The 56,000-nt window shown below is 41.4% G+C and carries 66 protein-coding genes, 2 tRNA genes and 1 pseudogene (2 of these 69 cut by a window edge); 16 read left to right on the top strand and 53 right to left on the bottom strand.

What is annotated here, in order from left to right; genetic code table 11:
- The 3 genes from CXF89_RS02405 to CXF89_RS02395 form a co-directional block, all read left to right on the top strand.
- Positions 1–135, top strand: partial view of an HPr family phosphocarrier protein gene (locus CXF89_RS02405; protein WP_002957937.1) — the 3' portion only. The gene continues 138 nt to the left of window position 1, outside the view; 135 of the gene's 273 nt are visible here — the last part of the coding sequence; the start codon falls outside the window, past its left edge; it ends in the stop codon at positions 133–135.
- Positions 136–265: 130 nt separating this feature from the next.
- A complete protein-coding gene (mgtE, locus tag CXF89_RS02400; RefSeq protein ID WP_007580297.1) occupies positions 266–1,624 on the top strand; it encodes a magnesium transporter in 1,359 nt (452 codons plus the stop codon).
- A 56-nt stretch (positions 1,625–1,680) separates the two neighbouring features.
- A complete protein-coding gene (locus tag CXF89_RS02395; RefSeq protein ID WP_121953718.1) occupies positions 1,681–2,232 on the top strand; it encodes a protein disulfide oxidoreductase in 552 nt (183 codons plus the stop codon).
- A gap of 192 nt (positions 2,233–2,424) precedes the next feature.
- Here CXF89_RS02395 and CXF89_RS02390 read toward each other — a convergent pair whose 3' ends face one another.
- Complete coding sequence (locus CXF89_RS02390) at positions 2,425–4,602, bottom strand: YgiQ family radical SAM protein (RefSeq protein ID WP_007580292.1); 2,178 nt, start codon at positions 4,600–4,602, stop codon at positions 2,425–2,427.
- A gap of 130 nt (positions 4,603–4,732) precedes the next feature.
- Positions 4,733–6,922 (bottom strand): bifunctional diguanylate cyclase/phosphodiesterase, encoded by a 2,190-nt coding sequence (locus CXF89_RS02385; protein WP_007580290.1) that lies wholly within the window; start codon positions 6,920–6,922, stop codon positions 4,733–4,735.
- Between the two features lie 111 nt (positions 6,923–7,033).
- On the opposite strand from CXF89_RS02385, the gene CXF89_RS02380 reads away from it, so the two are divergent.
- Together CXF89_RS02380 and CXF89_RS02375 are read left to right on the top strand one after the other, a co-directional pair.
- Positions 7,034–7,615, top strand: coding sequence for an SRPBCC family protein (locus tag CXF89_RS02380; RefSeq protein WP_007580289.1), 582 nt, complete (start codon positions 7,034–7,036; stop codon positions 7,613–7,615).
- Positions 7,584–8,471, top strand: coding sequence for a TIGR03899 family protein (locus CXF89_RS02375; protein ID WP_024594005.1), 888 nt, complete (start codon positions 7,584–7,586; stop codon positions 8,469–8,471). Before CXF89_RS02380 ends, CXF89_RS02375 begins: the two co-directional genes overlap by 32 nt.
- A gap of 33 nt (positions 8,472–8,504) precedes the next feature.
- On the opposite strand, the gene CXF89_RS02370 is transcribed toward CXF89_RS02375, so the two are convergent.
- From CXF89_RS02370 to dusA, 7 genes are all read right to left on the bottom strand, one after another.
- Positions 8,505–9,275 (bottom strand): TIGR04219 family outer membrane beta-barrel protein, encoded by a 771-nt coding sequence (locus tag CXF89_RS02370; RefSeq protein WP_121953717.1) that lies wholly within the window; start codon positions 9,273–9,275, stop codon positions 8,505–8,507.
- A gap of 3 nt (positions 9,276–9,278) precedes the next feature.
- The gene (locus CXF89_RS02365) at positions 9,279–10,265 is read right to left on the bottom strand and encodes a DUF2333 family protein (protein WP_002957928.1); all 987 of its coding nucleotides are present in this window, start codon (positions 10,263–10,265) and stop codon (positions 9,279–9,281) included.
- An 8-nt stretch (positions 10,266–10,273) separates the two neighbouring features.
- Positions 10,274–10,783 (bottom strand): copper chaperone PCu(A)C, encoded by a 510-nt coding sequence (locus tag CXF89_RS02360; RefSeq protein ID WP_180961374.1) that lies wholly within the window; start codon positions 10,781–10,783, stop codon positions 10,274–10,276.
- 79 nt (positions 10,784–10,862) lie between these two features.
- A complete protein-coding gene (locus CXF89_RS02355; RefSeq protein WP_121953715.1) occupies positions 10,863–11,189 on the bottom strand; it encodes a hypothetical protein in 327 nt (108 codons plus the stop codon).
- A gap of 171 nt (positions 11,190–11,360) precedes the next feature.
- Positions 11,361–11,567: a PspC domain-containing protein gene (locus CXF89_RS02350; protein WP_024599243.1), complete on the bottom strand. Its 207-nt coding sequence runs from the start codon at positions 11,565–11,567 to the stop codon at positions 11,361–11,363.
- Between the two features lie 10 nt (positions 11,568–11,577).
- On the bottom strand, positions 11,578–12,258 hold the full coding sequence (locus tag CXF89_RS02345) for a PspA/IM30 family protein (RefSeq protein ID WP_121953714.1): 681 nt from the start codon (positions 12,256–12,258) through the stop codon (positions 11,578–11,580).
- A gap of 244 nt (positions 12,259–12,502) precedes the next feature.
- The gene (gene dusA / locus CXF89_RS02340; RefSeq protein ID WP_121953713.1) at positions 12,503–13,513 is read right to left on the bottom strand and encodes a tRNA dihydrouridine(20/20a) synthase DusA; all 1,011 of its coding nucleotides are present in this window, start codon (positions 13,511–13,513) and stop codon (positions 12,503–12,505) included.
- Positions 13,514–13,621: 108 nt separating this feature from the next.
- Between dusA and CXF89_RS02335 the strand changes: the two genes are divergently transcribed.
- Both CXF89_RS02335 and CXF89_RS02330 read left to right on the top strand, forming a co-directional pair.
- Positions 13,622–14,692, top strand: a complete 1,071-nt coding sequence (locus CXF89_RS02335) for a site-specific integrase (protein ID WP_121953712.1) — start codon at positions 13,622–13,624, stop codon at positions 14,690–14,692.
- 101 nt (positions 14,693–14,793) lie between these two features.
- Positions 14,794–15,120, top strand: a pseudogene (locus CXF89_RS02330) (4-fold beta flower protein); the annotation flags it as partial.
- A 593-nt stretch (positions 15,121–15,713) separates the two neighbouring features.
- Here the strand turns inward: CXF89_RS02330 and CXF89_RS02325 are convergent.
- From CXF89_RS02325 to CXF89_RS02220, 23 genes are all read right to left on the bottom strand, one after another.
- Positions 15,714–16,457, bottom strand: a complete 744-nt coding sequence (locus CXF89_RS02325) for a hypothetical protein (protein WP_121953710.1) — start codon at positions 16,455–16,457, stop codon at positions 15,714–15,716.
- 2 nt (positions 16,458–16,459) lie between these two features.
- Positions 16,460–17,149 carry a hypothetical protein gene (locus CXF89_RS02320; RefSeq protein ID WP_121953709.1) on the bottom strand — a complete coding sequence of 230 codons (690 nt, stop codon included), beginning with the start codon at positions 17,147–17,149 and terminating at the stop codon, positions 16,460–16,462.
- On the bottom strand, positions 17,149–17,640 hold the full coding sequence (locus tag CXF89_RS02315; RefSeq protein WP_121953708.1) for a baseplate complex protein: 492 nt from the start codon (positions 17,638–17,640) through the stop codon (positions 17,149–17,151). Before CXF89_RS02315 ends, CXF89_RS02320 begins: the two co-directional genes overlap by 1 nt.
- 2 nt (positions 17,641–17,642) lie before the next feature.
- Positions 17,643–20,648 carry a phage tail-collar fiber domain-containing protein gene (locus CXF89_RS02310; protein ID WP_121953707.1) on the bottom strand — a complete coding sequence of 1,002 codons (3,006 nt, stop codon included), beginning with the start codon at positions 20,646–20,648 and terminating at the stop codon, positions 17,643–17,645.
- Between the two features lie 18 nt (positions 20,649–20,666).
- On the bottom strand, positions 20,667–21,299 hold the full coding sequence (locus CXF89_RS02305; RefSeq protein ID WP_121953706.1) for a hypothetical protein: 633 nt from the start codon (positions 21,297–21,299) through the stop codon (positions 20,667–20,669).
- On the bottom strand, positions 21,296–22,492 hold the full coding sequence (locus CXF89_RS02300; protein ID WP_121953705.1) for a baseplate J/gp47 family protein: 1,197 nt from the start codon (positions 22,490–22,492) through the stop codon (positions 21,296–21,298). Before CXF89_RS02300 ends, CXF89_RS02305 begins: the two co-directional genes overlap by 4 nt.
- Positions 22,492–22,827, bottom strand: a complete 336-nt coding sequence (locus tag CXF89_RS02295; protein WP_121953704.1) for a DUF2590 family protein — start codon at positions 22,825–22,827, stop codon at positions 22,492–22,494. The genes CXF89_RS02300 and CXF89_RS02295 overlap by 1 nt, the downstream gene beginning before the upstream one ends.
- A complete protein-coding gene (locus CXF89_RS02290) occupies positions 22,824–24,584 on the bottom strand; it encodes a phage tail tape measure protein (RefSeq protein WP_121953703.1) in 1,761 nt (586 codons plus the stop codon). Before CXF89_RS02290 ends, CXF89_RS02295 begins: the two co-directional genes overlap by 4 nt.
- Positions 24,585–24,725 (bottom strand): DUF6890 family protein, encoded by a 141-nt coding sequence (locus CXF89_RS21545; protein WP_374703121.1) that lies wholly within the window; start codon positions 24,723–24,725, stop codon positions 24,585–24,587.
- A gap of 47 nt (positions 24,726–24,772) precedes the next feature.
- Positions 24,773–25,039: a putative phage tail assembly chaperone gene (locus CXF89_RS02285; protein ID WP_121953702.1), complete on the bottom strand. Its 267-nt coding sequence runs from the start codon at positions 25,037–25,039 to the stop codon at positions 24,773–24,775.
- A 2-nt stretch (positions 25,040–25,041) separates the two neighbouring features.
- On the bottom strand, positions 25,042–25,296 hold the full coding sequence (locus tag CXF89_RS02280; protein ID WP_121953701.1) for a hypothetical protein: 255 nt from the start codon (positions 25,294–25,296) through the stop codon (positions 25,042–25,044).
- Entirely contained in the window at positions 25,293–25,682 is a 390-nt protein-coding gene (locus CXF89_RS02275; protein WP_121953700.1) for a 3TM-type holin, read from the bottom strand. Before CXF89_RS02275 ends, CXF89_RS02280 begins: the two co-directional genes overlap by 4 nt.
- 2 nt (positions 25,683–25,684) lie before the next feature.
- The gene (locus tag CXF89_RS02270; protein ID WP_121953699.1) at positions 25,685–26,236 is read right to left on the bottom strand and encodes a pesticin C-terminus-like muramidase; all 552 of its coding nucleotides are present in this window, start codon (positions 26,234–26,236) and stop codon (positions 25,685–25,687) included.
- 4 nt (positions 26,237–26,240) lie between these two features.
- Positions 26,241–26,441, bottom strand: coding sequence for a TraR/DksA C4-type zinc finger protein (locus CXF89_RS02265; protein WP_121953698.1), 201 nt, complete (start codon positions 26,439–26,441; stop codon positions 26,241–26,243).
- Between the two features lie 11 nt (positions 26,442–26,452).
- The gene (locus CXF89_RS02260) at positions 26,453–26,902 is read right to left on the bottom strand and encodes a phage protein (RefSeq protein ID WP_121953697.1); all 450 of its coding nucleotides are present in this window, start codon (positions 26,900–26,902) and stop codon (positions 26,453–26,455) included.
- Between the two features lie 11 nt (positions 26,903–26,913).
- Complete coding sequence (locus CXF89_RS02255) at positions 26,914–28,020, bottom strand: DUF2586 domain-containing protein (protein ID WP_121953696.1); 1,107 nt, start codon at positions 28,018–28,020, stop codon at positions 26,914–26,916.
- Positions 28,021–28,024: 4 nt separating this feature from the next.
- Positions 28,025–28,681, bottom strand: a complete 657-nt coding sequence (locus tag CXF89_RS02250; protein ID WP_121953695.1) for a hypothetical protein — start codon at positions 28,679–28,681, stop codon at positions 28,025–28,027.
- A complete protein-coding gene (locus tag CXF89_RS02245; RefSeq protein ID WP_024608593.1) occupies positions 28,678–29,160 on the bottom strand; it encodes a phage tail protein in 483 nt (160 codons plus the stop codon). Before CXF89_RS02245 ends, CXF89_RS02250 begins: the two co-directional genes overlap by 4 nt.
- Positions 29,157–29,609 (bottom strand): head completion/stabilization protein, encoded by a 453-nt coding sequence (locus CXF89_RS02240; RefSeq protein ID WP_121953694.1) that lies wholly within the window; start codon positions 29,607–29,609, stop codon positions 29,157–29,159. Before CXF89_RS02240 ends, CXF89_RS02245 begins: the two co-directional genes overlap by 4 nt.
- Before the next feature lie 109 nt (positions 29,610–29,718).
- Positions 29,719–30,330 (bottom strand): phage terminase small subunit, encoded by a 612-nt coding sequence (gpM, locus tag CXF89_RS02235; protein WP_121953693.1) that lies wholly within the window; start codon positions 30,328–30,330, stop codon positions 29,719–29,721.
- Between the two features lie 47 nt (positions 30,331–30,377).
- Positions 30,378–30,887, bottom strand: a complete 510-nt coding sequence (locus tag CXF89_RS02230) for a hypothetical protein (RefSeq protein WP_121953692.1) — start codon at positions 30,885–30,887, stop codon at positions 30,378–30,380.
- A gap of 58 nt (positions 30,888–30,945) precedes the next feature.
- Positions 30,946–31,956: a phage major capsid protein, P2 family gene (locus tag CXF89_RS02225; RefSeq protein ID WP_121953691.1), complete on the bottom strand. Its 1,011-nt coding sequence runs from the start codon at positions 31,954–31,956 to the stop codon at positions 30,946–30,948.
- Positions 31,957–32,010: 54 nt separating this feature from the next.
- Positions 32,011–32,934: a GPO family capsid scaffolding protein gene (locus tag CXF89_RS02220; protein ID WP_121953690.1), complete on the bottom strand. Its 924-nt coding sequence runs from the start codon at positions 32,932–32,934 to the stop codon at positions 32,011–32,013.
- Between the two features lie 192 nt (positions 32,935–33,126).
- On the opposite strand from CXF89_RS02220, the gene CXF89_RS02215 reads away from it, so the two are divergent.
- Complete coding sequence (locus CXF89_RS02215) at positions 33,127–34,905, top strand: terminase large subunit domain-containing protein (protein ID WP_121953689.1); 1,779 nt, start codon at positions 33,127–33,129, stop codon at positions 34,903–34,905.
- Positions 34,887–35,927, top strand: a complete 1,041-nt coding sequence (locus CXF89_RS02210) for a phage portal protein (protein WP_121953688.1) — start codon at positions 34,887–34,889, stop codon at positions 35,925–35,927. Before CXF89_RS02215 ends, CXF89_RS02210 begins: the two co-directional genes overlap by 19 nt.
- On the opposite strand, the gene CXF89_RS02205 is transcribed toward CXF89_RS02210, so the two are convergent.
- Positions 35,910–36,182: a hypothetical protein gene (locus CXF89_RS02205; RefSeq protein ID WP_121953687.1), complete on the bottom strand. Its 273-nt coding sequence runs from the start codon at positions 36,180–36,182 to the stop codon at positions 35,910–35,912. The genes CXF89_RS02210 and CXF89_RS02205 overlap by 18 nt on opposite strands.
- Positions 36,183–36,324: 142 nt before the next feature.
- On the opposite strand from CXF89_RS02205, the gene CXF89_RS02200 reads away from it, so the two are divergent.
- Complete coding sequence (locus CXF89_RS02200) at positions 36,325–36,570, top strand: ogr/Delta-like zinc finger family protein (RefSeq protein WP_121953686.1); 246 nt, start codon at positions 36,325–36,327, stop codon at positions 36,568–36,570.
- 62 nt (positions 36,571–36,632) lie between these two features.
- On the opposite strand, the gene CXF89_RS02195 is transcribed toward CXF89_RS02200, so the two are convergent.
- The 10 genes from CXF89_RS02195 to CXF89_RS02150 all read right to left on the bottom strand — a co-directional run bounded on the left by CXF89_RS02195 (position 36,633) and on the right by CXF89_RS02150 (position 43,019).
- Positions 36,633–37,004 (bottom strand): hypothetical protein, encoded by a 372-nt coding sequence (locus CXF89_RS02195; protein WP_002960041.1) that lies wholly within the window; start codon positions 37,002–37,004, stop codon positions 36,633–36,635.
- A gap of 18 nt (positions 37,005–37,022) precedes the next feature.
- Complete coding sequence (locus CXF89_RS02190; RefSeq protein ID WP_121953685.1) at positions 37,023–37,208, bottom strand: hypothetical protein; 186 nt, start codon at positions 37,206–37,208, stop codon at positions 37,023–37,025.
- Positions 37,209–37,284: 76 nt separating this feature from the next.
- Complete coding sequence (locus tag CXF89_RS02185) at positions 37,285–37,683, bottom strand: hypothetical protein (RefSeq protein WP_024592104.1); 399 nt, start codon at positions 37,681–37,683, stop codon at positions 37,285–37,287.
- Between the two features lie 152 nt (positions 37,684–37,835).
- Entirely contained in the window at positions 37,836–40,970 is a 3,135-nt protein-coding gene (locus CXF89_RS02180; RefSeq protein WP_121953684.1) for a replication endonuclease, read from the bottom strand.
- A gap of 2 nt (positions 40,971–40,972) precedes the next feature.
- Positions 40,973–41,251 (bottom strand): hypothetical protein, encoded by a 279-nt coding sequence (locus CXF89_RS02175; RefSeq protein ID WP_121953683.1) that lies wholly within the window; start codon positions 41,249–41,251, stop codon positions 40,973–40,975.
- A gap of 33 nt (positions 41,252–41,284) precedes the next feature.
- Positions 41,285–41,875: an SAM-dependent methyltransferase gene (locus tag CXF89_RS02170; RefSeq protein WP_121953682.1), complete on the bottom strand. Its 591-nt coding sequence runs from the start codon at positions 41,873–41,875 to the stop codon at positions 41,285–41,287.
- Positions 41,872–42,264, bottom strand: coding sequence for a hypothetical protein (locus tag CXF89_RS02165; protein WP_121953681.1), 393 nt, complete (start codon positions 42,262–42,264; stop codon positions 41,872–41,874). Before CXF89_RS02165 ends, CXF89_RS02170 begins: the two co-directional genes overlap by 4 nt.
- 2 nt (positions 42,265–42,266) lie before the next feature.
- Positions 42,267–42,539: a hypothetical protein gene (locus CXF89_RS02160; protein ID WP_121953680.1), complete on the bottom strand. Its 273-nt coding sequence runs from the start codon at positions 42,537–42,539 to the stop codon at positions 42,267–42,269.
- 10 nt (positions 42,540–42,549) lie between these two features.
- Entirely contained in the window at positions 42,550–42,804 is a 255-nt protein-coding gene (locus CXF89_RS02155; RefSeq protein ID WP_121953679.1) for a pyocin activator PrtN family protein, read from the bottom strand.
- Positions 42,801–43,019: a YdaS family helix-turn-helix protein gene (locus tag CXF89_RS02150; protein ID WP_089368121.1), complete on the bottom strand. Its 219-nt coding sequence runs from the start codon at positions 43,017–43,019 to the stop codon at positions 42,801–42,803. The genes CXF89_RS02155 and CXF89_RS02150 overlap by 4 nt, the downstream gene beginning before the upstream one ends.
- A gap of 151 nt (positions 43,020–43,170) precedes the next feature.
- Here CXF89_RS02150 and CXF89_RS02145 point away from each other — a divergent pair, with 151 nt between their 5' ends.
- The gene (locus CXF89_RS02145) at positions 43,171–43,809 is read left to right on the top strand and encodes a LexA family protein (RefSeq protein ID WP_121953678.1); all 639 of its coding nucleotides are present in this window, start codon (positions 43,171–43,173) and stop codon (positions 43,807–43,809) included.
- Positions 43,810–43,858: 49 nt separating this feature from the next.
- Here the strand turns inward: CXF89_RS02145 and CXF89_RS02140 are convergent, their stop codons facing one another.
- The 4 genes from CXF89_RS02140 to CXF89_RS02120 form a co-directional block, all read right to left on the bottom strand.
- Positions 43,859–45,361 carry a WYL domain-containing protein gene (locus CXF89_RS02140; RefSeq protein ID WP_121953677.1) on the bottom strand — a complete coding sequence of 501 codons (1,503 nt, stop codon included), beginning with the start codon at positions 45,359–45,361 and terminating at the stop codon, positions 43,859–43,861.
- Between the two features lie 170 nt (positions 45,362–45,531).
- The gene (locus CXF89_RS02135) at positions 45,532–46,122 is read right to left on the bottom strand and encodes an ImmA/IrrE family metallo-endopeptidase (RefSeq protein WP_121953676.1); all 591 of its coding nucleotides are present in this window, start codon (positions 46,120–46,122) and stop codon (positions 45,532–45,534) included.
- 2 nt (positions 46,123–46,124) lie between these two features.
- Positions 46,125–46,751, bottom strand: a complete 627-nt coding sequence (locus CXF89_RS02130) for a hypothetical protein (protein ID WP_121953675.1) — start codon at positions 46,749–46,751, stop codon at positions 46,125–46,127.
- A gap of 305 nt (positions 46,752–47,056) precedes the next feature.
- On the bottom strand, positions 47,057–47,677 hold the full coding sequence (locus CXF89_RS02120) for a MarC family protein (protein ID WP_024589771.1): 621 nt from the start codon (positions 47,675–47,677) through the stop codon (positions 47,057–47,059).
- Positions 47,678–47,772: 95 nt separating this feature from the next.
- On the opposite strand from CXF89_RS02120, the gene CXF89_RS02115 reads away from it, so the two are divergent.
- From CXF89_RS02115 to CXF89_RS02105, 3 genes are all read left to right on the top strand, one after another.
- Positions 47,773–48,210 carry a transcriptional repressor gene (locus CXF89_RS02115; RefSeq protein WP_007580267.1) on the top strand — a complete coding sequence of 146 codons (438 nt, stop codon included), beginning with the start codon at positions 47,773–47,775 and terminating at the stop codon, positions 48,208–48,210.
- A gap of 75 nt (positions 48,211–48,285) precedes the next feature.
- Positions 48,286–48,753 carry a chemotaxis protein CheX gene (locus CXF89_RS02110; RefSeq protein WP_007580265.1) on the top strand — a complete coding sequence of 156 codons (468 nt, stop codon included), beginning with the start codon at positions 48,286–48,288 and terminating at the stop codon, positions 48,751–48,753.
- Positions 48,750–49,178 (top strand): secondary thiamine-phosphate synthase enzyme YjbQ, encoded by a 429-nt coding sequence (locus tag CXF89_RS02105; RefSeq protein WP_010554254.1) that lies wholly within the window; start codon positions 48,750–48,752, stop codon positions 49,176–49,178. Before CXF89_RS02110 ends, CXF89_RS02105 begins: the two co-directional genes overlap by 4 nt.
- A 231-nt stretch (positions 49,179–49,409) precedes the next feature.
- Here CXF89_RS02105 and CXF89_RS02100 read toward each other — a convergent pair.
- The 3 genes from CXF89_RS02100 to orn form a co-directional block, all read right to left on the bottom strand.
- Positions 49,410–49,485: transfer RNA gene (locus tag CXF89_RS02100), tRNA-Gly, on the bottom strand.
- 43 nt (positions 49,486–49,528) lie between these two features.
- A tRNA-Gly gene (locus CXF89_RS02095) sits at positions 49,529–49,604 on the bottom strand.
- A 261-nt stretch (positions 49,605–49,865) separates the two neighbouring features.
- Positions 49,866–50,411 carry an oligoribonuclease gene (gene orn, locus CXF89_RS02090; RefSeq protein ID WP_007585019.1) on the bottom strand — a complete coding sequence of 182 codons (546 nt, stop codon included), beginning with the start codon at positions 50,409–50,411 and terminating at the stop codon, positions 49,866–49,868.
- A 121-nt stretch (positions 50,412–50,532) separates the two neighbouring features.
- On the opposite strand from orn, the gene rsgA reads away from it, so the two are divergent.
- Positions 50,533–51,591 (top strand): small ribosomal subunit biogenesis GTPase RsgA, encoded by a 1,059-nt coding sequence (gene rsgA, locus CXF89_RS02085; RefSeq protein WP_010554253.1) that lies wholly within the window; start codon positions 50,533–50,535, stop codon positions 51,589–51,591.
- Between the two features lie 15 nt (positions 51,592–51,606).
- A complete protein-coding gene (asd, locus tag CXF89_RS02080) occupies positions 51,607–52,473 on the top strand; it encodes an archaetidylserine decarboxylase (protein ID WP_180961371.1) in 867 nt (288 codons plus the stop codon).
- Positions 52,474–52,980: 507 nt separating this feature from the next.
- Here the strand turns inward: asd and CXF89_RS02075 are convergent.
- The 3 genes in view from CXF89_RS02075 to CXF89_RS02065 are tightly spaced (at most 35 nt apart) and all read right to left on the bottom strand, a layout consistent with a single transcriptional unit that may run on beyond the window.
- Entirely contained in the window at positions 52,981–53,730 is a 750-nt protein-coding gene (locus CXF89_RS02075) for a HesA/MoeB/ThiF family protein (RefSeq protein WP_121953674.1), read from the bottom strand.
- Between the two features lie 35 nt (positions 53,731–53,765).
- The gene (thiE, locus tag CXF89_RS02070; RefSeq protein WP_121953673.1) at positions 53,766–55,301 is read right to left on the bottom strand and encodes a thiamine phosphate synthase; all 1,536 of its coding nucleotides are present in this window, start codon (positions 55,299–55,301) and stop codon (positions 53,766–53,768) included.
- Positions 55,302–55,311: 10 nt separating this feature from the next.
- Positions 55,312–56,000, bottom strand: the 3' portion of a protein-coding gene (locus CXF89_RS02065) for a thiazole synthase (protein WP_121953672.1). It continues 103 nt past the right edge of the window; only the last 689 of its 792 coding nucleotides appear in the window; its start codon lies off the right edge, out of view — the gene reads right to left on this strand; its stop codon occupies positions 55,312–55,314.

Here is a 56,000-nt window from a genome sequence, read left to right as displayed (position 1 = left end):
AGCGTACTTGCACTAATGTTACTTGAAAGTAGCCAAGGAAAAGAAGTTAAAGTTGTATGCAAAGGCCCCGATTCTGAGCAAGCTTTGCATGCTGTTGGAGAATTAATAGCACAACGTTTTAATGAACAAGAATAAACAGTTATAAAAATAATGCTCGCATTACTAATGCCCCAACTAAAACAGATATATAAAATAAATACGGTTAGTAACGCCAGTTAACTCACCTCTCCCCATAAAGTAATATAAAAATTTATAAAGGACGCCAATGCCTGAAGCTTTTGAACAAGATTACCCACTACAGCAACTAAAACAGGTGACTAAGTCACTCAATAGTGGTCAATTTGTTCAAGTTAGGCGCATGCTCGCAAAAACAGCTCCTTGTGATACCGCATTATTATTAGAATCATCACCGCATAAAATTCGCCGACTCCTTTGGCAGTTGGTTGATCCTGATGTGCAAGGCGATGTTCTTGAAGAACTCTCAGAAGATGTTCGTTTAGGCATTATTGCCCAAATGGAACCTAAGCACATTGCAGCCGCAACAGAAGATATGGGCCACGATGACTTAGGTGAAGTATTACGTAGTCTGCCAGACACCGTCTATAAAGACGTTGTTAGCGCGATGGACATTCAAGACCGTGAACGTGCAACACAAGCACTTTCGTATCAAGAGCGTTCTGCTGGCGCGCTAATGAACACCGATACGGTGACCATTCGCCCTGATGTTACGCTTGATGTTGTACTTAGGTATATTAGGCTACGTGGCGAGTTACCAGAAGGTACCGATGACTTGTACGTTGTTGATAAGCATAACTGCTTTATAGGCGCTTTATCGCTGAGTACATTATTAACTAACCCGCCAGAAAAGATTGTTCGCGATTTAATGGATGAAGATTGTGAATCCATTCCAATCTCAATGGATGAAAGTGAAGTCGCGCAATTATTTGAACGTCATAATTGGATATCGGCCCCCGTAGTTGATGATAACGATCAGCTCCTTGGTCGTGTCACTATCGATGACATCGTTGACGTAATCCGAGAAGATGCTGAGCATAGTTTGTTGGGCTTAGCCGGTCTTGATGATGAAGAAGATACCTTTGCGCCAGTACTAAAAAGCTCTAAAAAACGCTCAGTCTGGTTAGGTGTCAACTTACTAACTGCACTTGCAGCTGCTTTTGTAGCTAGCTTTTTTGAAGGCACTTTAGATGTGCTCCCTATTTTAGCTGTACTAAACGGTATTGTCCCTTCTATGGGCGGTGTTGCAGGTAGCCAATCATTAACGCTTGTTATCCGTGGTATTGCGGTAGGTCATATTAATCAAACTAACCAACGTTTCTTGATGATGAAAGAGCTTGCTATTGGCGCGTTAAACGGTGTTTTGTGGTCGTTGTTAATAGCAGGTGTTATTGCCCTATGGCAGTGGGACTTTATGCTTGGTGGCGTACTCGCCTTCGCTATGTTTATGAACTTAGTGGTGGCAGGTGTTGCTGGTGCGAGTATCCCTATTATTCTTAAAAAGATGAATATAGATCCCGCTCTTGCAGGTAGTGTAGTTTTAACTACAATTACAGACATTGTGGGTATATTCGCCTTTTTAGGTACTGCTACCTGGTTGCTGGTTTAAATTAGAAACTTTTGCAAATAACTAAAGTAAAAAACACTTAGAGTAAAGCTGCAACTATGACAACGGATACCAAAAATAAAAAAGACACACCTAAAAAAACGCCAAAACAAAAAGGCTTATCAATATTAAAAAGTGTGTTGATATATGGTTTCATATTGTTCGTAATTTATAACGCTGTAAATTGGTGGCGACAACCTGTTATGCCAGCAAATCCTCAATTACAATTAATAGATTATAAAGGGCAAAACATTGATTTGTCAGCAATGAGCCAAGATAAACCAACACTTGTCTATTTTTGGGGAACTTGGTGCCCTATTTGTAGCATTACCTCCCCTTCCATAAACGAACTCGCAAACGAGAATAACTACCCTGTCGTGAGCATCGCAATAAAATCAGGCTCGGATCAAAAACTACATGAGTATCTAAATGATCATGGCTACAGTTTTACCACTGTCAACGATCAACACGGTGAGATATTTGCCGATTGGCAAGGGCAAGTCACGCCATCTTATATAATCTTAAAAGATAATAAAATGACGCAAGGGCTAACAGGCATTCAGCCGTTATGGTCACTTAAATTACGTTTGTGGTTATCATCAACGTTTTAAGAAAAAACTAACTGCAAGTATATAGGCACTAAATATGTGCTATCTCAAGAGGGGTTTCTAAAAGCTCGCTCTTTATCACCTACAATAATATAGATAATAAAGAGCAAGGTTTACTTAATTTACATATTAAAAAGGTTTTAAAAAACCTTAGCGTAATTAAACTAATCTACTAGTTGTTATTAGATTGAATCACTAACGTGTACTTTGACGATTACCGCCTACTTTTGGTTTAGTGTTTGCCTTTTTAAATTGGCTAAAACCGGTATGTCGCGTTAGTGCAGGACGTCCGCCTTTACTGCCACCTTTACCTGCTTTTTCATCACGCCCTTCTTCAGGCACTAAACAGTTAGGCCCTTTACCAATTAAATTAGCTTTACCCATTTTACGCAGTGCTTCACGTATCATCGGCCAACCTGCTGCATCATGGTAGCGTAAAATAGCTTTATGTAATCTACGTTGGCGAGCACCTTTAGGTACTGGAACAACTTCTGTATTGTTTTTTATATTACGTAAAGAGTTCATTTCTGTGTGGTAAATAGTCGTCGCATTAGCCATCGGTGATGGGTAAAAATTTTGTACCTGATCAAGCTTAAAGTCGTTTGATTTAAGCCATAAAGCCATGTTTACCATGTCTTCATCTTTTGTCCCTGGGTGAGCAGATATAAAGTAAGGAATTAAATACTGCTTTTTACCGGCTTCTTTAGAGTACTTATCAAATAATTCTTTAAATTGATCGTACGCACCCATACCTGGTTTCATCATTTTTGATAATGGACCATCCTCTGTATGCTCTGGCGCTATTTTTAAGTAGCCACCTACATGATGCGTTACTAATTCTTTAACGTAACGCGGGTCGCGTACAGCTAAGTCGTAACGAACTCCAGAAGCAATCAATACCTTTTTGATACCCTTAACTTCACGTGCTTTTTTATATAAGTCTATTGTTGGCGTATGATCTGTATCCATATGCTTACAAATTTCAGGATACACACATGATAAACGTCTACAGGTACTTTCTGCCTTTTTGCTCGTACAACGCAGTTTATACATATTTGCCGTTGGACCACCTAAATCAGAAATAACACCAGTAAAACCGGGTACTTTATCTCTAATCTGTTCAATTTCTTCAATAATTGATTCTTGCGAACGGCTTTGAATAATACGCCCTTCATGCTCCGTAATTGAGCAAAACGAACACCCACCAAAACAACCGCGCATAATATTAACTGACGTTTTTATCATGTCGTAAGCAGGAATTTTAGAGTCGCCGTAACTTGGATGAGGAATACGCTGATACGGTAAACCAAACACAGCATCCATCTCATGTGTTTCTAATGGGTATGCTGGCGGGTTTACCCAAATAGAACGATCGCCGTGTCGCTGAAACAGTGCTCTTGCACAACCAGGATTTGTTTCTTGATGTAGAATACGCGAAGCGTGGGCGTATAAAGGTTTGTTAACACTTACTTGCTCATAAGCAGGTAACTTAACGTAAGTTTTTTCCCATGGCTTAGGTCGCGCAGGCTGAACCATAATTGGTTTTGCAGCTTCTGCCTTTAAGTCTATACCCGCTTGTTTAAATTCAGATTTACTACAGCCAACATCATCAGCGCCGTATGGATTTGGAATAGGGTCGATTTTACCAATTTTATCTATAGCGGTGGAGTCACTTCCACGCCAACCTGGTAAAGGTTCTTTTCTGATAACAGCCGTGCCGCGAATATCTTGAATAGTATCCATTGTTTCGCCTGCGGCAATACGGTGTGCAACTTCAACTAACGGACGCTCTGCGTTACCGTAAATTAAAATATCAGCTTTTGCATCAAACAAAATACTGCGACGTACTTTTTCTTGCCAATAGTCGTAATGAGCTATACGACGAAGGCTGGCTTCAATACCGCCAATAACAATTGGGATACCTTTGTATGCTTCACGGCATTTTTGCGAGTAAATCATTACGGCGCGATCTGGACGTTTACCACCTACGTTATCTGGCGTGTAAGCATCATCGTGGCGCATACGCTTTTCAGCTGTATAGCGATTGATCATCGAATCCATGTTGCCAGCTGTTACACCAAAAAATAAATTCGGTCTGCCTAGTTCCATAAATGCATCTTTAGAGTCCCATGCTGGCTGGGCAATAATACCCACTCTAAAACCTTGCGCTTCAAGTACACGGCCAATTACCGCCATACCAAAACTAGGATGATCGACGTACGCGTCGCCACTAATTATTATTATGTCGCAGCTATCCCAGCCAAGTGCATCCATTTCTTCACGTGTAGTTGGTAAAAATGGCGCGGTGCCATAACATTCAGCCCAGTATTTAGGGTATGAAAATAAGGCGCGCTTAGCTTTGAGTGTGCTCATAATTGTGGCCGTAGAATAACAAAAGGCGCGAATTATACCCTACTAAATTGTTTATATATACAAAGTAGTCAAAGCATATCGCGCCTTAAATTCTAAATCGTTCATTAGCTTAAATAATAAGTTAATCTTTTTAGCGTTTATTTATAAATTCTATTAATTCATTTTCAGGCATGGGTTTAGCATACATAAAACCTTGTACTTCATCGCATCCTAAATTTTTTAAGAACTGGGCTTGCTCTTGTGTTTCGACCCCTTCAGCAATCGTTTTTAAGCCCAACTTAGCACCAAGAGATATAACTAAGGCAGCAATAGCGCCAGTGTCATCATTTGGTAAATCTTTAATAAATGCACGATCTATTTTCAACCGATCCAAAGGTAAACTTTGAATGTAACTCAGCGACGAAAAACCAGTACCAAAGTCATCAATAGCAACTTCCATTCCGAGTTCTTTTAGCTCACTTAGCGTACTAATAACCGTTTCCAGCTCATCCATTACTACGCTCTCGGTGATTTCTAATTCTATGTTTTTTGGCTTAACACCATATTTTAACAATGTATTTTTAACAGTTTGCGCATAACCTTTTACTTTAAACTGTGGGACAGACACATTAACTGCAATACAAATTTCTGTGCCCATATTTTCTAGGCGCTTTTGCTGTTGGCAAGCTTGTTCTAATACCCACTGCCCTATATCAACAATTAAGCCCGCATCCTCTGCAAGTGGCACAAACACAGCCGGCGATATATACACGCCATCACTTGCCGGCCAGCGTAATAATGCCTCACATCCAATTAGCGATAAGTCATCTAGTGCAAGTTGAGGTTGGTACCATACCTCTAATTTATTTCGAGCAAAGTCATGACGTAACTGCCTAATAATCCCTATCCGCCAAGCCATCTTATCTTGCATATCAATATTGTAATAAACGCCTTCTTTATGCTTTGCTTTTTTAGCTTGGTCAAGTGCAATATAAGCAACTTTCAGTGTATCAATACCGCTACTTTGAAAGTCTTGTTGTTGGCATAAGCCCACTCTAAAATCGATAGGGAGTAAATGTTCTTCTGCGTAAAATGAAATACCTAATTGCTCATTCAACTTTTTTAAGTCAAATTCGTCTTGGCGAATAATAAAACCAAAAACATCAGCGCCAATACGTGATAGTAATTTAGCTGTTGGGTAATTTTCTCTTAACCTTTGCACAATGCCAATTAATACTTTATTGCCGACCTCTTGCCCTAAGCCGTTATTAATATCTGCAAAATTAACTACATCAAGTAATACAAATACATGATCGTTCACGTGTGGCTTTTGATAACTCACCACACGCTCAATAAAGTTAGTACGATTTGAAATACCAGTAAGCACATCTTTATAAGCAGCATCTCTTAACTTTACAAATAACCTTATGTTATCAAGTGCTACACTTACATTAGTTAAGAAAATTTCAGCAAATTGTAGCTGTGCTTGTAAGGGAATGTGGTCGCACTCTATATATAAAGCCGCTTTTCGATGCTTACTTTTTAATATAAATGTTGAACTTGAGTCTATGTGTTGGTGCTTTGACAAACCAAAACACGACTCAACTTGTTCAAATACTTTGCTATCAACATTAATTAATTTTTTACCAAAATAGCTTTCGTAATGCCCGCAACCACCTAAGACCTGAATAAAATCATCGCCATCTAACTTACTGCAAACAAGCCCTCTAGGTGAACATTTTAAAATAATACTCATGTGCTTGATGATTTCTTTGCATAATTGCTTAACATCAGTAAGTCCTAAAATAGACTTTGATGCTGAAACAATCGTGTTCATTGCATCACTTTGATATTCAAGCTGACATACCTGCTCGTATGAGCGAATAGCGGTTATAAGCGAAGTTACTAACTTAGAACGAGTCAGCTCTGTTTTCGTTTTATAGTCATTTATGTCGTATTCTCGTATTACTTTTTCTTCTGGTGTAATACCTGCTTGCCCTGTTCTTAAAATAATTCTTACATGTTGATTATTTAATTCGTCACGCACCCTTTTTACAACCTGCAAACCGGCATCGTCAGTTTCCATAACAACGTCTAAAAAAATAACCGAAATATTTTTATTTTTAGCTAGCACTTCTATTGCTTCTACACCCGAATAAGCATCGTGAAATCGCAAGCCAGCCCCTAAAAACTCAACGCCAGACAAAGCTAATTTTGTTACAGAATGAATCTCAGGTTCGTCATCAACAATTAAAATATCCCAAAACTTAGTCTGCTCAACAACAGCATCGTCTTCAAAATCTTGTTCAAAAAATAAAAAATCGTTTTGATCTGACGACATTCGCTCTCCTAAGTAGCAATCAATAAATTATTTTTGGTTTATAATCTAATTCATACTATAGTCGATTAATAAAAAGTTGTTGTATTTCAACTTGAAAAACTAATAAAAGGTGTGCTTATTAAACCATTAAAAATATTAATCAAATGCGTACTGTTATTACTATTAGTATTGGCACTGGTAGGGCTAATACTGCCTCAAAGTTATAGTGTAAATAAAACAATCGAAATTAATGCCAATCTTAAAGTAATAAAGCCGCTTATCACCGACTTTAGCCAATGGCAAAAATGGTCTCCATGGGAAAAAGTAGACCCCAGCATACGTTTTACTTTGGGCGAACCCAGTTCTGGCCTAGGGGCTCATCAGTCTTGGAAAGGAAAATGGGGGTATGGTGAAATGATCATAACTTCGGTAAGCCAAAATAAAGTCAGCTTCAACATACTTTTAAATGCTGAACATATTATTAGAGGTACATTTAACCTTAGCGAGCAAAACGGTATAGTTACGTTAATATGTAATATTAAAGGTCAAACAACTGCTCCTTTAATATCTGGTTACACTGCAATTTTAAGCGAGTACGTACTCAGTAATACAGTTTCACTGGGGTTAAATAACCTTCAAACTGTTGCACAGCTTAGTGATCCACAAAGGATAATGCACAGTCATGACAGTCAAAACAGCACAGGCGAGAATTAATCTTGCCAACATCATCGAATCCTTACTTGGTTACCCTATAACAAAAGTAGGTAGTAACGGTGTACTACCTACTAACGAGCAAAGTTACGATATTAAGGGCCAAATTAAGCCGCTTTATCATATTAACAGTGAAAACTCTGTTTTAGCTCGCGCTCAAAAACGCCAAGATTTATTACTTATTAAACAACAACAAAATATAGAATCAATTTTAGCAATGGCTATGGGGTTTTGCCCTGATGTAGCAAGTAGTAAACAGCCCGATGTTGATTGGGTAGAGCATTTTATAGCTCTGTGTGAAGATACTTCTAATGAATCAATGCAAATTTTATGGGCAAAAATTTTAACAGGAGAAACACTTAACCCTGGTACGTTTTCAATTAAAAGCCTACAAACTTTAAAGCATATGACACAGCGAGAAGCAGACTCTTTGCAAAAATGTGTGTCGCTCTCAGGCTATAACGAAAAAGACGACAGCCACTTTATATTACTCGGTTTTTACAAAAAACCATCTTTGTTTGATTTGCTACGAAAAGGCAATAAAGTATCTCTAAATTTAGGAAAAACGGGCATTAGCTTTCCTGATATTTTAACGCTCATGGATCTTAATTTACTGTATAGAAAAGAAATTGAATCTGCAGTGCTTAAAGCGGGGCAAGAACTTACCCTTTCATTTTTATCGCAAAAAGTAACGTTAAAAGCAAAGAGTAGTGATTTGGTATTAAGCTATTACAAATTTACTCAAACAGGTGATGAGCTATCTAAACTCATTAATTTCCCTGTCAATAAGGTCTATAAGCAGTTGATTAATAATGCGCTAGAGGGAGAGTTTGATTTAGCGTGGCACGCAATAAAATAATATGCCACGCTTTGTTTAATTAGAAAATACTAATTAAAAATGAACCTGAATACCCGCAAATGGGCCAGATGCATCAATATCAGTAGTAATATCATCTACATCATCAAGTTCTAATACCATAGAGCGGTAACCTGCTTTAACAGCAACATCCACTGCTAGGTTATCAATAAGTTCCCACGCTACGCCTACTTGATAATCTTGTACTTTACTGTCGTCAATAGCCAAAAAGCTACCTTCAAAAAATACACTTAAACCAGTAAATGGTAAGCCAGCTTCGGCACGGCCGTATGCAAGAGGAACAAAACCAGAGAAGTCTTTGGTTTCGGTAAAGTTAGTACCACCATTTTGGGTAGTGCCACTTACAACAATATCACCGTCAAACTGTTTAGCATTTAAACCTAGGTCTATTGAAATTAAGTCATTATCAAAAATTTCATAATAAAAAATATAATCAATATGCGTTAAATCACTTATCGTATTTACAGTAGAACCAACAACATAATCAGAACCATTGAAGCTAAATGTATCTGCAAGCAGCGCAGAACCATTTAACTCAAGCTCTGTATACTTTAATTTGATATTTGGTACTAACGGTACTGGGTGCTCAAGCGCCGCGTAATAACTTACAAAAGTCTCATCTTCAAAATTAAAATCTTGAGATGCATTATTTTTGTAAGAAAATTGGCCATCGTTATCTGACTTCCATCCATCAACACCTACGTATAAACCTAGTAGAGTGTCAGCTTGCGCTGCTGGTGCTAAACATGCCATTGAAAGGGCTGCTGCTAAACAATACTTTTTCATTTTTTATCCTTGAGCTAGTAGTTCGCTAAGTTCGATTAAAGCCGCATTGGCTCTAGAAATATAATTTGCCATAACTAAAGAGTGGTTAGCAACATAGCCAAAACCATTCCCGTTTAAAATAAGTGGGCTCCACACTGTTTCTTGGGTTGCCTCAAGTTCACGTATGATTTGTTGTAAGCTTACACGTGCATTTTTCTTTTCAAGTACGTCATTAAAGTCATACTCTATCGCTTGTAAAAAATGCAGTAATGCCCAAGTTGCACCGCGCGACTCGTAAAACACATCGTCAATTTCTAACCACGGTGTTCTTACTTGCTGCTGCAGTGGTGCAAGAGTTGCTTGTTTATTAGATGAATTACCTGCTAAATCGGTGTTCACTTTTTCCTGGCCTACGCTCGCACTTAAACGTTGGCTTAAGCTACCTAAACGTTTTTCAGCTTCTTTAAGCCAACTACGTAAGTTATCTGCTCGTGCGTAAAATTGGCTATCGCGCTCATGCTCATTAGCAATTTGTCCACGATATACCATTAAGTAGTCAATACCTTTTTGGTACTCACCTTCGGCACTTGGCCATGCCCATGCCTCAGAGCTTATATTAAACTGCGGCTGCGCCTTTTTAAGGGCTTCATGTTCCGTTGATTGTGATTGAGAACGGCTAAAATCTTTTCGCATAGAAAGCGATAAATCACGTACCATTTCTAGTGCGCCATATTCCCACGCTGGCATATCATCCATAATAATACTTGGTGGTATTACATCATTTGATAAGTAGCCACCCGGTTTATCGAGTAAGGTATTGGCTACTGTAATCAATGTAGAAGTAGTTACATAACCCGTTACTATTTTTTCATTACGAAGCTGCGCTTGCTCTTTCGCGTTTGCAACAACGTCAAAACGTGAAGGTTCAGTGCTCCAATAAACAGCAATTGCGTAAAAAATGATAAGCAGTAAAACAACTATTCCTGCTATTTTTCCTTTATGTTGCGACATGTGTACTCCTAATGGTGAGCGTGTTGAGTAGAAGGTTTCGACTGTTTAGCTTGCGCTTCAAGCGACACGACTTGAGCATTAGTAAATAAGCGATTACCGTCACTAAAATATAGCGTGAGTTTACGTTCTTGCCCTACTTTTAATGGTTCTTGTGGTTCAAATACCATTAAATGATAACCGCCAGGTTGAAAACTGACACTTTCATGCGCTTTAATTTCAACCGATTTAACTTGTTGCATTTTCATCATGCCGTCTACATGTGAGTGCTCGTGTATTTCAACACGGCCCAAGCCATCAAGCGTTGCCTTAGTTAAAGTTGCTAATGTTCCGCCGTGATTAGTAAGCGTTAAGTAACCTGCAGTTGAAGTACTGCCAGGTAAAAACTCTCTAACTTGCGCGTTAGCTACTTCGAGTACAGCCACATCAGAAGCATGTTCGTGCCCTGAGTGCGCCGCCAACGATGACGAAAAAAAACTAAATAGTAATGCAGAAGCCATCGAAAAACATAGTTTCGTCATCATTCTTATCCTTATGAAAACTTTAAATTACAGGCTAAATTTAACATAGTTAACCTATAATAGTCAGTCAAATTAAGGATTAAGAGGCTACTTTTTTGTTATCGGCAACAAGCCAACACAACACTGCAACAAATAGTAACGGCCATGCAATCATTATAGATCCGAATAAAAGCGCTAAAAAAGTCCCTGCTAATGCCACTACACCTGCACCAACTAATCCCATAGTAATTAAAGCCACTACAGCAACTACAGCAACAATTGCGGCCAAAGCACCTACAAGCTCGAGCCCAGCCCAGCTAATATCAGCAATCCATAACGGCAACTGCCAAGAGTCGACATGCACAAACGCTATTAAATCAGTAAACAGTAATAAATAGATAATTACACATACTGCCAAAGCTTTCATAGTAATTCTCCTTATACCAACCGGCTTATATACGGGGTTTATTTAACGATAAGCAAATTGCGCTATAACTAGGCAAAAGTTTTTATATCTAGTTGTTATACATATAAATTTTAACAACGTTATAGAGTGATTTAATTCGTTAAATTGTTCAAATATTTATGCCTATTGGTATTAATACTCTTTATTTTCAAGGCAGCAATGCGCAATAAAATAACCAAGAGCAACTGCAAACGGAAAGCTTAAAAATAATAAAATAGTTACTAAGCGCGTTGCCCACACCGGAAAATCTAATCGATGCGCCAAACCACTACATACACCTGATATTTTTTTATTTAACGTATCTTTATACCAACCACGTTGGCGATTAAAGCTATTCATAATCTTCTCCTTAAGCAGTCTGTTTTAAATCAGTTTTTAAACTTGTTTTCAACTGAGCTAGCTCAGCATCTATTTTTTCATTTTTAACTAAGGCTTCAATTTGTGCAGCAGTCGTATTTGCAGAGTCGGTTAACTCATACGCTTCTATTTGGGCTTCAATACTTTCTACACGTTGCTCAACTTGCTCAAACCGAGATAATGCATTAGCTACTTTGTCGCTTTGTAACGTTGTACTTATCTTTTTTCTTGCAGCTGCTACATCATGGCGTTTAACTAATTGTGCTTGCTTCGTTTTAGCTTCTACTATTTTTTGCTGCAGGCGCTCACAATCAACTTTAATTTTTGCGATAGACTCTTGCAAAGTTTCTAACTGAGTTTTCTTATTTACAATGCTTTCGTTAACGCGCTGCTTTTCAAGTAAAGCAGATTTAGCAAGGTTATCACTGCCTTTTTCAACCGCATGTTCAGCCTTAACTTGCCAAGCTGCTAATTCTGTTTTTTTAGTATCAATTTGACGATTAATTATTTTTTCTTCACACAATAAAGCAGCAGCTGTACTACGACACTCATTCAACGCATCTTGCATGTCGTTAAGCATTAGGTTTAAAAGTTTTTCAGGGTCTTCTGCTTTATCAAGCATAGCCACAATGTTTGATTGAATAACGTCATTTACGCGGTTAAATATTCCCATGGTATTCTCCTGTTGATTTTTAATTAATTTCAACAAGAAGATTCCAAGAGTTGTGCCAAGTCCATCAAAACAAAAATAAAACACTTAAAATCAAGGTGATAAATAATAAGCCATCTAAATTTTAGTGACTTCAAGCTGAACAATATAGAGTGTAATTGGCCAATAAATTATGATTTTGACTAATTTTTAGGATCAAAAAAGCCACTCGAAAGTGGCTTAAATTTAGAATTTTTAAAGCTTAGCTTTATTCTGGTACAAAGCTTAATGCTTTATCCATTACCGATAAATCAGCTTGCTTCCCGTGACCACTTTCAGAAAGGTGGCGCCTAAAGCCTCGTGCACCAGGCTGCCCCTGAAAAATACCGAGCATGTGACGTGCAATATGCCAAAAATTAGCACCCAAACGCATTTCTTCTTCAATGTAGCTGTACATTGAGCGCACTACGTCGTGGCGTGATTGTGTGTTTGCAGCATCACCATAAATTTTCTCATCAACGTCATTGAGCATAAATGGGTTACTGTAAGCTTCACGCCCAATCATTACACCATCGATATGTTGTAAATGTTCTAGGCTCTGCTCAATTGTTTTAACACCGCCATTTAAGCTTAAATCGAGTTGCGGATAATCTTTTTTAAGTTGATAAACACGTAGGTAATCAAGCGGTGGAACTTCACGATTTTCTTTTGGGCTTAAACCATTGAGCCATGCTTTACGAGCATGAATAATAAAGTCATCACACCCTACTTTATGGGACGCTTCAATTAGCGCACATAAAAACTCATACGAATCTTGCTCATCAATGCCAATGCGCGTTTTAACGGTAACAGGAATGTTTACTTCGTTTTTCATTGCTGCAACACAGTCCGCAACTAATTGAGGTTCAGCCATTAAACATGCGCCAAATCGACCATTTTGAACTCTGTCTGACGGGCAACCTACATTTAAATTTATTTCGTCATAACCACGCTCACCGGCTAATTTTGCACATTGCGCAAGCGCTTTAGGATCAGAGCCACCAAGCTGCAACGCCACTGGGCCTTCGTGTTTATTAAAATGTAAGTAGTCGCCTCGACCAAATAAGATAGCTCCTGTGGTTATCATTTCAGTATAAAGCACAGTATGTTTAGTCATTTTGCGATGAAAAGTACGACAATGGCGATCAGTCCAATCAAGCATAGGCGCCACGCTAAACCGTCTAAACCCTGTATCACCTGCTACTACTGGGCTTGAGCCCTTATTTAGTGTGTTATTCATATAGTCTGAATTACCTTGAATTTCCTTGAATCGCTGCGAGTTTCGATATACAGTCACCCTATAGTCACCCTCGCGGGGTTGGACTGATCAATAACTTAGGGTTAAATCATGGCTTCATATAATATCGAAAAACGCTGTCTTGCTTCAGGCGACTACCGCTATAAGTGCGTAGTACGCGAAAAGTCTAAGGGCAAGATTATACACAATGAAAGTAAAACATTCAGCAAAAGAGTGCTGGCTGAAAGTTGGGGCAAGAAACAAGTTAACGATATTGAGTATTCTAGGGTGACTGAAAAAAAACAGGCGGTCACACTAGGCACCCTTATGAATATGTATTATGAAAACCATGATTTATGGAATGCCACTGGGCGTACTAAGCAATTTGTAATTAAGATGCTGATTGATTGCGATATAGCATCGGTTTTATCAAATGAGTTACGTACTAGTGATTTAATTGAGCATTGCAAAAATAGGCGTAGCGCTGGTGCAGGCCCAGCGACTATTTATCATGATGTTGCTTACTTACGCAGTGTGATGAAAAAAGCCGGTCCCGTTTGGAACATTGATGCTAACTATAAAATATTTGAAGATGCGGTGCCGGTACTCATTGAAATGTCCTTAGTTGGCAAAAGCCAAAAACGAACGCGCCGCCCTACCGATAATGAATTAGATAAATTGCGCGATGGTTTAAAAGAACGCATGGACTACAGGCCTAACGGTAAAGTACGTATTCCTTTTTTAGATATTTTAGATTTTAGTATTTTAACGTGTATGCGTATTGGTGAAATATGTAAGTTGCGTTGGGAAGATTTGAACGAGGATAACAAAACTATATTAGTTCGCGATAGAAAAGACCCACGCAAAAAAGAAGGTAATCATATGATTGTACCTTTGCTAGCTGGCTCGTTTGATATTGCTATGAAACAGCCTAGAAATGACGGGTTAATATTTCCGTATAACTCACGATCTGTTACTGCTGGTTTTCAACGAGTACGTAATGCTTTAGGCATTGAGGATTTACGCTATCACGATTTGCGCCGTGAAGGTGCTAGCCGTTTATTTGAAAAAGGTTATTCAATTGAAGAAGTGGCCCAAGTAACGGGCCACCGTAATTTAAATATTTTGTGGCAAGTTTATACGCAATTATTCCCGCATAAATTGCATGATAAGTTTATCTAGCTAAATCTTTTCTTATATGTCATTAATCATTTTTATGTAATTATATTTTTAGTATTGAATTTATATTTAATATCAAAAATTAATATGGACTTTATAACTACCTCATAAATTGGAGATCTTATTTAATGGCAAATCATTTTTTTAAGTGGAATGGGCAACACCTTGGTTTTGAAAAAAACGGCAGGTTATTTGATACACATAGCAAGTACATAGGCTGGTTCGATAATAACGGTAGTCTTTGGAGCTCGAATGGTGTTTATATAGGTGAAATTGTTAACAATAATTATATTCTCCGCAAAACAAATAAAGCGCAGCCTATGAATAAGTTAGCAAAATTACCACCTTTACCACCACTCCCCCCTTTACCACCACTGCCAAAACTCCCCAAATTACCTAAATTGGGCTGGTTTGACCCATTTGATAATTAAACCAATAACTTTAACTTACTCATTACTGCTTGAGGTTAAAAACCTTGAGCATATTTTGTTGTTTTCACATTTATATCTAATTAGTCCAATCGCTATATTGTCGTTCCTTTTCAAAGTTTCCAATTCAATAACCAACTTTTTAAATTTCAGTTTTGTTTTTAATTAAGCTGTTGTTTTATATTGATTTTGTTATTACTCATAAAATATACTTTGATCTTTGAAACCTCACGTAAACTAGGTAAGTTGTTGTTTAATGGTTTTATTATTTCTAATTCCTTATGAATTACAGTCGGTTAAACTGAAAAACAGTGAAATTAACTTCGATCTTTTCAGATCTTTGATCTGCTAGAAACCTTATATATGGCGCTGGCTGGCGCTTTAAATGAAGTACTTTAAAACTGTAAAAAAATAACGATAAAGAGCGCGCAGGAGGGTGAGGAAGAGTGCGGATTTCGTGGCGCACATTCTGTGTGGGGCTGGTTTATGTGGCTTAAACTTACCTTGCTTGTATTGACGTGGTTATCTTTGCTGCAGCAAGTGGCAGGCAATAAAAAACCCAGCGCTTGGCTGGGTTTGATTGTGGGGCTTGTGTGTTACTTTGTTATTGGGTCTAGCCTAGATTTTTGGGCGCTTGCTTCATCTGCTTTACTTGTAAACACTTCGGCTGTTGTTGGTGGTGCCATTGTTGGGCTGTGTTTATGTGTTGCGCATTCTGTTGCTATATCTTTTACTGTGGCCATTAACTCTGATAGTAGTTTGAGTACGTTTTCGCTGTCGCTGCCTATCCATGTTTTAGGGCTTTTATGCTCTTGCTCTTTGGTTGCTATTACTTTACGGGTTTCGCATTGTAGGTCGGCTAATTTGCCGATGATGTCTTTTAATGACTCGTCGGTTTTGTTTTCAAAGTTGCCGTGTTCATCTATGTGTTGGTATACACCTTCGCGTACTTGGGTGCGGGTTTCGCCTTCTTTGATTGCGGGTAGGTCCCAACCAAAGGGTAGTACTGTTCTAATGAATGGTTTATCTGCTCGTCCATAAGCAAAGCCAATTTCTACAATAGAATTAATAGCCGGCGGTTCTAATCGGCCTGCTTTATCACCTGCACCTGGTAATGGTAATGGCACTGCTTGAAGTGGTTTTGATTTGGTGTCTGTGCCGTTTTCGTCAATGAGTTGTACGTCTACTGCATAGCGCGGGTAAAACGGGTCGCTGCCGCGTTCGCCGTCTTCGGTTGGTAGTTCTGGTAGTGCAACTACTCTGCCCCAGCGCGGCAAATGCAGTTGGCCTGTTAGTTCTGGGAATAGTTTGCGTATTATTCTGTGGATTGCTTTTTCCATGATCACCAACTTATTTGCATGTTAGTGCCTTTAAACTCAACGGCGGTTATGCGTTCGTCATTAGCGGTTACGTTCGGGCGTATCATTGGGGCTGCTGGCATTGTGGCGGTTTTACCTGCTTGATGATCAGTCATTAGGCCATTAGCAATTTTTACTGGCTTATCTGACCAAAACGAATCGCCATAGCTGCCTACGTAAATTTTACCGTTGCCCTGTTGATACCATACAAAGTCATCAATCTTAAACGCGCGGCCAATGTTGTTTAACATGGCATAGCCGGAGCTATCAGAGTAAAAGCACGGTATGGCTGTATCTGTATAAGCGGCGCTTGGTATTACAAACTCAATACCTGTTTGTGCTGTTATTTCGTCTAGCACTTGGCGCATAGTTGGTTGGCGTAGCATTACACTTAAATTATATGCGAGTGATGCTGACCACTCGCGGCAAAATAGCGTGTACCAACCATTTACCGATGGCATTGCACGCTCAACATAACCATTAAATACCCGATCAACCATATCACCCCAGCCAAGGTCGACTTTAACCGGTGCTAGCTTATCTGCTTTTTGATTAACAGTTATTTGGCATGTACCAGGCGTTGATGATTGCAGCACTACCCAATGATCCTTCATATCAACTTTTGAGTCGTTGATATAAGCGCGGGCAATAAAACGAGCGTTTGGGGTTGTCATTATACGGTTCTCAACGCTGCAAAGTTATCAGTTAAATGCTGATTAATATTTGCATATTGAATACCGCTATCACCGCCCTGCACATTGGCCGTTGCATCGGGCGTACGTTCTTCAACTTTTTGCGGCACTGATCGGTATTCAACAAGCGTAAAACTAATCGCCCATTGTCGGGTAGTTTGTTGCTCCACCGCTTCAATTTTGCTGCTAAAACGCACTTGTTTAACACCGAGTGCACTGGCTGTGTGGTTACTTATGCGATAAATAACCCGGGCGCCACTTTCGGTGGCTTCGGCCATAGCAAATAATTGTGCTAAATGCTCATCTTGAGTGAATGGTAAAAAACCACTCACAGCCAGCATTTTAGCTTTTATACCCGTTTCGGCTTGGCTGGTACTAGACGACTGGCCGCTAGCATCTTCACTGGCAAGCTCTTGGCTTGCCGTGATCCGCAGTGATTTTAGGGCGATTGATGTAGAGTTAAGGTTAAGCATTGTTACTTCACTATCTTTACTTTCGTTCTGAACTCTCCAGCATCGACTCCTTTTACAACCTCACTACACTCACCTTTTATCAGTAAAGCTTCTTCAAAGTCGGTGCGATTATAAGAGGTAAAGCCTACTGATGTCATACTCTTATCTAATATAGATAAAGCGATAGTATCAGTTATTACTTCTAAGCTAGAATTAGGATACTCTGAAAATGTTTCCACCCCTCCTACTGGAGTGTAAGTATAACCATCAACATCTACACTAACTCTATAATTACTGGTATATTTTTCACCCCCTTTGGTAGCTTCCATAGCAAACTCTAAAAAATATGGTTTATCTTCTGTTTTAGGAGTTCTAACCTCGAAAGGGGCAAAAACTCCTTTGTACACTACATCTATATCTATATAATCACTATCAACAAGTTTCATATTCATACCTGTACCGCGAGGTATCCCGTTTCGTAAGTGAAATACATTTTGCTTATAAATAAATTCATTAGCCGAACAAGAAAAATATTCAAGCGGCATAAACGTGCCACCATCTAAATTATCTACACTTAGTTTATTATCTGTAACCTCTAACTTACCAGCTTTCAGTGATGTTAAAAAAATAACGGATTCTTTAGCCTTTTGAATGTTAATTTTATTGTTATTTAATACAATTGACTTGTAATCCCCCCTTGGTGAGTTTTGATCTATCACTTGTCGCAGAAAAGAAAAACCATTTAACCCCGCCACTTCTGTTAAACTTTCTATATTTAATTCATTATCAGATATTTCAACAGTAGCGTCAGAATAGCTATATACATCCTCATTAGTGTTATTAATAACAGCAAAGGAGCTACTCATTTTGCCCACTTTAAATGTGTTGCCTTTTATTAATAAACTTTTAGTATTAGACGATGCCGGCTGTCCTCTAAGTATATGGATATTAAAATTATTATCTTTAATTGACAATTCACTTTCATCATCGCCGTGTGTTTTTTGGTAAAATGTTACCCAACCTTTTTCGACGTCATCAGCAAAATGCCTAGCTAAAAACTCTTTTTCTACAATGAATTCATTATTGTGATAGTAAGTTTTTTTACCTCCCTTCGATTTAAGTAACTCGTTGTTATTTTTATCTTTATTGAAGCATAAATTATTTTTATTGGTATTACCGTTGTACCGCAGTATTTCTACACTTGCATAAATATCATATACAGCCATTACACCCGCTGTTTTTAACCCCTCGACCCAATTTTCTTTATAATCAACTTCAGTCCCTTCATACAAAACAAATGCAAGATAGTTTCCAGTTGACGGTGAATAGTAGTCGTCATCATTTATTAGTTCATTTCCTTTACAAATTAATTTTTTCATGCCTTTTTTCATGTTTTCCATAAAGTCATGGTTATTGTCAATGCCCATACTCATAACCACAAAAGACATGTTTCTAAAGATATTATCTTTTAAAGTGACTAAATCATGCCCCATATTTAGCCCTGTAAAAAAAGAAAATCCGCAGTTGACGACCTCATTTTTAATAAAGTTAACAGTTTTAATTCCGTAAGCCTCACTCAAAACATCTATTTCTGAGCTATATGTTCCCCTATGAATTGAAACATCATTCTTTATTTCACATCTATACACATCCAGCTGACCTAATAAATGCTTCTCTGACACAGGAGAGAGAAAAATAGATATGCCACCACCAGCACCTGTAATTTTTATATCTGAAATTTTAATATGCTCTCCGTTTTTATAACGAATCCAAGGCCCGCCAGGTTCAGTAAAACGTATCCCTCCTGTTCTATTTCCAATAATATCAATGTTGGTTTCAATTATATTATTGCTTGTTAGTGTTGAGTAGTATTCTTCATCAATAGAAACCGCACCATAGCCTATCGCTGCCAATAATGCTGCCTCATTATTGGCAGCTTCTGACTCTTCGTTGGGTATAGCTCCAAACATTCTTGGAGTTGTTATACCTACATTGGCCAGCTTTATGCTTTGTAAACTGTAATTATTTGCTATAATCCAAAATCCATTAGCTTCTATTATCCCATCAACAACCTTAAAGCTAGCTTGTCTATCTTCTAGGTAAATAACTTTCCCAATAGGCAGCACTTTTTTGTATGTCTTATAATCTGCGACAGTTTTAAAGTTTTTAGTTGTACTGTCTTTATCATCAGTAAATGAAAACCTCAAATCTTCGACTTTATTATTGTTATGAATAATAGCTACAGGAGCCAAATAGTGCTCTCTACCCTGCTCGTCAGTAAAGTCGTCCTTTTCAACGTTTGAAGTATAAATATCAACTTTAGGTGCCCATGTACTGCTTGCATCACCTTCAAAATAAGCATCAGCATAAACGTACCTTGGGTATTCACTAGCATTTAAATAAGTAACTTCCTTGAGTTCAACACGTAAGCCACTTATGTAACCAACGCCTGCCGTTACTTCAAATGAGTTCAGCGTACTACGTGGCACTACTTTAAAACCATCATCAATAAATGAATCTGCGCCGTTTAAGTCTTTTGCTAACTGCTGGGTTAGCTTATCCATGCCTTGCAGGCGGGCGGTAAAGTCTAATTGCCATGTTTCTGGGGCTACATCAATACCAGTTAGGTCGGCAATGCCTGAATATTCAATGCCAAAGTTACGGTTTAAGGTATTACCCGCTGCGCCTGGCTCGGTGATTGTTTTGGCGGTGGTTGGTATGTGGTTAATAGCTACTAATGTTTGGTTTACTGATGAATATAGCCCAACCCAGTTAAATTCGAACGGGCCTGTTACGCTGTCTAGCACGGTTGAGTAAACCACTACGTTTTCGTTAATGCGGCCTACTTGCTGCACTATTTGTTGATGCACTACGTGATCGGCTGGTAAAAGCTCATCGCGGTTAATTGGTGCTGCTGGGTCTTGAGCGGGCACGTTTGCAAAAATAAACGTGTCTATGTCTAGTTGCTCATTAGCTTGCGCTTTTGCAGCAAAGAGCTTTTCACCTGCAATTGTAATTACTGAAGCCATGTTAATTCCTCTTTTGTTTTAGCTAATAAGCTGTTTATTTGTTGCAATAATAAAATGTGATTCGTTATCCATTAACGCCAACCCAAGCTTTGGGCTCATGTCGTCGCTTAGCTTTGCAAAGCCGGTTAGGCTGTCTAATGCAAAGTCGTTTGGCGGTGCAATAAGTGGCATGCTGGCAATTGTGTCGTATTGGTAGCGCCGTGTTGTTCGTCCGTACTGCCTGCAAATGTTATCTATTAAGTTATTTCGCTCGGCTAAATCCGAGTCTAAAAGCTGTAAACTCACTACATCCCAATCGGTTTCGCTTACTCGTTCGTCAATGGTGATCCACGGCGTACCGATTTTTTCAAACATGAAATACCACCCCTCTTTACTGCCTGCTCCTTTGGCAAATTGCAGGGCGTATTTAACGCGGGTGCGGTACATTAGCTCGGTTTCGTTAGGTATTTGGCTAATGTCACGCTCCCATGCGAGTAGGTTTACTAGCTCTAGTTCAGCGGTCATTGGGTCGAGCTGTTTTGCAGGCCATGCCAGCATGTCGGCTACGCGCTGCCAATAAATAACAGCGGCTTGGCGTAGTTTGTCTAGCTCGCTTTTAGGGCGGGCTAGCCAGTACGGCATTTTGGTGAGCGCTTGCCAGTTTATGTTCATAGTGCATTACCGTTTTCTATGGTTAGCGCGGTTAAGCGCGGCACGTTGTTTTGGCTGGTTATATCGGTTTGATGCCAGTTTAATGAGTCGATACCGTCAAACTCTTTGTGCAGCTCTTGGCTTAGGCGGCTAAAGCTAAAGCGGCTAGCTGGCTGCGTTTTAGTTACTGTGTAGTCGGTGTTTTCTCTAAACGCGCTGCGTATAAAGTTTTCAATATTGGCGAGCAATGCCGTTACTTGGGTTTCGAGCAGGTAGGCGTGTGGGTAAATGGTTACGCCTACACTTACATTAATGCCTGGCATGGCCATTACTTGTAAATCATCGCCATGGCCATGAAAGCCTTTTGCCATAACATAGTCGTTTAAATCATCTATTAAGCTTTGGCTTGGTGTACCGGTGTCTAACAAAATATAGGCGTTTGCAGTGCCCGGGCCACGCGGTGCATCGTGTTCAAAAAATATATTGTCGGTATCAAGGCCTGATCGCTGCGTTAAAATAGCGCGGTAAACGGCGTCAATGTGCCACGGCGCTGCGGCGGTAAATGCGTTGCGGGTACGTAGTTTTAAATCTTGGTTTGTTTCTGCATCGGCACCGAGTGCATCAAGCCAGTGTTCGTCGTTTATAGCGCTGCTAATACCTGTAACCGCTTCGGGTAAAATATGGTAGTAACCTGCGCCTAGGTTGTAAGCTGAGCCTGCGTTTTCGGCAATTACTGGCACTAATACGCTGGTTTGGTTTTCAGTCAATATTACGTCGTTAATGGTTAGCACACGGTAAACCGTGCCGTTTATGGCATCGGTTTGTATTACTGTACCGGCGCTAATTAATAAGCTGGGGCCTGTATTGGCGGCGCGGTTAAAACGCACTTTGCCTTGTGTGCGCTCTTCGCTTTTACGGATTAGGTCGTGCTCCCACGCTTTGGCTTCAATAAATTGGCTGTCGGTGGCCGTTTGTAAAAACAGGTTTGGGAGTATTTTTTCAATTAATACTTTGTTTACTAACCATGTTGCAGGTTTTGCCACAATGGCGCTAATTAGTCGCCAAAATGGTGAATATGGCGACTCGTTTGCAATAATACTGCCGCTTGCGTCTACGTCTTGTTTAAATAGCGTTTTCCAGCCTTCCTCAGTAGTGGGAATGCCTGCGTTTTCTACAATGCGTTTAAAGTCGATTATTGGGGTTAGGTCAGCCATTATTGTGCCTCGATGATCAATGATGAAATAGCGCCAAACTCTATGGTTTTAGCATGTACCCACCACTGGCCTTTGTTAACTTGGTTTTGCTCAACTTGCACGGTGCCAGGCATAATGCGTAAGTCGTCTTCAACCAGTAGCTTTATTTGCGTTTGGGTGTCTTGGGTTACGCCTGTTCCTCGGTCGCTTACTAATAAGTTTGCAAGGCCGGTGTCTAAAATTGCGTGCACTATGTCTTGGGCTATTACGTCGCGGTTGCTTAAATACGTTGGGTTGTTGCCTGCGTCTAACACCACATCGCCATTTTTAATATGTAGGTCGCTATAAATACTCATGACTGCATTTCCACAAAGTTCATAAAGTTAGTTTCGCCTTTGGCTGGGTACACGTTAACCGTGCCAACGCTGGTTGATTTTTGTTGGTTTGCGTTACTAATTTGCTGAGTAATACCGCCTTTTTCGGCTTTACTTCTAATTGGCTCTATTGCGTCGATGCTTGATGTGCTGGCATTAGAACCTGAACTTATTAGTTCTATGTCTACGCCTGGCAGCATATTTATTTTGTCTATCCACCAATTTAGGTAGCCAGTAAATAAATTTTTAACGGTTGACCAAACCGAGGTAAACACGCCTACAATTGCTTTTATCCACCCCCATTCGCCCATAGTGGCTTTTAGGTCGTCCCAGTAATAAATCAGTGCACCCACGGCGGCTATTGCGGCAACTATTCCTGCAACAATTAATAAAATTGGATTGGCGTACATAACAATATTAAGTGCAAGCATTGCGCCTTTTAAAAATGCTATTGAGGCTGTCCACGCTGCACTTATCCCTCTACCAATCATTGTTGCTGTATTCCATGCGGTCATGGCCATAGTTGCAGCTCCCATAACTACCGAAATTAGTCCGCCCGCAGCTACTAAGCCCAATATGAATACGGCCGCGTAACCTATCCATTTTGTTAAATTAGGGAATGCTTCGGTAAACCACACAACACCAGTTCCCATGTCAGCAATTAAGCCTACAAAGTCGTTAAATACGGGCAGTATTGCACTGCCCCATGCGGCGCGTATTACATACCAACTTTGGCCAAGGCGCTCAGTTTGGTCGGTCATTGCTTGCGCCATTTCTTCGGCTTTTTCCATACCAAAAACATTACTCAGCTCGTTTATTGATTTACCTAGGCCGTTAATGTCGTTCATGAGTAACTTTATGGTGCCAACGGCTTCGGCTGAGCCAAATGCTTTTTTAAGCTCGTCGCCTTCTGCTACGTCTATGGTTTCGCCGTACTTGCCTTTTATTTTGTTGAGTATGTCTATTATTGGCAACATTTTGCCTTGGCTGTCGGTAAAGCTTAGGCCTAGCGCGTCTTGCGCTTTGCCTACGCCACCTAAAAACGATTTGTATTTTGTACCGGCTTCACTGCCCGACATAGTCGCTTGCAATGTGCCTAGTATGGCCATTTGCTCGCTCATGCTTATACCGGCGCTGGTTGCCTCTGCACCAATGGCGGTAAACGCGCTCGACATTTCAGTGCCTGTGGTTTTAAACGCTTGTACTGCGGTTGCGGTCATGCCGGTTAGTTGTTCTACCCATTCGCCTTTGCCCATTTCGTTGGCTTGGTTTTTAAAAATACCGTACATGGTGCCCATGTAATTTGTAATAGTGCCTGCGTCTGACTTGGTGGCCGCAGCTAATACGTTGCTCGATAGCGTAAATGCCGATAAGTCGGCATCGTTTAGCCCGGCAATGGCACTTTGTATGTCGTAACTCGATTTAACAAATTCGGTAGACGATTTTCCGTACTTAAGGGCAAATTGGTACGAGGTGTCGGTAAGTTGTTTTAATGCAGACTCGCGCACACCAAGCGAGCTTACTTCGCCTAGTGCGCGGTCCATTTCTATGGCTGGCATGAGCGCGTTTTGCAGTGCATAACCACTGGCCGCAATACCCGCAACGCCCGACGCCATTTTCATGGTGCCGCGTTGGTAGTCGTTGGTTAAACCATTAAGGCTATTGCTTATTTTGGCAATCGGCTTAGTAATTTGGTCAATCATACCAACGGTAAACATTAGCTGTTGCGGTAAACTCATTTACTTGCCCCCAAAGGCTTTGCACACTGCATTGGTTATTATGTTTTCTAGGTTTTCGCGCTGGTTTTTATACAGCCAACCCGCGCGGGCTAAGTTTTGCTCGTCGTCTTGATCATGTGGTAAAAAGTGACGACGTAAAATAAATAGTTGTTCAAGCTGATTCGAGTCGATTGAATCAATCAGCCCTTCTATTTTTTTACGGCAATTTCCAGCACTGGCGAAAACTCTGTTTTAAGCATTGATGCTATTTGCAGTTCTGAGCCTGGCGCGCTTTCAAGTACTTTTTTAAGTTCTGGTTTTTGCTCGTCGGTAATGGTGCGCATAACCATGTTGTGTGATGCTGCGGTCATTGAGCCGCCACGCGCTACCGAGTCTACAAAGTCGCTGTGGTCTTGCACTGTCATGTTAAATTTAAAGTCTGTACCTGAGATGGTTAATGTAATTGTTTGTTTCATGGTTATTCCTTAGATTTGGTTAATAGTTTTTCGAGTGTTTCAAATCCGTCTTTAATGCGGCTTTCCATACGATCAGTTAATTTTTCAAAATCGGTTTTGGTGGCGTACGTTTCGGCAACGTGGGTTTTGTGGTCGCTTAGCTCTTTGGCCGTTGCTTTGTGGGCGTTAAATAGGCTCACTAACAGCGGCACTAATACGGTTAGCACTAGGCTAATAAAGGCAATGGCTACCATTATCCAGTCGGCTACTTCTTTCACTTGGCTACCCCTTTAATTTTTTCTATTGTTCTTAAACTTGCTAGGCCAAGTAATGCCAGTGTTAATTCCATCAATACGTCGGTTGGTAGTTCTGGCGTTCCGGCTTCTGGCATAATCCATTGCAAAATAGGGTTAATTAAAAAGGTAAACAAAAAGCCAAAACCGCACACCCAGAGTAAAAATGGCCGAGCACCTGCTACAAACGTTGAGCGGTGTTGTGCTGCATGGGTATTTGCTAGCGCTTGCATTAGCAGCGGTTTTTGCTGAATCTCTGCTAAATCGTTGCTTAGCTGCTGGCGTTCTTCGTCTGATGTGAATAACGCATCGCCCGCTTTGCCAATGGCTTCTATTGGGTTGCCATTAAATACTTTTGAAAACCAGCCCATGATCAGCACTCCGCTTGTTGTAAATAAGTAGCTTCACGCCAGCGGCGCGTTGTGTATCGGTCGCCAAAGTTAACCAGTTCGTCAATCATGGCTTGCGTGTTTTGGGTTATGGCCGTGCGCCAAAAGTTAGGGCAACGCTTTGCTAAATTGCCATATTGAAATGCCACCGACGCAATAACGGTTTGCATAGGTTCTGGCAGTTGCTCAAACTTAATGGCTGAATGCTTGTTGTAAGTAGCAACTAGGTAATCGGTTGATTGCTGCTTAACGCATAAATCAATAATGGTTGCTTCATTTTCGTTAATGTTAAGCGGGTTTTGCTTACATGCTTTTAATGCTTGCTCGCCTTTTAATAAGCAAAAACGCTTTAATTTATTAGCAATAAATTCGGGCAATAAGTATTTCAATGCGGCTTCGTCGCATTGGCCAATATCAAAGCCAGTGGCAATGGTTACTCCAGATTTAGAATTGGCTGCATCTGGCACATAGCCGTTTAGTTTCGCGCCGCCTTCTAGCTCTGAAATAAAATTGTAATTCACTTTAATATTGGTCATTTTGCTACTCGCTTAACGATTGGCACGGTACACAGCGCTGCACACCTTTTATGGCTTTTTGCCGCGCTTTGGGTATTGGGTCGCCGCAATCAATGCAGTCCGTTGCACTAATAACGCGGCTGTTGTTAAGTCCTTTTAGGCGCTGATCAATAAACTGCTGATCGGCGCGTTCCTGTGCAATGGTTAGGTGGTCGATAAAGTCCATCTACTCGCACCCTATTGCACTATGTTTTCAATTTCTTCGGGGCGCAGGTATGGCACACCGTTAATTTTTACAAAGTCGGGGTCGGTTACATCAAACGGAATTTTAAACAGGCTGGCGCTGCCGCCTTTTTTGTCTATGTCTAAAATGTCGCTTAGCTTAATGCGGCAACCAAAAGCTTCTACTTTCATTTCGTCTTGGCTGGTTTTGGCGTAAAACATAATGTCGAACGGTTCCATGCCACGCCACGAACCGGCGCTTTTTGCGGCATCCGATATAAGCGCAAAGTTACTCGCGTTAACCGACAGTTCGCCGCTGGCCGCTACGTCGCCATCAACTGAGCCATCGGGTACGCCACTGGTTTGGCTTACGGCACTGTTGTCGGTAATCGCCAGTGATGCTGTGTCAACTTGGACCATAATGTCGCCCAAGTTCACGTTAAAATTCATTCCTGATAAACGCATGGTGAGTGCTCCTAGTTGCTGCTTAAATCAAGCAAAATATTTACGGTAATTTCTTTTGGGCTGTTGTACGGGCGCAGCACCATGTAAATAACCACGCTTTTATTGCTGGTCCATACAATGGTTATGTCGCCTTCAACCGGTGGCTGTATTTCACCAGGGAACTGCGTGCCTAAAATGGTGGTACTCTTGCTCATGGCGCGTAGTGGGCGCATAAAATACGCCTTGTTTAGTTCAATACTGTTTGGTGTTGAGTTAAGGGCGCGGTTGGCAATACGGCGAATGGCAAGCACACGTACTTCGCGGCTGGCTTTATGCACTGGGCGTAAATGCTCAAGGTATTGGTAATCGCCACCTGCAGCGTCTAGCGTTTGTGCATCGCTCCAATAGGTCCCTTCAAAATCGCTATACCACTGCGGTACGCTCATGCGTGCATTGGCTAATGTTTCTAATGTGGCAAGTGATAACGGGTCGTCGTTCGTATCAACGGGTGCTTCGCCTAAACCTAATACGCTGCCTGTTGCTACGCGCATTGGGCTGTCAGCAATGCTTACTGAACGGTTGCATAGTCGCCCTGCTAATACGCCAACATTATTAGCGTGTAATTGCGGTACGGGTACCACTAAGTGCGCGGCAATATCGGCTTGCAGTGCAATAGTCGCGGCTTCATATTGCGACCATGTTTGTGTGACTTCATCAATACCTGGTACGGCAACCAATGCCGAAACAAAACGCCCTAATGTGGCTTGCAATGACGTTAGATGATCGTGAATATCGGTTAAGCCTGCGCTGGTTGTTTGCTCGTCACATACAACTATCATTTCAAAGCTTTGTACTTCGTTGGCGCGGTCAATGGCATCGGTAATGCTTTCACCTTCGGCCAGTGGATAAACTGCTGCAGTCCAGTTTTGGCCTGCGTTTAATTGCGCGGCTTTTACTATTTCAAGTAATGGGCTGTCTGCAAAGGTGTCGGCTAATACTGTTTGCGCGCCTACGCTAAATAATTGGCTTTCTTCATCTACTGAACCCGCACGGCCAACAAACAAAAAGTGTCGTTCAACACCTTGGATGTCGCCTTGCCCTAAATTCAGATTGTTAACTTGCACTTTACCTAGTGACATGGGTTTATCCTCGTTTATTGAGTTGGTTTAAAATTGTGGCTAGTTGCGCTTGCACGTTGGCGGTGGTATCGCCTAAAAATGGCCGCGCCTTTACAGGTATTTGCCAGCTTTTACGGCTTTTTTGGCCTCGCAATTCACTTAACACTAATGTGGCTTTGCCATGGGTTAAGCTCCCTGCAATTTCTTTAATGGTGGCGCGGCGGTAGCCTTTGCCTTTTGCTCGACGTACTTTGTAACCCTCAGCTGCTAATGCCTTTGCTTGGCTGCGTGTACACGGTGCTTTGTAATCTGGCTTGCCATGAATACGGCTCATACGTGATGAGGTCATTTGCTCGCTGCCACCTTCTTGGTGTAGTGCGGCAATACGCCCAGTAAGCCCGGCTTTATGTTTAAGCTCTAAGCGCTTACCGCCTTTTACGTAAGGCTCTAGTGTTTTACCCATGCGTTTAAGCATTTTGGTTTTTTTGCCATCAGTGCGACTTGCAAACTTATTACCCTCAACGGTGGTTTGTGTTTTTATCCGCTTGCGAGCGAGCTGGCGCTCATACCGTCCTAGTGTTTTAAGTACGCGAACACGCTTACCGTTTGGCAATGCTAATAGCTGCAGTTGCTGCTTTGCACTGAGCGCTTGTTTGCTATTTGGGGTGATCACTAAACTCATGATTGCCCCTTAATATCTACGTCTACATCTTCGGCCACACTAATTGGCGCTAGCGATACGTAATAACGCGCACCGTTAAATAAAACAGGGCCGTTTTCGGCGGGTATTAGCTCTATGTCGTCAATTAGTTGCACGTCAATTAACACGGTGGCGTTGTCTTTGCTCACAACATCAATGTCTATTTCGGGGTCGTCTAGGCCGTATTCGTCACGTGGCCAACTGCTATCGATTAAAAAGGCGCCCACCATCGCAAGTAAGTTGTAAGGGTTTACTTTGCGGTGCGGGAATTTTTCTATTGCGATTACGGCGGTGTGTTTCCATTTAGCAACGGCGTAGCCGTCTTGGCCTTTGTCTTCGCCGCTCATTATTAGTGTGCCGCGTTCTTGCCAGGCGTCTATGTTGTTAGTGTGAATAGCGCCTTTTAAACTTGAGTTTAAAAAGTCGGTTAGTTGCTGCAATTGGGTAATTGTTTGGCTCATAGCGTGTGCACTCCTGCACGGCCAAGGCCAAGCAGTAAACGAATGCTGCGGTTTGATTGCGCTAATATTGCATCTTGCTGATCAACGCTATCGGCTTTGTTATTGCCTGCGTCTTTTTGGTCAACTGCTGAAAAGTAGCCCATTAAATCTGAATGCGAACGGGCATACACGGCGCCACGGTAAACACTTTGCTGTTTATCGTTAAAGTTAGGTACGCCGTTAACAAGCGTAAAAGTGACGTCCGTGTCTGCTTGTTTCATGAAAAAGTTACTTAGCTGTTGTTGTACTTCTAATGCGCTGCGGTTTAATGAGTCGGCTATTACGGTTTCTTCATAAAATTCAGGTATGCGGCGATGATCACGAAACTCGCCAGTGCTTAGCGCTGGCCAGCCGCTTGCAGCATCTATTTCAATGCTGTTTTGTGCTGTTGCTTCAAATCCAAATGACATACCACATACCTTGTTCAATTAGGTTCAGTGCAGTTAGCGTCGACGCGGTTATTAACGGTCGCCCGTTAAACGCTCGGCTAGTGCACTGGAGGGTTGGGAGTAATGGCTATTACTGAGCATTTAGCTCGGCAATGGCTCTTAATCTCATGGCTATTTTGTTTCGTACTGTTTTAACTTGTGCGTGTTTATGTAGCTCTGCGGCTTTGGCTAAGTAGCCATCTGCTTGTTGGAGCCTTTGCACGTCGCCCACATGCGATGGCGAAACATCGCCGTTTTTGCTGCGCAGTAACGCAAGGCCTGCAAACTTGTAGTACTTAGCCGTAACTTGCTCAGGTAATTTCCACGTGTTCGCAACGCAGCTAAACACTTGGCCAAAATACGGCTCAATGCTGTTGCCTTTTTCTGCTTGGGTGTCTGCCCAATCAAAAACAGTGTCGGCAATAAAACCAGGCCACTTGCGGCGTATGCTGTTAGCCATGGGCTGGTTAAGCTCAATGGCTCTAAAGCCAAACTCAAGGCCACGGCTGAGATTGCCAACGTCAAACAGCCACACAGTGCAATACGCGAAAATCGGGTTATCTTCATTTTGCTTTCCTTCTTTTGCTAAATAGTCATCAACTATGGGTAACCACTTTGGCAATAACACATCACGTTTGTGGGCTATTTTGTCGGCGCGGGTTACATAGCTTTTTAAGCGTTTTAAGTCGTCTTCTAATTCAATGAGCTGTAAGTGCAGGCTTGGGGCGTATTGCCCTGAGCCTGTTACGCTTACTTTTTCGAGCTGTTTTTTGGCTCGGTTTTTTTCTTTGAATTGGAGGAGTTTTGCGCCGCCGACGGCTTTTTTAGCTCTTCAACCGTATCGGCCAAGGCGCTATTAGCGGCGTTAATGTCGTCGGCTTGGTAAGCTAAATCACTAGCTGCATCGCTGGCTTTATCTGCGGCGCTTTCAATGTCGCCTGCTGCATTGCTTGCGCTGTCTATGCTTTGGTTAAGCTCGTCAGTTGCATCTTCAACGTTTGAAACATCAACCTGTTCTTTTTCGCTATCAACATGCAGAGTTGGCAGATCATCTTCACAAAAAAACTTAATATTTTGGTCAACGTATTCTTGCGCTGTTTCAATCTCTTTTGATTCGTCACAACCTAACAACTGCGCGAGTAATTTAAGCGCGGTGTTTTGTGGGGTAATGGTGATTTGCGCATTACCCGTTGTTGCTTTGGTTTCGCCTTTAGCTTTTGAAGCAAGTCGGCGTTTTTTAAAATTAGCAATGGCACTCATAGCACTTACCTTTTAATAATTGGATAACAGCTAGGCGGTTAGGCCTAGCAATTAATGATTAAGCTGGGTTAGGGCCAATGTTCATGGCGCTTTCGTCAACGGCTGCGTACGCTTCAAACTCTTCGAGTGCGTAGCCTTCGTTACGCCAGTATGAGTTTTCGTATTGCTTGCGGTCTTCTTCGTCTTTTGCTTTGCGGTGCGCTGTGCCTTTTTGCGTGTAAATATGCAAGTTGCTTAAAATGGTTACTGCAATGCGTTTACCTGGGAAGAACGGCGGCGTATATGCACGCATACCACCAATGTTTTTATCCATTTGCTGTGCGGCTACTTTTTCGCTTGGCTTGTCGGCTTGGTTCATCATATGCGTTTGCGCAGTGGCCGTAAGGTCGTTACCAACCAATACAACTAGGCGTGGGTCGTTACGTAATGATGGGTGAATAAGCGTATTTTTAAGCTCGGTAACAATAGCGTCTAACGTTTTGTAATCGCCTGCGCCATCTGGGTCAAAGTAAATAGGATCAGTCATGATTTGATCAGCCGCTTTTTCTTTAACGATTTGATGCCAGCCTTTGTTTACGTCTTCGCCATTTGGGTTGGCAATTGGGTCTGATGTGGCAGCAGCCGATACACCATTAAAACCAACGCGCAGCATGTCGAGTGCAAAACGCAGCGTGGCATTTTGGTTAATGAGTTTCATGAACTCGTTTAAGTTACCGGCATTAGCCCATGTAGATAACAACGCCCATGTTGTTGCTGAGCACGAATCGGTTTCGGTCAGTTCATAACCATGGCCATTAACATTTTGCGTTGATGTAAAACGGCCACCCGCTTTACGCCCTGTTGCAATACCGTAGTTACCTACTTTTACAACTTGGCCTTTAATTTGGTCTACTTGCATGGTGGTGATCATGCGTAAAAATTCGACCGACTCTAAAAGCGCGGCGCGCAGTTTTGTTTCCATTGGGTCTGAAATGGCAAATTTATGTGATGCGTCTTCTACACCAAATGATTTTGCTACTTGCACCGAGTATGTTTTTAAAAACCCAGCGGCTGTTTGATTTAAGTGCATGCGTTATCTCGCTCTGTTATGCATTAATAAAAGTAAACGTGGTTAAGCGTTTGTTTAAACCAGGCTTACGGTTTCGCCGCCTACTGGGTCTGGCTCTTGGCCACCTTGCTCTTGGCTAAGGGCGTTAAATTTGGTTTCAATGCCGTCAACCTTTTTGCCAAAGCCGTCCATTTTTTCCATTAACTGGCTAAATTGCTCGGCGGTTACGCCTGTTTCTGGCTTATCACCTTCAGGCTCTACGACTGGCGGTTTTTCTTCGGCTTTTGGCGTGGCTTCTTCGCCTTTTGGCTGCTTGCTGAATTTATTTTCAAGGTCAGTCACCTTGGCTTCAATTCCTTCAAACTTGCCCATTAGGGCATCAAACTGTTCTTGTTTCATGGTGTCTTCCTCGGTGGGTTCTGCTGGTTTTTGCTTACCTGAAAACAGGTTGAAAAATTGCGAAAGCATTTTCAAGCCTTGCGCTTGCTCATCGGCTGTGATGTTTATATTTGGTTCGCTATTGGTGGTAATAAAGTCACTGTGTTGTAGCGTTTCGAGTTGGCTATATTCGTGATCTGCTTCGTTATCACCAATAGAGAATTTTAAGCGGCTGGTGCCTGAACTGGCTGGCGAGTCGGTAACGGCAAGGCCTTGTAAGTAGCAGCGCCCTTCGCTTTTGTAGTCGGGGTTTGGCTCAATAGACATAAACAGCTTTTGGCCGTCTTTGTTGGCATTAAGTAGGTAGTCGTTAGCGGTTACTTTTACAAACAGGCGTAATTTACCACCTTGTTTAGCGGCTTTTACTTCGTCAACAGTGCCCCAGTTTTTACCCTCGCTTGGGCCCCAACTTGAACGAAAATGCTCAGGCCAAATAAGCGCGGTGTATTCGTCAACTGAATACGATGCGGCCATTTGATTAATCCATTCTTTTGAAATAATACGGCCGTCTACCGTTGCGCCTTCTGTTGCTGCAATTACCCAACCTGATTGCTTTGCCATTACTTGCTTACCGCGTTACTTAATATTTAAACGCAGCATAGCTATAAAAAAAGGCTGAATACATTGGTTAGCTTTTTGGTAATTCCTAGATTGAGGTTTTAGGAAAAATGAGGGTTTTTATGCGGTTATAAGCTTATTGTAAACCAATACACTGTGCCTAGTTACTAATTTTATGAGCACTTATATTAAGCAATGGCTTATTCATCTGAAATACGCGAAGCAGCAAAGCGGCTTTATTTACGCCACCACACGCCCGACGAAATACGCGATGAACTGGGGCTACCAAATAACCGTGTTATTTACTATTGGGCCGATAAATACAATTGGCGCGATATGCTGCGCGAGGAAGACGTAGACGAAGCTATTGCACGGCGAATTTTAATACTTACCGACGTTAGCGACAAAACAGGCAATCAAATAAAAGAGCTAGACATGCTGATAGAAAAGCACGTTAAGCTTAAAAAACAGCGTGTTGATCAAGCTAAAAAAGCAGCCCAGGCTAACGAGCCACCAAGCACTAATAAAGGCGGTAACAAAAACAATAATAGCGAAGGTGGTAAAAGCAAAGGCCGCAAGCGTAAAAACGATGTTAGCCATTTAACCGAAGAGGATTTTGGTACTTGGTTTGATTCGTTATTTGGTTATCAAAAAACGATGCACGAAAACTTGCATCAACGTATTCGTAATATTTTAAAAAGCCGCCAAATTGGGGCAACGTATTATTTTGCAGGTGAAGCGTTTAAAGATGCGGTTTTAACGGGCGACCCACAAATATTCCTGTCTGCGAGTCGTGCACAGGCTGAGGTGTTTCGCAGTTATATAATTGCTATTGCGCAAGAATTTTTTGAAATTGAGCTAACCGGTAATCCTATTACTTTGCACACTGCCCATGGTGATGCTGAATTAAGGTTTTTAAGTACCAACAGCAAAACGGCGCAAAGTTACCACGGCCATGTTTATGTAGATGAATATTTTTGGATTGGTAAGTTTAACGAGCTAAACAAATTAGCCAGTGCCATGGCCACACATAAAAAGTGGCGTAAAACGTATTTTTCAACCCCGTCGACTAAAGCGCACCCTGCTTATACATTTTGGACGGGTGATCACTGGCGACAAGGCCGCGCCGAACGCGAAGAAATTGAGTTCCCAACCTTTGTAGAGCTGCGCGATAACGGCAGGCTGTGCCCCGATAAACAATGGCGCTATGTAGTTACCATTGAAGATGCCTTGCGTGGTGGCTGTGAGTTATTCGATATTGACGAGTTGCGCGATGAATACAACGCTGATGATTTTAATAACCTGTTTATGTGCATCTTTGTGGACGATGCCGACAGTATATTTAAATTTAGCGACCTTGAAAAAGCCATGGTTGATGCCACCCGCTGGCAAGACCACAAACCCAATGCCGCACAACCATTTGGTAACCGTGAGGTGTGGTTAGGTTACGACCCATCACGCACCCGCGATAATGCCGCACTAGTAGTAGTTGCCCCGCCTGAAAAGCCTGGCGAAAAATTCAGAATACTTGAAAAACACTATTGGCGCGGGATGAACTTTTCGCACCATGTGAGCGAAATTCAAAAAATTTATGCCAAATACCGCGTTACTTATATTGGTGTAGATACCACGGGCATTGGTGCGGGAGTGTTTGACTCAATAAGCACGCTGTACCCGCGTGAAGCTACGGCCATACATTACAGCGTAGGCAGTAAAACCCGCTTAGTACTTAAAATGATAGACCTTATTGAAGGTGGCCGACTTGAATGGGATGCATCCCATAAAGACATTGCTATGAGCTGCCTTTCAATACGCCGCACCAGCACCGACTCGGGCGGCGCCATAACCTTTAAAGCCAGCCGCGATAACACCATAGGCCATGCAGACGTATTTTTTGCTATTAGCCACGCTGTTATTAACGAACCCCTTAACCATGCACACAAGAGAAAATCACGATGGACCATGCAGAATTAGACCAAAACGCTGAGCAGTTAACCCAGCAACCAGACGATCAGCAAGGTAAGCAAAATGCGCCCGTTGTGTTTGGCTTACCTGAGCAAGTTATGCCCGACATGTGGCTAACCGATTACGACTCGCTATTTTATAACGATACTGAGCAGTATTGGGAACCACCCGTAGACCGCCATTTATTAGCCAACTTAACCCGCCGTAATGCCCAGCACGGCGGCATAGTTCAAAGCCGTGCAAACATGGCCGCGAGCCGTTTTATTAGTGGCGGTATGAGCGCGCAGCAAGTACAAGCAGGCTTTTTAAACCTGGTTCAATTTGGTGATGTGGCCTTATTAAAAATACGTAATGGCTTTGGGCAAATAGTAAGGCTGTTTCCGCTGCCTAGTTACCGTACTCGTGTTGGGGGTGATGGTGGCGCTGTGGTGCTTGAGCGAAATAGCCAAGTTAAAAAATATAAAAAGCGCGACATTATTTGGGTTCGCCAGTACGACCCAGTGCAGCAAGTGTATGGTTTGGCCGATTACTTAGGGGGCTTACAGGCTACGTTATTAAATGAAGACGCTACGCTATTCCGCCGTAAGTATTTTTTAAACGGTGCGCACATGGGCTTTATTATGTATGCGACCGACCCGAACCTAGACCCTGACGTTGAAGACGATATAAAAGAAAAAATACAAGACAGTAAAGGCGTGGGTAACTTTCGCTCGTTGTTTGTAAACATACCCAACGGTAAAGAAAAAGGCTTACAAATAATCCCTGTGGGTAATTTTGAAAGTAAAGACGAGTTTATGAACGTTAAAAACGTATCGGCGCAAGATATATTAAACGCCCACCGTTTTCCGCCTGGCTTGGCGGGTATTATTCCGGCTAACAATGCAGGCCTTGGCGACCCGACTAAATACGATGCCATGTATTTTAAAAATGAGACTAAACCGCTTATTAAATTAATGAGTGATGAAGTAGCAAGGGATCCTGAAATTGGCAGTAAGTTACAGCTAAATTTTGATTTAGAGCCCAGCGCGTAAAGCGTAAAACTTGCTATGCTGCGCATCGTGCGCTTTTATTTTTTCGACTAATCCGGCATAGGTATTTAAGGTTTTTAATGCTCGCGTTAAATTTGGCGCGGGTACGTTATTTAACAGTGCTGCATGGGTTTTGCTCATGCCTTTAACCAGGTGATCACTTGCGGCGGCTTTTATGTCGGCACTTTTAATTTTGCACATAGCGAATAACCAATCTAATCGCTCTTGGCTTTGTGACCCTTTAAACAAATATTGCATACTAAAACCCTTAAATTACTTATCACTTAAGTGATAATTAATTTATTTTAGGTATATTGCTACTATTTGTAAATGCTTATTTGTTATGCATAAAAGCACTGTATATAATGACAGTGTACTTTATTAACGATTGGTGAATATTATGGCGCGGGTTACTTGTCCAAATTGCGAAGCTAAAGCTACGATTACATCGCGTGAAACGCAAAGCGCGCACGTAGTAAATTTATATTGTTCGTGTACTAATACTCGTGAATGCGGGGCGACGTTTCGTATTACCCAATCGTTTGATCATTTCTTAAACCCTCCGGTACAAAGCACGCAGCAATTGGCCGCATCGTTAATTAAAAACCTGCCTCGTGAACAACAATTAGAATTAGTTGGCCTTTAGTTTTTTACTTTATTGCACGCATTAAAAAGCCCGTTTAATACGGGCTTTTTTGTGGGCGCTGTTTACTGTCGGTGCTGGCTATATTGTGGCTGGTTTTGTTGCGGCGCGTTTTGCTGCTGATCATACTGCCCTTGGTATTGTGCTGGCGCATAACCTTGGCTTTGGTTTTGGTGGTTTTGTGGCTGGTTATTGTGCGTTTGGCTTTGCTGGCTTTCGCTTTCCCAAAATATATATAGTTTTAACGGGCCTTGTTGATTAATTGGCATAGTGTCGAGTTCTATTTCAATGCTATCGCTGCCGCCTTGGTTGTTGCTGGGCCATTTAGTGGCACGGCCTAATGTGGCGTAGCGGTTTTTGGTGGTGTTGCCTTGCTGGTATTTTTCAGCAATACAGGCTACGCGGCCTTTATCGAGTGGTTTATTTTGTTGGTGCATAGTGCGTTTCCTTTTTGGTTAAGTTAATGATTTTTGCATAGCATTAAAAAATGTTTGAGCTACAAGCCTGTTTTCAATATGTGTAGCAGATGTTTTTAAAATGCAGGCAGCTTGAATGCCTTCAACACCTCGGCCTTTTAAGTACTCAATTACGTCTGCTGCTACTTCAAGTTCTTGCTTTTGGGTTAGTTGGTTATATTTCATTTTTCTGCTCGCTTTGCTTTGGTTTAACAACTGAGTGGTACACCCAGTTGCGACGTTTAACGTTTGGTTTCATTGATCACCATAATTCGCTTAATTCTTTTTCTAACTGCATTTGCATTAAGCGCTCTTCTAGCAGCTCGCGTTTTGACTTGCTGCGCTGCTGGTATTGCGGGCGCGGTTCTTGGTTTTCGTGGTGCGGCATTTTAGCCGGTGCGCTTACTGTTTTTGGTGAAACAATTCTCGCTTTTTTAGTACTTGGCTTTGCTGTTGTTTTTATTTGCCCTGTGCGAAATTTATATTCTTTTCGCTCGCAACCGCAGCCCTGGACATGACCTAAATTATCTTTGCGTACTACGCGAGTAGTGCCGCATACGCATTTACACATAAAATGCTGCACCCCTCGGTTGCGGCGGTCTTCGTTTAATACTGTCCAATTATTGAAAACGTCACCCGCCGTTACTTTACCTGTGGCCATGTTCGTTCTCCTGAAATTTAACCTCTAGTTCTTTTAGTTCTTTTAATAATTTTTTAAGCTCTTTATCAAAAGTTAGCAGCGCAAATGTGGGCAAATGTTCATCATGAACAAACGTTACACACTTAAAGTTCTTGGAATAGTCATATTTTCTCCTACGCCATTAAGTCTAGTGCCCACCAATCATTACTGCTGATTGCTGTGGCTTCACCAGCTAGAACTAATCTAGCTAAATCTAAGTCGCCGATAATGTCGGCAGTGTGTTTATTAAATTGGGTGTTTGATGGGGTGTTACGCCCGTCAAGCTCTGCATACATGTGCGCTAGGTCGTAAAGCTCGCGAGCGTATGCAAAATGTTTTTCGGTTGGGGTTGGTTTAATAGCCGATTTTGGCGCTTGCATGTTTAGTTGCTCAAAGCTGTGTAGCTCGCGCTCTTGCATGTAGTAAACACGGTTGCCGCTGATCACGTTGCCGCCTTGGTTTAAAGCTTTTATTTGCGCAGGGCTAAAGTCGCTAAGCTTGTTTTTACATTTAGCGGCGGTTTGTTCGTTAGTTGGGGCGTGTTTTTGCGCTTCGCTGTTGGCTATATAGTCAATAGCGTGTTGGCGATGCTCTTTTTGCTGCGCTGCTTCATCCAGTACCACTAAATGGCCGTCTTCAATTAAGTAAATATGGCCGTTATTTCTAACCCGCTTACCCGCTAACAGATCCTTTTTAACGTTAATGATCTCTTTTGAAGTAAAACCGATCATATTTAGCAATAATGCGTCTGTATGCCCTACTGAGTAAGGCGTACGATTATTCCCACTAGTCCAAGGTAGGTCAGCTGCGCTGACGTTGTTGGCATCCTGCCCACCAATAACGGCGGTGTTTTCTGCTGCTGCTGTGCCTATAACTTGCTTAGACCAGGTATGAACGCGAGTAACAAGCGTGCAAAGGCCAAAGGTGTCTTCAACGCCCTTTAGAGTTTTAGTAAATTCTGCATATTGATTGCCGTACTCGGTATGCTGATAAGCGGGCTTAAAGCGCGCATCGCGGCCAATGCCAAAGCCACCCATTAGCGCAACAAAGGTTTTAAAGTCGCCCTTGTCGGCCGCTTGGCGTATTTGCTCTAGCTGCTCGTTACCTTGCACCTCTTCGCGCACTCGGCGCAGTTCGCGCCAAATGGTAATAGATGGCGACTTTTGAAACTGAAATTGCCTAATGCCCCATGTGCTAGCCCATGCTTTAACCGGGTTAACTGCTTGGGTTAGTTTTTCTCCTGTCTCTGCGTCGTACTCGTTTGCCAATGCAAAACCATCAATATTCTTACTTACGTACTTAGCAACATAAGCCGCTGCGCCGCCTGTTTTTTTACCATCTTTGCCAATTTGCGCAGGTAGCATTTTTATAGCGGTATAGCGTGGGCTGCTCGGAAAGTAGTTTTTAACCGGTGCACGGGTGTACACCTTTTTAGATTTATTTAAACCCCAAATACGGCGCGCCTTTGTGTAGCGTGCGCGTAATGCTTTGCGGTTTTTAAAGCGCTGAAAAAACACCTCGCGGTCATCGCGGGTAAAATAACGGCGCAATAAATGATTAACTTGGTCGTAGTAACGCGCTGGCATCCACAAAAGCATGTGCCAGTGTGTGCAGCCGTCGGCGTGCGGTTCTGCTACCCGTATACCAAAATACGGTATTTCAAGGCGGTCTAATTTTGCTCGAGCTTGCGAGTACAGCTTATTTAAATATAGGCTAGCGTCTTTTGGGGTTGACCCATCCCACGTAGGCGAGTTTGCATGAAAACGGCTAGGTGCAGTAATGTTATAAAAACCGCCCGTATAACCCATTTCGTCGGCTAGTTCTTCGGTTTCGCGAATGCGTAGCATTAGCTCGTTACGCATATTTTCGGGGTTGGCAACGCCTGCTTCAACCGCTTTCATTAGCGATATAACATCGCTTTGCTCGTTTACTAATTCTAGGCTTTCTAGGTAACGTTTGCCGCGCTCTTGGTTGGTGGTGTATTCGGCCACTGCTTGTTTTGAGCAATAGGCGCTAATACCACGGCGCTCTGTTTTTTTATTGCCTTTTTTATCTGTGCTGTTAAATAAATCGCGGCCCACTTCGCCCGTTGCAATTTCTAGGTGTTCTAGGTAGCGGCTGCGAATAGTTTTAAGCTTGCGCGACCACCATTTGTGGCACTGCGCTTTTAAAAGGGCTACTTCGGCATCCGGCACGGTTAGGTAAATACCCTTTTCGGCAAACTGTAATTGCACGCTAAATTGTGCGGCAAACTCGTTTACTTTTTCGTGTATGTCGGTTGCATCCCATGCTGGCTGCTCTTTGGCTAAATCGTTTATCATTTCGGCCGTTTGCATAGCCAGCACATTGCCGTGCTTTTTGGTTTTATCGGCATTGGCTAAAATGTGCCATGGCAATGGCATGTTGCTAACAATTTGCTCAAGTATTTTTAGGCGTGGTTGTAGTGTTGTAATTGTGCGGCGCAACCAGTCGTTTGCGGTAATTTGCTTGCGCACTTCGGCTACTGTAATTACTTGCTTTTTATTCGCTGTTTTTTTATCGCTAAAGTCGTAGTTTTTACGGCTCGCAATTATCAGCCTTTCGTTGTATTGCTCTTGCGTTTCGCCTTTGGCTTTGCCCGTATTTTTAATGTGGGTGTATTTATCAATATAACGTTTAGCAACACGCATTTGCAGCGGCTTGGGCACGCCAGCTAGGCACTTATAAACATAAGCAACTTGCTCTGCATCATCAATAGCAGCAATAACCGACATGGCAGATTTAGTAACCTGATCGCCATCCGCTTGTTGTAAATTCTTTGCGGCTACAGGTTGGGGCTTTTTTACGTCGCGCTGCTTTTGTGCAAACTCCATGTTTTTTGCAGTTTGGCGCACAAAGCTAGCTTGTATGCTTGGCGCGCGCTTGCTTTCTACAATGTCTTTAACAATGTAATTATGAATATTGTTGTTATGCACTTTTTTAAGCGCGACTTTTGCAGGTGCGCTTATTTTTAAGTTGGTTACGTCAATGCGGTGCTCTGCATTTTTAAGCTCATTATAAAGCCAAATGTGGGCTTGCTCACTTGGGTTTATAGGCTCATCTTTGTACCAGGCGTTGCTAGGCGGGGTAATTTTGGCAAGGTATTGCTTAGCCATTTTATATTGGCTGTACGCAGTAAAACGGCCAAGGCCGCTTATTAAAAAATCTCTGTGTTCAATGTCGTCAACGGCTTTAACCATGGTTAAAACCGCTGTTACAACATCAAAGCTTACAATGGGCCACATGCTCATTGTTACAGCTCTATTTCCATTGGCTCACCGCCAGTTTGTGCTGCACTTAATGCAATGCTCATTTGGCTGTAAACGCTTTCAAAATTAACGTCGTCGTCTGCAATCATTTTTACTATCGGCAACAAGTCGGTTAACGTGTCTTCGCACTGCATTAGCATGCCAATAGTGCTGCGTTTGTTTAAATTGCGAATTGCAAAGTTAACTTGCTCAATAGCGTGTAAAACAATATTAAGTAGTAATTGCTTATTTTTAGATACAGCTTGGTCTTTGATAGCGTTCATTTTTTAGTGTCCTTGGGAGTGTTGTTATTGGCGTTAAATTACAAAAAGCTCAGGGGCTAGCTCATGGCCTTTGCAAAATACAAAGTGAGCGTATTCGGTTGAGTCGGTTTTACTTGGTTTTGCTGGGTCAAAGCCCGGGCGTTTGCTATGCACATACACCGCCGCTAATGGTAATTTTTGCCACATAGGTTTGCGCTTTTGGCTACCCAACCAATTAAGGCGTTGCAGCATGATCACTAAACCACCATTAGGAACCATTTTTAGGGCTTGCTCGGTAAACTGTTGCGCTACGTTAAAAGGTGGGTTGGTGATAATAATTTGATAAGCAGGCGTATAAGTTGGGTCAATACTTAAAAAGTCACGGCCTTTAAATTTTGCGCGTGAATCTTCACGAATGTCCCAGCTTTCAACAATAAACCCATGATCTTCTAAAACGGTTGGGTAGCTCATTGGGTACTTATTGCAACCGCCTGCGCTTGGGTCTAATACTATAGGGCCGTCTACTGGATCAAAACTAAAGCGGCAGTTTTCACTAAAGGCCGCTAAAAAATCTTCAATGAGCCAATGCGGTGTTACGTAGTAATCATCTGCATTACGCTGGGTTCCGCGATTAGTTGAGCTCATGCTTGCGCCTTAGTAATAGTTAAATGTGAATAGTTGGTATTGGCTTCAACGCGCGGTGCATGTTGCACAAACTTAGCTGGGGCCATGGCGTTAGCATCGGTAAACGCTTTTACTAATTGCTCCATTTGCAAAATAGCCTTGTGAATTTTTAGGCGGGTATCTGCATCAAAATTAGCAAAGCCGCTTTCTAAATGGTGGCGCTTTAGGCCTGCTGCAAAGCATACTAATGTACGCTCTTGCTCGCTTAGCACTTTGGTATACACGTACTCTGGCGTGTGGCGCTCACTGCCCATTAATGCTTTTATTTCGGCCAAGCCTTTTGGTACGTGGCGGCCAGTTACTGCTTTTAATGGTGCTGGGTTTGGGTAGTTAATAGCTGTGTTTACCATGATTAATTAACTCCTTGCTGGCTGCGGGTTGCTGCATTTAGGTAATTAGTTGCTTGTGTTTTTAACCAGTAAACGGCTTTTTGTATTGTTTGGTACTCGTCGCCATTGCAATAAACTGGCAAGTCAAAATCACCAACACGCGCTTGAAACACTGGGTCTAAACCAAATATGGCTTTGCGGGTGGTAATTTTACAGCTAAGCAAATAGCGGCATTGCTCAGCTAATGTTTTAAAACTGCTTAACGTTTCACGACTAAATACTTGGTATGTGCCCATTGCCCTGCTCCTAGTTATTAACGCTTTGCCACTCTGTGCGGCCTTGCTCGTATCGACTCTGTAAATACGCACCTAAGTCAGTCACATTAACCATGGTTGGCGAGCGCTCTGAGTCACGTATTTTAAAAGTTGGAAATGGTAACGTGCCTGCCTTTGCTTTTTGCTCTGCGGTTTTAGGCTGTAAACCTAAATACTCTTGGCAAACATCTTTAAGCTGGACCGCTGGTTTTTGGTAACACGCTAATAATGCAAAGGTCATGTTCATGCTGCACTCTCCTTGTCGGTTTTAACGTGGTCGGCTAGTAACTCATCTACTGTTACTTGGCCGTTTGTTAGTTCTGAAATACGGGTAATGTATTTCGCGGGGGCTTGGCAATGGCGATTAAGCCAGTACCAGATAATGTTTTGTTTTGTGTTTAATAACTTGGCGGCTTTTGTCTGACCACCAATTATTTCTATCGCTCTTTCTACGGCGCTCATATTTCCTCCAAGCTCTATTTATCAAGTAAACCGATAATAGACATCAGTTAAACCGATGTCAATATCGATTTAACTGATTAGACAAAATAATATAAAAAGCAGATAATCAGCTTTTATCACTTTAAGCGATTTTTACATTAGGAATTTACAAATGGATTTAGGTAAAAGAGTAGAAAAAAAACGTGTTCAGTTAGGGATGACGCAAGCGCAATTAGGTCTAATGGCAGGCTTAGCACAAAACTCTATTCACAATATTGAATCTGGAGAAACAAAACGCCCTCGTAAAATAGACGCCCTCGCGGAAGCCCTAAACTGCACTCCAGAATACTTACTGTTTGGTATTGGTGAAACTCAAGACGGTGAAAAGAGTATCAACAGCAATGTTTCATTAGGGCCTACGCTTAAAGCGGCTGTGCCATTAATAAGCTGGGTGCAAGCGGGGGCATGGTCTGAAATAAGTGAAATAAAAGAACATGATGCCGACCGTTATTTATGCCCTGTAAAGTGCAGTGATCAAACATTTGCGCTAAAAGTGCATGGCGTAAGCATGGAGCCTAAATTTTACGAGGGTGATTTAATATTTGTAGACCCAGAGGCTGAGTGCATTCACGGTTCTTACGTAGTAGCACGTTTAGACGATAATAACGAAGCTACCTTTAAACAGCTAATAATTGAAGGCGGCCAAAAGTTTTTAAAAGCCGCTAACCCTAACTGGCCTGAGCAACTAATAGCAATAAACGGCAACTGCACTTTAGTTGGAAAAGTTATATTTACGGGTAAGTCGCTTTAGCTTACTGAATTACAGGCACAAAAAAGCCCGCCAAGTGCGGGCTGTTTGTTTAGCTGCCAATAAAAGCTGCAATTAGTATGAGGATTAAACCAAATATATTTGCTGATTTTTGGGTTAAGTTTGAGCTAATTGCGCCTTTTTCTTTTGCCATTTTTTTATTTTTAGCATTTAATTTATTTAATATTGGCGGGATCACTGCAAATATTGCGAAAAAGCACATCATCCCAGCAAAAAACTCTTTGTTTTCAAAGTTTGAGCCTGTACCTCCAATTGCCGCTAAACCTAATAACCACCCAACAATGACGCTGCTTTTACTTGGCTTTTGCGGTGCTTGGTTGTTTGTTGGGCTTTGCTTTTGATTGCTGTTGTATAAACTGCTTTTTTCTTTATTTTTGGCGTTCGATTTTTGAATAACCGACTTTGCTAATGGGTTTTTGTTGCTGTGATTATTTAATCCTTCTAGCTGTTGTTTTATTAGTTGCTCTACGCTTATTAACTCTCCGGTTTCTACTATGGCTATGTCTTTTTCTATTCTATCGGCTCTGAATGTGCGCGTTGCGTTAGCAAGGTAGCAAAAACCATAAAAGTAAGTTAGTCCGTTTTCGAACATTATTGCGTCAAGCCTTAATTCTCTTCTTGTCGCTTCGTTTTCTTGGTTGGTATATTCAAAAGCAATTTTTATTGCTGGCTTTAGTGTGTGCTTTGTTTTGGCATCAATCCATGATTCTTGGTTGTTTATTGGCGCACCCAAGCTGTTGCTGTTTTCAATGTTTTTTATTTCTTGTGATACCTGTTTTCCTAAATGTGTTTTGTTGTTGTAAGGGTTTATATGTTCCCACACTGCTTTGATATACATTTTAGGGTAGTCAAACGATTTAAGTGCTTGCTGAATGTCATTAATGTAAGTATCTACAGCCCATTTAAGAGATTCTTTTAGCTCTGCCATTGGCTTAATTGAAACTTGTAAATGCACTATTTCTGTGTTGATTTTTTCCGGCTGCTTAAGTGCTACCTTGGTTAACTCGTTTACTAGTGGCTCTTTTTTTTGGTCTGCATTAATCTCTAGCTCTTCGGCAAGCTGCCTAAGCGCATTTACTTTGTTTTTCTTTAGCATTACTTTCCACTGTGCGGCAGTAAAGCTTTTATTAGATTGAAATAAACCGGTGCTAATAAGCTCTTCTGCATCTATATCGCTTACTAAATTCCAATCATTTTTAAAGGTCACTCCTCCATCTTCTAGATCAATTACGTAATCTAGCAATTCTGCCCAGTAAGTGCTTAACCACTTTTTATCTCCTAGCCAGTTACCTTTGTTTTTCTGTATTACTTCTTCAAATGTTTCTAAGTCAACATCGTATAGCGTTGAGTCATCATAGTAATAACCATAACCGGTAATGAATTCTTCAATTGTTCTTGGCTTATGCTCTTTTATTTCATCTTGAAAGTCTGCTTGATCGCTTTCGTCTTTAATGCTGATGAACTTACCTTTTGCAGTAGGTAATTTTTTAGCAGTAAAGTTGCCTTTTTCATTTTGAAAATATGTGTAATCCACAATAATTCCTTTTAATTATATTTAGTAAACAGGTTAAGTTTTCGTTCAGGCTTTAACAAGCTGTGTATTTATACAGGCAATACTATACTGCAGTAAAATAAGTAGGTTGAGTGTGCAGATTAACAGGCATAAAAAAACCCGCTAAAAGCGGGTTAATATAAATACATTCATTACTTGGTGTAGCCTAAATCTTTAAGCCTGTACCCCATTGACTGGGTAGATACATTAAATATTGCTGAAAGCTTACTAATAGCTTCCTCAACAGTAGCAGTTCTACCCTCATCTTTTACTTGAGCAACTAACTTATTAACCTCAGCTTTAACCAGGTCTAGTGGCATCAATAACTGAGCAGCGAACTTATTAGCTCTTCGCTCTATAAAGCTTGTAGTGCCATCTCTATTAAGTTTATCAATAAACTCTTCCCCTTCACTAGCGTTATCTATTTTAGGTGCAATGTCATGCACTAAATGGCCTAGCTCGTGGGCTTTGGTAAAGCGCTGACGCTGACTTACTTCCGATGGGTTTACCCATAAATGAACTGATTGAAACTCTTTATTGTTATCTCTATTTACTTTTATATAACCTGATTTGTCCCAATCCTCAAATGATAGTTCATTTGAAAAACTCAAACCTTTAATACGGCGCATAACTTGATCAACGTCGATAGGTAGTTCAATTTGGGTTAAATCATTAGTATTATAAGCCAGCTTTAGCAGGTCGTAAGCATTGCTGATATTTTGAATTTGTTGCATATTAATCATAATTACTCCTCCCTTGTAGTACTGTCTGAGCGAAAAGTATCTCTGAAGCTTTCCGATTCTTCACTACCTATCCTGTCTTCTAGCATAGTACGTAATATCGCTTCTTGTCTATCAAACATTTCTGATCTTATGGTATCAATTTTAAGTTTCACTTGGTCATTATCAAAAGCATTTACAACTGCACTTATCAATAGACTTTCATCTTCAACTTTAGTGTTTAACTTTGCAACAGCACTATCAACAACTTCTTCAACTTCCCTTGTTTTATACTGTTTAATAAAAAACAACGTTGCTAAACCGCCCATCGCTAAAAATAAACTTATACCTATACTCCAATTCTCATACATACCGACAGCAGCACTAAAAAGCTCCTTTTGGTGTTCTACCTGCTGAGTAACTTGCTCTGTGTGCTGAGCTAAATTTGTCGAATAGTTTTCTTTAATTTCATTAATTTTAGCTTGGATAGCACTAATGCTTTCGCTTTGACTATTGGTTTTATCAGATATACTCGACAGCTCGCTTTTTAGTTCTGCAACCTGTTGCTTTAAACACTCGTTTTCAAAGATTAGCTGCATAACCTTATAATCACCGCTCCCTGATTGAGCCGTATAATCACAGATCTTATTCACGGCATAGATGCCTACGTCCAAAAATTATTAGTATTAAAGTAACATATACCAGCTTAACTTTCACTTAAAACCAAGCTAAGAAGTTATATAAACTGTCCCCCTACAAATGCAAGGAGCACCCAATAGTCACCCTCACACCCTTGTAACACTTTAAATCAAGCCCTATCAGTCCAATCAAGCATTGGTGCCACAGAAAAGCGTCTATCCAAAGTACATTTATTCAAAGCAAACCTCAGGGTATTAAAGTTATTAAGCACAGCTTAAAAGGCGCTGCATTTTACACAAAAGCCTGGCAGGCATCAATGTTAAGAGAACACCTGCAAGCCAAAATAATGGGCTATGCCATTTAAAATATTAGTAACGGCAACCGAGCTTAAAATAAGCCCCATAATTCTACTTATTATACTTGCGCCACTGTCACCAATTAATTTATGTACATGCGTTGCAAGTAGTAACAAAACCAGTACAACTGCTAATACAGCAAGCATCATTGAAGACGTTAGTAACTGCTCAACCCAGGTATACTCTTCATTACGAGTCATTAATACGGCGCCTAACATAGCGCCAGGGCTCGCGATAGACGGAATCGCAAGCGGAAAAATAGCGGTTTCAGTGCTGTCGCGTACACTTTTAATTTCGGCTTCTGGTTTACTTTCACCAAATATCATTGAAAGTGCAAAAATAAGTAATATGATACCGCCGGCTATTTGAAAAGCCGAAAGTGGAATTTCAATTGCGTTAAGTAATTGCTCACCTGCGAGTACAAAAAATAAAAGCACCAATGCAGATACGCCTACCGCTTTAAATATAACTTTACGTTTAAACTTCTCATCATCACCACGTGTGACTGCAATAAATACAGGTACAGTGCCAATGGGGTCAATAACCGCAAAAAAGAAAATAAATATAGCCAATAGTTCGTGCATTACTGGGTTTCCTAGGTAAAAAGCGCTTAATAAAAACGCTGCAACTACAACACAGTATGTTAGTATATCACGGTAGCATAAGGATAAGAGTAATGATGAATATAGAATCACTCGTAAGTAAAGCAAAACAAGTTTGTGACAACCGTGGTGCGCGTTTTACGCCTATCCGCGAGAAAGTATTTCGTCTATTAGCCAGTGCACAAGGTGGTGTTGGTGCATACGATTTGCTTGAGCAATTAAAAGTAACTGAAACAGGTGCTAAACCTGCAACTATTTATCGTGCATTAGACTTTTTAGCTGAACTAGGTTTTATTCATAAAATTGAAAGCACAAATGCATTTATGCTGTGCCATCATTTTGATCATATTCACCCGGTACAATTATTAATTTGCGATACATGTGGCTTTGTTAAAGAATTACACTCGAGTGTAATTTCGCATGAGCTTAATAATCTAGCTGCCGAAGGTGGCTTTGTCGTATCAGGGCAAACAATAGAAGCACATGGTAAATGTGAATCTTGTAGAGCATCATAATCCTTCAAAGTTATCCTTAGTGACTATACTCAAACTATATAGTCATTTCACAGAACAAATTTAAGAGTAGCCACTATGAATGTAGAATTCATCAATCCTTTTTTATCTTCTTTAATTAATGTTTTAAGCACTATGGCTCAAACTCAATTGAAGCCGGGTAAACCTCGCATTAAAACTGATGAGATAGCCTGTGGTGATGTATCAGGTTTGATTGGTATGGTTGGCCCGCAAACGCGTGGATCATTTTCAATTACATTTGATGAAGGTTTAGCATTAACCATCATGGAGCGTATGCTTGGCGAACGCCCTGATACCATAGATGAAGAAGTTACCGATATGGTTGGCGAAATAACCAACATGGTAACTGGTGGTGCTAAAAATTTACTTGGCGAGAAAGGTTTCGACTTTGATATGGCAACGCCTATTGTGGTATCGGGTAAAGGTCATACAATTACTCATAAAAGCCAAGGTAAAAAAATCATCATGCCATTTAGCTGTGATGCTGGTAATGCAAACATTGAAGTTAGCTTCGATAAACTATGAGTTGGCAGCAAAAGCAAATTACATTAAAACCTCGCCAGCGAGGTTTTCATATAATTGATGACGAAATATTATCTCAACTTCCTGAACTGGCGAGTTACAAAATAGGCTTGTTACATTTATTTATTCAGCATACCTCAGCGAGCCTTACAATAAACGAAAATGCAGATCCCACTGTTCGTATGGACATGGAAAGCCATTTCAATAAATTCGTCCCTGAGCGTCAACCTTATTATCGCCATGATTATGAAGGTGACGACGACATGCCTGCACACATAAAAACCAGTACGTTAGGCTGCGAGCTAAGTATTCCTATTTCAAATGGTTATTTAGCGTTAGGTACATGGCAAGGCATTTATTTAGGTGAACATCGTGATTCTGGTGGCTCTAGACGAGTTATAGCAACTATTCAGGGGGAGCTATTTTAACAAAAGCTTCAGGTTTCAAAGTATTAGCTCTTCTGTACCTCACTCATACCTCATAACTTCAAAGTACGACACCTTTCTTGTGGCGCTGAGCTCGCGCGAAGCGATAGCTTCTAACAACCAAGGCTTCAATGCTGAATATTGCACATAGAATAAAGTAGATAAGAGAGATTTTAAATTATAATTTTATTTATGATTTTTAATATAGAAAATTTTGAAAGGATATAAAAAGATTGGAGCGGTACACGAGGCTCGAACTCGTGACCTCGACCTTGGCAAGGTCGCGCTCTACCAACTGAGCTAGTACCGCATTATATTTTCATTCAACACTACAATTTCTTTTGGTTAGAAATTGGAGCGGTACACGAGGCTCGAACTCGTGACCTCGACCTTGGCAAGGTCGCGCTCTACCAACTGAGCTAGTACCGCATTTTTTATTTCTTCAGTTATTTTACGTTGGTGCGCGACGGGTCGCGTTCAACATTCTAGCAACTGAGCTAGTACCGCATTTTTTATTTCTTCAGTTATTTTACGCTTAAGCGCGACTGGTCGCGTTCAACATTCTAGCAACTGAGCTAGTACCGCATTTATTGATGGTAATTCAATCACTCAAACACACTAACCCCGCGTGGGTTATCGTCTTGAGCGGGGCAGGATTCTACAATAATACAGTCTGTTTGCAAGTGTTTTTTACAAATTAAAGAAATTTTCTCTATAGACTTTTAATTCCATAATCGAATCTTTAATGTCATCCAAAGCAAGGTGTGAGCCTTTTTTGTTCACTTTTGCAAGTACTTCTGGTTTCCAGCGACGTGCTAATTCTTTAATAGTACTTACGTCGAGATTTCGGTAATGGAAAAAATCTTCAAGTTCGCGCATATATTTATTCATAAAGCGGCGGTCTTGACCAATTGAATTACCACACATTGGCGAAGTGCCTGCTGGTACCCACTGCTTTAAAAACGCTAAAGTTTGCTCCACAGCATAGGCTTCATCAAAGGTACTTGCTTTGCAGCGCGCTGTTAAACCCGACTTACCATGTTGAGTAGTACACCACTCGTCCATGCCATTTAGTAATTCATCACTTTGATGAATAGCTATAGTTGGCCCTTCGGCTAATATATTCAGGTCTGCGTCAGTGACAACCGTCGCAATTTCGAGTATTTTATCGGTCTCTGGTTCGAGCCCTGTCATTTCAAGATCGAGCCAAATTAAATTTGATTTATTAATAGTCATAATTACCTAAGCGGTGCTTTCCTTTAGATCCAACGCATTTCGATATATCATATTAGCATCAACCGTCGAGCTAAAGCTTTTTTTAGGAAAAGCGACATTTAACTAAGGTTATAGGCCTCCAGTGGCAAAACAAAAAAAATTAAGTAAAGGCCAATCGCGTCAGATCAAGGCCAATCACCAAAAGCGCATTAATAGCGCAGACTCAAGACCGGCTAAAAAAGGGGCGCAAGAATGGCAAACCGATAACTTAGGTCAGGTCGAGAGCGCAATTGTGATCAGTCGTTTTGGCCAACACGCCGATGTCGAAACTGAAAATGGCGATGTACTTCGCTGTAATATACGCCGTACTGTGTCTAATTTAGTATGTGGTGATGAAGTATTATTTCGCCGTGCCAAAGTAAGTGAGGGTGATTTAGCCGGTGTAATTGAAGCCACGCAAGAGCGTCGCTCGCAACTTACCCGCCCTGACTTTTACGACGGTGTTAAAGTTATTGCAGCCAACATTGACCAAATACTCATGGTATCGGCTGTATTACCCGAGTTTACACCCAGTATTATCGACCGTTATTTAATAGCCTGTGAAGATATGGGCATTGAGCCAATTTTAGTGCTCAATAAAACCGATTTAATTGACGAAGCAGGCCTTAACGAAATACAAAAAGTTCTCGATATCTATCGTAAACTTGATTACCAAGTACTCCTTGTTAGTAATATATCAGGCGATGGTATTGATAAATTAAAAGAAGTACTTGTTGATAAAAATAATATTTTTGTTGGCCAAAGTGGTGTGGGGAAATCAACCCTCGTTAATACTGTATTGCCTAACGCTGAAATATTAACTAAAGAAGTATCTGAAAACAGCGGCTTAGGCCAGCACACAACAACTGTTTCACGCCTTCACCATTTACCAAGTGGCGGTAACCTAATCGACTCGCCAGGTATTCGTGAGTTTGGTTTATGGCATTTAGATGTTGAGCGTGTAACGTGGTGTTTTAAAGAATTTAGAGAATTTATAGGCGGATGCCGCTTTAGAGACTGTAAACATTTAAACGACCCGGGTTGCATCGTTAAAGAAGCAGTAGCCGATGGAAGAATTTCTCAATTGCGCTTTGACAGCTACCACCGAATTTTAGAAACAATGGCCGATGGCCGTGCAGGCGCCCGTGCGCCTCGCGTATAATTTAGGAAAAATACTGTGAGTTTAGACAAATTTAAAATCGCAATGCAGTACGCAATGCCAAAACATTTTATTTCACGCGTAGTCGGAAAATTAGCTGCTGCAAAAGCGGGTGCTTTAACAACGACTTTAATTAAACTATTTATTAAACAATATAAAGTAGATATGAGCGAAGCCCAATACCCAGATCCGGCTCATTATAAAAGCTTTAATGAATTTTTTACTCGCCCTTTAAAAGACGGCATGCGCCCAATGGTAGATGGTAGCAATATCATCATTCATCCAGTGGATGGCGCAATCAGCCAGCTAGGCGATATTGTTGACGGACAGCTAATACAAGCTAAAGGCCACGATTACAGCTTACAAGCGCTACTAGGCGGCTCACAAGATGATACAACACCATTTTTAGGCGGTAAGTTTGCCACGATTTATTTAGCACCTAAAGATTACCACCGTATTCATATGCCAGTTGATGGCACACTAAGCAAAATGATTTATGTGCCAGGTGATTTATTTTCAGTAAACCCACTTACAGCGCAAAACGTGCCTAACTTGTTTGCACGTAACGAACGTGTGGTAGCAATTTTTGAAACTGAGATTGGTCCGCTTGCTATGGTACTTGTTGGTGCAACAATTGTAGCCAGCATAGAAACTATTTGGGCAGGTACTGTAACGCCACCAGCAGGTAGCGATGTATTTAGTTGGAAATACCCAACCACTGGCGATAACGCTATCACGCTTAAAAAGGGTGAAGAGATGGGTCGCTTTAAATTAGGCTCTACTGTGGTACTTGCATGGGGTGCTGATAAAGCTGAAATACTGGAAGATCAACTACCAGAAGTGGTTACTCGCTTAGGTACTGCGTTTGCAAAAATTAACGACTAAAATAAATCGTTAATTAGAAATAAAAAAACCGCATTTATTTAAATGCGGTTTTTTATTTTTGTAGCCGTAAAGCCTGCTCACGCGAAAAGCGCCGCTTTTAATATTTATAACTGATAATCATTAATTGGCTTCTCTAAAGCGCAGTGCCCTCTTAACCTCTTTGTGAATAAATTACTTAAAATCTTATTGCACAAAGAGAAGCAAAAGAGGAATAAATGAGAAGACATAAAACATAGTAATTATTTATTTTTACTTCTCTAAAGCGAAGCGCCCTCTCAACCTCTTTGTGAATAAATCACTTAAAATCTTATTGCACAAAGAGAAGTAAAAGAGGAGTAAATGAGAAGACACCAAAGCATAGAAATTACGAGTTTTGCTCGTCACGCCCGTCAACAAGCTTGGTGCAGAAGTTTGATGTATTGTAGGCGTGAAGCTTGCTCACGCGAAAAGCGCAGCTTTTAATTCTTTAACGCCACATGTAATAATAGGAACAGGCTCCTTTCAAACCTATTTACCACACTCTTTACACTCTAAATCTTTAATCACTTTAAAGTGCTGTTGCTTTAAAGTGAGCGCATCAAACGTTATAAATACACTGCCACTTAAATGACCTAATAATAAGTTAAGCGTAAGTTGCGCCTGCATAGAGCCTATTACACCAAGTAGCGGGCTAATTACTCCTGCGTTACTGCAATTTATAACTGGTGTAGCTTCGCTTTGTGGAAAAACACAGCCATAACACGGGCTATCACTTTGCCTAAAATCAAAGCCCATTAACTGCCCTTTAGTTGCCAATGCAGCACCCGAAATTAACGGTGTTTTATAAGCAATACAATAACGATTAACACTATAGCGAGTACTAAAGTTATCAGAGCAATCAAGCACAATGTCAGCATTTTTTAGCAAGTTAGCTACGTTACTCTCATCTAACTTTTGGCAATGCGTTACTATGTCTATTTGATTATTAAGACTCGCCAATACTTTACCGGCGGCGGCGACCTTGCTTTGCCCTAAGTGGTTTATTTTATAAAGCACTTGGCGCTGTAAGTTTGAAAGCTCAACCTCATCATCGTCAATTAAAATAAGCGTTCCAATACCCGCAGCGGCTAAATATAAAAGTGCTGGGCTACCTAAACCACCAGCCCCCACTACTGCAACCGTTGAGGATTTAAGCGCTAACTGCCCTTCAAGCCCAACTTCTTCAAGCAATAAATGGCGGCTGTAACGCAGGGTTTCTTTTTCGCTTAGCTCATTCACTTTTACTGACCTTGTTAGTATTAGCCTTGTTAATATTAATCAGCACTGCTTATGGCCACTTGCAGAGCGCTTATAGCCTCTATGTAATTATCAGCCTCGGTAATCGCACGCACTACGGCAACACTACCCACGCCAGTTTTCGCTACCTGCCCAGCACGGCTTAAATCAACACCGCCTATTGCCACTGTTGGATAGCTTTGCATAAGCGGTACAAATTTAATAAGCTTTTCAAGACCCTGTATTTGGCCTGTCATGTCTTTAGTGGTGGTTGGGTAAATAGCACCAAATGCCATATAACTAGGGCGATAATTATGCGCACGTAGCATTTCATAAAAACCATGAGTAGAAAGCCCAAGCCTTAACCCTGCGTCTTTAATTGCCGCTAAATTAGCAATCTCTAAATCCTCTTGCCCTAAATGCACACCATACGCACCATGTTTAATAGCTAGCTGCCAGTAATCGTTTATAAATACCTGTGCGTTGTATTGCTTGCCCAGCTCAACAGCTTGCTTAATGAGCGCATCAAGCTCGTCTTGCGTTTTATTTTTAACGCGTAACTGCGCTGTTTTAATGCCTTGTTGTAAGCATTTTTCTAACCAATCGGTGCTATCAACAACCGCATATAAGCCCAGCGATTTACTTTCACAAGGTGCAAAATCAGCAGCCATATTAAAATCAAGCGGCACATCAAAATCTAGTTCATCGCCCAGCCAGCTACCGGGCTCAATTACTTGTGGGTAGTCAGCTAAATTAGTGGGGAACGATGTATGAGCAACCGGTCCAATCCCCTCGCCGTATCGAACAGACTGTTTTAGCCCTTGGTTTATATATGCCTTAGCTAAAATAAAGGCATCTTTTAATGGGTAGTCTTTAGCTAAACACGCAGCAATTACCGAAGCCATGCTACACCCGGTGCCGTGGTTATGCGGTGTTTGTATTTTTTGATTGCCTAACCAATATTCTTCACCACTTTGCGTATTACTATCAATACAATAATCAATGCAGTAGCCACTTGGGTAATCCCAATGTCCGCCTTTAATAACAACGGCTTTAGCGCCCCAACTTAATAGCTTATTAGCCGCTTCTTTTATTGCAGCTGGACCAATTAAATACACACCGGTTAATAACTGTGTTTCGTGGGTGTTTGGGGTTATTACATCCACCAGCGGCAGTAAACATTCTTTTATTGCGCTTACCGTGTCTTCTTCTGTTAGTAAGTCACCGCTTGAGGCAATAGCGACAGGGTCATATACAATAACGGGAGGCACAGACCACTTAGCTTTATAGTGACTTATATGTTCGCTGATCAACTGAATTTGCTGCACATTGGCTAACATGCCAATTTTTATCACTTTGGCTTTCATGTCTTTTTCAAGTGCAAGTAACTGCGATTCAATAATATCGGTAGACACTGCATTAATAGCCTCTACACCTAAACTATTTTGTGCAGTAAGCGCCGTAATTGCCGTGCAGCCATGTACACCAAAACTTTGCATTGCTTTTATATCAGCTTGAATACCGGCACCGCCGCCCGAATCAGATCCGGCAATTGTCCATACTACGTTATTCATATTCTTTCCTTCACTGCTGATGCCAAAATGGCATACCCATTGTTGGGGTTGATGGAGCTGCAACGTCTTTTTCCGGCATCGCTTTTGCTTTGTATGCAAAGCGCCCTGCTTCTACTGAAGCTTTAAATGCGCGGCTCATAGTAATTGGGCAACCCGCCCCTGCAATGGCTGAATTTAATAATACCGCATCATACCCCATTTCGAGTGCTTGGCAGGCATGCGATGGCAAACCTAAACCTGCATCTACTATTAATGTGGTATCGGGTAAGCGCTCTCGAATAGTTTTTAAATTATAGCTATTTAACAAGCCTTTGCCTGTACCTATTGGTGCTCCCCACGGCATAAGAACCTCACACCCTAGCTCATTTAAACGCTGGCAAAGTACTAAGTCATCGGTGCAATAAGGCAGTACCTTAAAGCCATCCTTAATCAATATTTTTGTCGCTTCAAGTAGCGCAAAAGGATCCGGCTGTAAATTGTAATCATCGCCAATCAGCTCTAGCTTTATCCAGTCGGTGGCAAATACTTCTCGGCACATTTTTGCAAGCGTTATCGCTTCTTTAACACTGTGACACCCTGCGGTATTAGGGAGTATTTTTAAGCCTGTATTTTTTATTAACTGCCAAAAGTCATCACCGGCTGCTGCACTTTGTTGGCGCCTAAGCGACACGGTTACAATTTCAGCGCCAGAGGCAACTA

Source organism: Pseudoalteromonas sp. MelDa3, assembly GCF_002863625.1.
In the GTDB taxonomy this organism is placed as follows: Bacteria; Pseudomonadota; Gammaproteobacteria; order Enterobacterales; family Alteromonadaceae; genus Pseudoalteromonas; species Pseudoalteromonas arctica.
The sequence above is the reverse complement of the archived record's forward strand: the minus strand, read 5'-3'. Positions and strand labels throughout refer to the sequence as shown.

Coding starts and splice junctions, on each gene's coding strand:
- CXF89_RS02170 (WP_121953682.1), bottom strand. CDS start 41,875: ATGAGCTCAACTAATCGCGGAACCCAGCGTAATGCAGATGATTACTAC.
- CXF89_RS02145 (WP_121953678.1), top strand. CDS start 43,171: ATGGATTTAGGTAAAAGAGTAGAAAAAAAACGTGTTCAGTTAGGGATG.
- dusA (WP_121953713.1), bottom strand. CDS start 13,513: ATGAATAACACACTAAATAAGGGCTCAAGCCCAGTAGTAGCAGGTGAT.
- CXF89_RS02195 (WP_002960041.1), bottom strand. CDS start 37,004: ATGCACCAACAAAATAAACCACTCGATAAAGGCCGCGTAGCCTGTATT.
- CXF89_RS02365 (WP_002957928.1), bottom strand. CDS start 10,265: ATGTCGCAACATAAAGGAAAAATAGCAGGAATAGTTGTTTTACTGCTT.
- CXF89_RS02370 (WP_121953717.1), bottom strand. CDS start 9,275: ATGAAAAAGTATTGTTTAGCAGCAGCCCTTTCAATGGCATGTTTAGCA.
- CXF89_RS02260 (WP_121953697.1), bottom strand. CDS start 26,902: ATGCGTTTATCAGGAATGAATTTTAACGTGAACTTGGGCGACATTATG.
- CXF89_RS02135 (WP_121953676.1), bottom strand. CDS start 46,122: ATGATTAATATGCAACAAATTCAAAATATCAGCAATGCTTACGACCTG.
- CXF89_RS02105 (WP_010554254.1), top strand. CDS start 48,750: ATGAGTTGGCAGCAAAAGCAAATTACATTAAAACCTCGCCAGCGAGGT.
- CXF89_RS02325 (WP_121953710.1), bottom strand. CDS start 16,457: ATGGAAAAAGCAATCCACAGAATAATACGCAAACTATTCCCAGAACTA.
- CXF89_RS02210 (WP_121953688.1), top strand. CDS start 34,887: ATGGACCATGCAGAATTAGACCAAAACGCTGAGCAGTTAACCCAGCAA.
- CXF89_RS02185 (WP_024592104.1), bottom strand. CDS start 37,683: ATGGCCACAGGTAAAGTAACGGCGGGTGACGTTTTCAATAATTGGACA.
- CXF89_RS02305 (WP_121953706.1), bottom strand. CDS start 21,299: ATGAACATAAACTGGCAAGCGCTCACCAAAATGCCGTACTGGCTAGCC.
- CXF89_RS02300 (WP_121953705.1), bottom strand. CDS start 22,492: ATGGCTGACCTAACCCCAATAATCGACTTTAAACGCATTGTAGAAAAC.
- CXF89_RS02315 (WP_121953708.1), bottom strand. CDS start 17,640: ATGCTTAACCTTAACTCTACATCAATCGCCCTAAAATCACTGCGGATC.
- CXF89_RS02220 (WP_121953690.1), bottom strand. CDS start 32,934: ATGGCAAAGCAATCAGGTTGGGTAATTGCAGCAACAGAAGGCGCAACG.
- CXF89_RS02255 (WP_121953696.1), bottom strand. CDS start 28,020: ATGTCACTAGGTAAAGTGCAAGTTAACAATCTGAATTTAGGGCAAGGC.
- CXF89_RS02180 (WP_121953684.1), bottom strand. CDS start 40,970: ATGAGCATGTGGCCCATTGTAAGCTTTGATGTTGTAACAGCGGTTTTA.
- mgtE (WP_007580297.1), top strand. CDS start 266: ATGCCTGAAGCTTTTGAACAAGATTACCCACTACAGCAACTAAAACAG.
- CXF89_RS02190 (WP_121953685.1), bottom strand. CDS start 37,208: ATGAAATATAACCAACTAACCCAAAAGCAAGAACTTGAAGTAGCAGCA.
- CXF89_RS02285 (WP_121953702.1), bottom strand. CDS start 25,039: ATGAAACAAACAATTACATTAACCATCTCAGGTACAGACTTTAAATTT.
- CXF89_RS02205 (WP_121953687.1), bottom strand. CDS start 36,182: ATGCAATATTTGTTTAAAGGGTCACAAAGCCAAGAGCGATTAGATTGG.
- CXF89_RS02265 (WP_121953698.1), bottom strand. CDS start 26,441: ATGGACTTTATCGACCACCTAACCATTGCACAGGAACGCGCCGATCAG.
- CXF89_RS02355 (WP_121953715.1), bottom strand. CDS start 11,189: ATGAAAGCTTTGGCAGTATGTGTAATTATCTATTTATTACTGTTTACT.
- CXF89_RS02165 (WP_121953681.1), bottom strand. CDS start 42,264: ATGGTAAACACAGCTATTAACTACCCAAACCCAGCACCATTAAAAGCA.
- CXF89_RS02230 (WP_121953692.1), bottom strand. CDS start 30,887: ATGAGTGCCATTGCTAATTTTAAAAAACGCCGACTTGCTTCAAAAGCT.
- CXF89_RS02310 (WP_121953707.1), bottom strand. CDS start 20,648: ATGGCTTCAGTAATTACAATTGCAGGTGAAAAGCTCTTTGCTGCAAAA.
- CXF89_RS02250 (WP_121953695.1), bottom strand. CDS start 28,681: ATGAGTTTAGTGATCACCCCAAATAGCAAACAAGCGCTCAGTGCAAAG.
- CXF89_RS02385 (WP_007580290.1), bottom strand. CDS start 6,922: ATGTCGTCAGATCAAAACGATTTTTTATTTTTTGAACAAGATTTTGAA.
- CXF89_RS02395 (WP_121953718.1), top strand. CDS start 1,681: ATGACAACGGATACCAAAAATAAAAAAGACACACCTAAAAAAACGCCA.
- CXF89_RS02115 (WP_007580267.1), top strand. CDS start 47,773: ATGAATATAGAATCACTCGTAAGTAAAGCAAAACAAGTTTGTGACAAC.
- CXF89_RS02175 (WP_121953683.1), bottom strand. CDS start 41,251: ATGAACGCTATCAAAGACCAAGCTGTATCTAAAAATAAGCAATTACTA.
- CXF89_RS02375 (WP_024594005.1), top strand. CDS start 7,584: ATGACAGTCAAAACAGCACAGGCGAGAATTAATCTTGCCAACATCATC.
- CXF89_RS02270 (WP_121953699.1), bottom strand. CDS start 26,236: ATGACCAATATTAAAGTGAATTACAATTTTATTTCAGAGCTAGAAGGC.
- CXF89_RS02200 (WP_121953686.1), top strand. CDS start 36,325: ATGGCGCGGGTTACTTGTCCAAATTGCGAAGCTAAAGCTACGATTACA.
- CXF89_RS02295 (WP_121953704.1), bottom strand. CDS start 22,827: ATGAGTATTTATAGCGACCTACATATTAAAAATGGCGATGTGGTGTTA.
- CXF89_RS02335 (WP_121953712.1), top strand. CDS start 13,622: ATGGCTTCATATAATATCGAAAAACGCTGTCTTGCTTCAGGCGACTAC.
- CXF89_RS02275 (WP_121953700.1), bottom strand. CDS start 25,682: ATGGGCTGGTTTTCAAAAGTATTTAATGGCAACCCAATAGAAGCCATT.
- CXF89_RS02225 (WP_121953691.1), bottom strand. CDS start 31,956: ATGCACTTAAATCAAACAGCCGCTGGGTTTTTAAAAACATACTCGGTG.
- CXF89_RS02160 (WP_121953680.1), bottom strand. CDS start 42,539: ATGGGCACATACCAAGTATTTAGTCGTGAAACGTTAAGCAGTTTTAAA.
- CXF89_RS02155 (WP_121953679.1), bottom strand. CDS start 42,804: ATGAACATGACCTTTGCATTATTAGCGTGTTACCAAAAACCAGCGGTC.
- CXF89_RS02350 (WP_024599243.1), bottom strand. CDS start 11,567: ATGAATAGCTTTAATCGCCAACGTGGTTGGTATAAAGATACGTTAAAT.
- orn (WP_007585019.1), bottom strand. CDS start 50,411: ATGACTATTAATAAATCAAATTTAATTTGGCTCGATCTTGAAATGACA.
- thiE (WP_121953673.1), bottom strand. CDS start 55,301: ATGAATAACGTAGTATGGACAATTGCCGGATCTGATTCGGGCGGCGGT.
- CXF89_RS02290 (WP_121953703.1), bottom strand. CDS start 24,584: ATGAGTTTACCGCAACAGCTAATGTTTACCGTTGGTATGATTGACCAA.
- CXF89_RS02320 (WP_121953709.1), bottom strand. CDS start 17,149: ATGACAACCCCAAACGCTCGTTTTATTGCCCGCGCTTATATCAACGAC.
- CXF89_RS02360 (WP_180961374.1), bottom strand. CDS start 10,783: ATGACGAAACTATGTTTTTCGATGGCTTCTGCATTACTATTTAGTTTT.
- CXF89_RS02120 (WP_024589771.1), bottom strand. CDS start 47,677: ATGCACGAACTATTGGCTATATTTATTTTCTTTTTTGCGGTTATTGAC.
- CXF89_RS02390 (WP_007580292.1), bottom strand. CDS start 4,602: ATGAGCACACTCAAAGCTAAGCGCGCCTTATTTTCATACCCTAAATAC.
- CXF89_RS02345 (WP_121953714.1), bottom strand. CDS start 12,258: ATGGGAATATTTAACCGCGTAAATGACGTTATTCAATCAAACATTGTG.
- CXF89_RS02245 (WP_024608593.1), bottom strand. CDS start 29,160: ATGAGCCAAACAATTACCCAATTGCAGCAACTAACCGACTTTTTAAAC.
- CXF89_RS02215 (WP_121953689.1), top strand. CDS start 33,127: ATGGCTTATTCATCTGAAATACGCGAAGCAGCAAAGCGGCTTTATTTA.
- CXF89_RS02150 (WP_089368121.1), bottom strand. CDS start 43,019: ATGAGCGCCGTAGAAAGAGCGATAGAAATAATTGGTGGTCAGACAAAA.
- CXF89_RS02110 (WP_007580265.1), top strand. CDS start 48,286: ATGAATGTAGAATTCATCAATCCTTTTTTATCTTCTTTAATTAATGTT.
- CXF89_RS02240 (WP_121953694.1), bottom strand. CDS start 29,609: ATGTCATTTGGATTTGAAGCAACAGCACAAAACAGCATTGAAATAGAT.